The sequence below is a fragment of the Roseibium aggregatum IAM 12614 genome (genome assembly GCF_000168975.1).
Taxonomy (GTDB): domain Bacteria; phylum Pseudomonadota; class Alphaproteobacteria; order Rhizobiales; family Stappiaceae; genus Roseibium; species Roseibium aggregatum.
Genome location: NZ_AAUW01000032.1, coordinates 1 through 48,044, shown reverse-complemented (window position 1 = coordinate 48,044; position 48,044 = coordinate 1). Strand labels below are relative to the sequence as shown.

51 protein-coding genes are annotated in these 48,044 nt (G+C 60.8%); 19 read left to right on the top strand and 32 right to left on the bottom strand.

Annotated features, from left to right (window positions below):
- The 6 genes from SIAM614_RS29170 to rph all read right to left on the bottom strand — a co-directional run.
- The coding region (locus SIAM614_RS29170) for a DUF2852 domain-containing protein (protein WP_157140161.1) at nt 1-225 on the bottom strand (225 nt) is incomplete at its 3' end.
- A gap of 164 nt (nt 226-389) precedes the next feature.
- Nucleotides 390-1,082, bottom strand: coding sequence for a glycosyltransferase (locus SIAM614_RS29165; protein ID WP_006940230.1), 693 nt, complete (start codon nt 1,080-1,082; stop codon nt 390-392).
- Nucleotides 1,083-1,244: 162 nt separating this feature from the next.
- Nucleotides 1,245-2,873: a polyhydroxyalkanoate depolymerase gene (gene phaZ, locus SIAM614_RS29160; RefSeq protein WP_040441453.1), complete on the bottom strand. Its 1,629-nt coding sequence runs from the start codon at nt 2,871-2,873 to the stop codon at nt 1,245-1,247.
- Between the two features lie 279 nt (nt 2,874-3,152).
- On the bottom strand, nt 3,153-4,307 hold the full coding sequence (gene hemW, locus SIAM614_RS29155; protein WP_006940227.1) for a radical SAM family heme chaperone HemW: 1,155 nt from the start codon (nt 4,305-4,307) through the stop codon (nt 3,153-3,155).
- 15 nt (nt 4,308-4,322) lie between these two features.
- On the bottom strand, nt 4,323-4,961 hold the full coding sequence (rdgB, locus tag SIAM614_RS29150; protein WP_006940225.1) for an RdgB/HAM1 family non-canonical purine NTP pyrophosphatase: 639 nt from the start codon (nt 4,959-4,961) through the stop codon (nt 4,323-4,325).
- Between the two features lie 12 nt (nt 4,962-4,973).
- Nucleotides 4,974-5,687, bottom strand: a complete 714-nt coding sequence (gene rph / locus SIAM614_RS29145) for a ribonuclease PH (protein WP_006940224.1) — start codon at nt 5,685-5,687, stop codon at nt 4,974-4,976.
- A 169-nt stretch (nt 5,688-5,856) separates the two neighbouring features.
- Here rph and hrcA point away from each other — a divergent pair, with 169 nt between their 5' ends.
- A complete protein-coding gene (gene hrcA / locus SIAM614_RS29140; RefSeq protein WP_006940223.1) occupies nt 5,857-6,930 on the top strand; it encodes a heat-inducible transcriptional repressor HrcA in 1,074 nt (357 codons plus the stop codon).
- 95 nt (nt 6,931-7,025) lie between these two features.
- Nucleotides 7,026-7,829 (top strand): HesA/MoeB/ThiF family protein, encoded by an 804-nt coding sequence (locus SIAM614_RS29135; protein WP_006940221.1) that lies wholly within the window; start codon nt 7,026-7,028, stop codon nt 7,827-7,829.
- Nucleotides 7,830-8,225: 396 nt separating this feature from the next.
- Here the strand turns inward: SIAM614_RS29135 and secB are convergent, their stop codons facing one another.
- Nucleotides 8,226-8,726, bottom strand: a complete 501-nt coding sequence (gene secB, locus SIAM614_RS29130) for a protein-export chaperone SecB (RefSeq protein WP_040441463.1) — start codon at nt 8,724-8,726, stop codon at nt 8,226-8,228.
- Nucleotides 8,727-8,924: 198 nt separating this feature from the next.
- Here secB and SIAM614_RS29125 point away from each other — a divergent pair, with 198 nt between their 5' ends.
- The 4 genes from SIAM614_RS29125 to SIAM614_RS29110 all read left to right on the top strand — a co-directional run bounded on the left by SIAM614_RS29125 (nt 8,925) and on the right by SIAM614_RS29110 (nt 14,734).
- Nucleotides 8,925-10,331, top strand: a complete 1,407-nt coding sequence (locus SIAM614_RS29125) for an ActS/PrrB/RegB family redox-sensitive histidine kinase (protein WP_006940217.1) — start codon at nt 8,925-8,927, stop codon at nt 10,329-10,331.
- A gap of 14 nt (nt 10,332-10,345) precedes the next feature.
- Nucleotides 10,346-10,903 carry an ActR/PrrA/RegA family redox response regulator transcription factor gene (locus tag SIAM614_RS29120; RefSeq protein WP_006940216.1) on the top strand — a complete coding sequence of 186 codons (558 nt, stop codon included), beginning with the start codon at nt 10,346-10,348 and terminating at the stop codon, nt 10,901-10,903.
- A 100-nt stretch (nt 10,904-11,003) separates the two neighbouring features.
- Nucleotides 11,004-12,869: a VHL beta domain-containing protein gene (locus tag SIAM614_RS29115; protein WP_006940215.1), complete on the top strand. Its 1,866-nt coding sequence runs from the start codon at nt 11,004-11,006 to the stop codon at nt 12,867-12,869.
- A 176-nt stretch (nt 12,870-13,045) separates the two neighbouring features.
- Complete coding sequence (locus SIAM614_RS29110) at nt 13,046-14,734, top strand: methyl-accepting chemotaxis protein (protein ID WP_006940214.1); 1,689 nt, start codon at nt 13,046-13,048, stop codon at nt 14,732-14,734.
- A 78-nt stretch (nt 14,735-14,812) separates the two neighbouring features.
- Here the strand turns inward: SIAM614_RS29110 and SIAM614_RS29105 are convergent, their stop codons facing one another.
- A complete protein-coding gene (locus tag SIAM614_RS29105; RefSeq protein WP_006940213.1) occupies nt 14,813-15,391 on the bottom strand; it encodes a TetR/AcrR family transcriptional regulator in 579 nt (192 codons plus the stop codon).
- A gap of 168 nt (nt 15,392-15,559) precedes the next feature.
- Between SIAM614_RS29105 and SIAM614_RS29100 the strand changes: the two genes are divergently transcribed.
- Nucleotides 15,560-15,958 carry a RidA family protein gene (locus SIAM614_RS29100; protein ID WP_006940212.1) on the top strand — a complete coding sequence of 133 codons (399 nt, stop codon included), beginning with the start codon at nt 15,560-15,562 and terminating at the stop codon, nt 15,956-15,958.
- A 180-nt stretch (nt 15,959-16,138) separates the two neighbouring features.
- On the top strand, nt 16,139-16,963 hold the full coding sequence (locus tag SIAM614_RS29095) for an alpha/beta fold hydrolase (protein WP_006940211.1): 825 nt from the start codon (nt 16,139-16,141) through the stop codon (nt 16,961-16,963).
- Between the two features lie 21 nt (nt 16,964-16,984).
- Here SIAM614_RS29095 and coaA read toward each other — a convergent pair whose 3' ends face one another.
- The 8 genes from coaA to hisB form a co-directional block, all read right to left on the bottom strand.
- Nucleotides 16,985-17,950, bottom strand: a complete 966-nt coding sequence (coaA, locus tag SIAM614_RS29090) for a type I pantothenate kinase (protein WP_006940210.1) — start codon at nt 17,948-17,950, stop codon at nt 16,985-16,987.
- 65 nt (nt 17,951-18,015) lie between these two features.
- A complete protein-coding gene (locus SIAM614_RS29085; RefSeq protein WP_006940209.1) occupies nt 18,016-18,339 on the bottom strand; it encodes a phosphoribosyl-ATP diphosphatase in 324 nt (107 codons plus the stop codon).
- 24 nt (nt 18,340-18,363) lie between these two features.
- On the bottom strand, nt 18,364-19,143 hold the full coding sequence (hisF, locus tag SIAM614_RS29080) for an imidazole glycerol phosphate synthase subunit HisF (RefSeq protein WP_006940208.1): 780 nt from the start codon (nt 19,141-19,143) through the stop codon (nt 18,364-18,366).
- Entirely contained in the window at nt 19,140-19,883 is a 744-nt protein-coding gene (gene hisA / locus SIAM614_RS29075; protein WP_006940207.1) for a 1-(5-phosphoribosyl)-5-[(5-phosphoribosylamino)methylideneamino]imidazole-4-carboxamide isomerase, read from the bottom strand. Before hisA ends, hisF begins: the two co-directional genes overlap by 4 nt.
- A 6-nt stretch (nt 19,884-19,889) precedes the next feature.
- The gene (locus SIAM614_RS29070) at nt 19,890-20,177 is read right to left on the bottom strand and encodes a DUF1330 domain-containing protein (protein ID WP_006940206.1); all 288 of its coding nucleotides are present in this window, start codon (nt 20,175-20,177) and stop codon (nt 19,890-19,892) included.
- Nucleotides 20,178-20,201: 24 nt separating this feature from the next.
- Nucleotides 20,202-20,855 carry an imidazole glycerol phosphate synthase subunit HisH gene (gene hisH / locus SIAM614_RS29065; protein WP_006940204.1) on the bottom strand — a complete coding sequence of 218 codons (654 nt, stop codon included), beginning with the start codon at nt 20,853-20,855 and terminating at the stop codon, nt 20,202-20,204.
- Nucleotides 20,852-21,355: a DUF2628 domain-containing protein gene (locus tag SIAM614_RS29060; protein ID WP_006940203.1), complete on the bottom strand. Its 504-nt coding sequence runs from the start codon at nt 21,353-21,355 to the stop codon at nt 20,852-20,854. The genes hisH and SIAM614_RS29060 overlap by 4 nt, the downstream gene beginning before the upstream one ends.
- Nucleotides 21,356-21,370: 15 nt before the next feature.
- Nucleotides 21,371-21,964, bottom strand: a complete 594-nt coding sequence (gene hisB / locus SIAM614_RS29055; RefSeq protein WP_006940202.1) for an imidazoleglycerol-phosphate dehydratase HisB — start codon at nt 21,962-21,964, stop codon at nt 21,371-21,373.
- Between the two features lie 176 nt (nt 21,965-22,140).
- Between hisB and SIAM614_RS29050 the strand changes: the two genes are divergently transcribed.
- Nucleotides 22,141-22,989 (top strand): SDR family NAD(P)-dependent oxidoreductase, encoded by an 849-nt coding sequence (locus SIAM614_RS29050; protein ID WP_006940199.1) that lies wholly within the window; start codon nt 22,141-22,143, stop codon nt 22,987-22,989.
- 74 nt (nt 22,990-23,063) lie between these two features.
- On the top strand, nt 23,064-23,855 hold the full coding sequence (gene pyrF / locus SIAM614_RS29045; RefSeq protein ID WP_006940197.1) for an orotidine-5'-phosphate decarboxylase: 792 nt from the start codon (nt 23,064-23,066) through the stop codon (nt 23,853-23,855).
- Here the strand turns inward: pyrF and SIAM614_RS29040 are convergent.
- From SIAM614_RS29040 to rocF, 3 genes are all read right to left on the bottom strand, one after another.
- Nucleotides 23,799-24,350 (bottom strand): hypothetical protein, encoded by a 552-nt coding sequence (locus SIAM614_RS29040; RefSeq protein ID WP_006940195.1) that lies wholly within the window; start codon nt 24,348-24,350, stop codon nt 23,799-23,801. The two genes, pyrF and SIAM614_RS29040, sit on opposite strands and share 57 nt — an antisense overlap.
- A 409-nt stretch (nt 24,351-24,759) precedes the next feature.
- Nucleotides 24,760-25,845, bottom strand: a complete 1,086-nt coding sequence (locus tag SIAM614_RS29035; RefSeq protein WP_006940194.1) for an ornithine cyclodeaminase — start codon at nt 25,843-25,845, stop codon at nt 24,760-24,762.
- Between the two features lie 11 nt (nt 25,846-25,856).
- Nucleotides 25,857-26,798 (bottom strand): arginase, encoded by a 942-nt coding sequence (gene rocF / locus SIAM614_RS29030; protein WP_006940193.1) that lies wholly within the window; start codon nt 26,796-26,798, stop codon nt 25,857-25,859.
- Between the two features lie 130 nt (nt 26,799-26,928).
- Between rocF and SIAM614_RS29025 the strand changes: the two genes are divergently transcribed.
- Entirely contained in the window at nt 26,929-27,390 is a 462-nt protein-coding gene (locus tag SIAM614_RS29025) for an Lrp/AsnC family transcriptional regulator (protein ID WP_006940191.1), read from the top strand.
- Between the two features lie 163 nt (nt 27,391-27,553).
- Complete coding sequence (locus SIAM614_RS29020) at nt 27,554-28,471, top strand: methylated-DNA--[protein]-cysteine S-methyltransferase (RefSeq protein ID WP_006940189.1); 918 nt, start codon at nt 27,554-27,556, stop codon at nt 28,469-28,471.
- A gap of 248 nt (nt 28,472-28,719) precedes the next feature.
- On the opposite strand, the gene SIAM614_RS33630 is transcribed toward SIAM614_RS29020, so the two are convergent.
- The 6 genes from SIAM614_RS33630 to SIAM614_RS32340 all read right to left on the bottom strand — a co-directional run bounded on the left by SIAM614_RS33630 (nt 28,720) and on the right by SIAM614_RS32340 (nt 34,057).
- Nucleotides 28,720-29,001: an endonuclease domain-containing protein gene (locus SIAM614_RS33630; protein ID WP_407636317.1), complete on the bottom strand. Its 282-nt coding sequence runs from the start codon at nt 28,999-29,001 to the stop codon at nt 28,720-28,722.
- Nucleotides 29,002-29,094: 93 nt separating this feature from the next.
- Nucleotides 29,095-30,357: a hypothetical protein gene (locus tag SIAM614_RS29010; protein ID WP_006940185.1), complete on the bottom strand. Its 1,263-nt coding sequence runs from the start codon at nt 30,355-30,357 to the stop codon at nt 29,095-29,097.
- Between the two features lie 33 nt (nt 30,358-30,390).
- Complete coding sequence (locus SIAM614_RS29005; RefSeq protein ID WP_040441446.1) at nt 30,391-31,707, bottom strand: bifunctional folylpolyglutamate synthase/dihydrofolate synthase; 1,317 nt, start codon at nt 31,705-31,707, stop codon at nt 30,391-30,393.
- Between the two features lie 135 nt (nt 31,708-31,842).
- On the bottom strand, nt 31,843-32,799 hold the full coding sequence (gene accD, locus SIAM614_RS29000) for an acetyl-CoA carboxylase, carboxyltransferase subunit beta (RefSeq protein ID WP_006940171.1): 957 nt from the start codon (nt 32,797-32,799) through the stop codon (nt 31,843-31,845).
- Nucleotides 32,800-32,892: 93 nt separating this feature from the next.
- The gene (gene trpA, locus SIAM614_RS28995; RefSeq protein WP_006940170.1) at nt 32,893-33,726 is read right to left on the bottom strand and encodes a tryptophan synthase subunit alpha; all 834 of its coding nucleotides are present in this window, start codon (nt 33,724-33,726) and stop codon (nt 32,893-32,895) included.
- A 148-nt stretch (nt 33,727-33,874) separates the two neighbouring features.
- Nucleotides 33,875-34,057, bottom strand: coding sequence for a hypothetical protein (locus SIAM614_RS32340; protein ID WP_006940169.1), 183 nt, complete (start codon nt 34,055-34,057; stop codon nt 33,875-33,877).
- Between the two features lie 219 nt (nt 34,058-34,276).
- On the opposite strand from SIAM614_RS32340, the gene SIAM614_RS28990 reads away from it, so the two are divergent.
- Nucleotides 34,277-34,528, top strand: coding sequence for a hypothetical protein (locus SIAM614_RS28990; protein WP_006940168.1), 252 nt, complete (start codon nt 34,277-34,279; stop codon nt 34,526-34,528).
- Nucleotides 34,529-34,540: 12 nt separating this feature from the next.
- Here the strand turns inward: SIAM614_RS28990 and SIAM614_RS31600 are convergent, their stop codons facing one another.
- The 5 genes from SIAM614_RS31600 to SIAM614_RS28970 all read right to left on the bottom strand — a co-directional run bounded on the left by SIAM614_RS31600 (nt 34,541) and on the right by SIAM614_RS28970 (nt 39,991).
- A complete protein-coding gene (locus tag SIAM614_RS31600) occupies nt 34,541-34,711 on the bottom strand; it encodes a DUF1127 domain-containing protein (RefSeq protein ID WP_006940166.1) in 171 nt (56 codons plus the stop codon).
- 404 nt (nt 34,712-35,115) lie between these two features.
- A complete protein-coding gene (gene trpB / locus SIAM614_RS28985; protein WP_006940165.1) occupies nt 35,116-36,321 on the bottom strand; it encodes a tryptophan synthase subunit beta in 1,206 nt (401 codons plus the stop codon).
- 32 nt (nt 36,322-36,353) lie between these two features.
- Nucleotides 36,354-37,010, bottom strand: a complete 657-nt coding sequence (locus tag SIAM614_RS28980; protein WP_006940163.1) for a phosphoribosylanthranilate isomerase — start codon at nt 37,008-37,010, stop codon at nt 36,354-36,356.
- 233 nt (nt 37,011-37,243) lie between these two features.
- The gene (locus SIAM614_RS28975; protein ID WP_006940161.1) at nt 37,244-37,531 is read right to left on the bottom strand and encodes a GIY-YIG nuclease family protein; all 288 of its coding nucleotides are present in this window, start codon (nt 37,529-37,531) and stop codon (nt 37,244-37,246) included.
- A gap of 177 nt (nt 37,532-37,708) precedes the next feature.
- Nucleotides 37,709-39,991 (bottom strand): NADP-dependent malic enzyme, encoded by a 2,283-nt coding sequence (locus tag SIAM614_RS28970; RefSeq protein WP_006940159.1) that lies wholly within the window; start codon nt 39,989-39,991, stop codon nt 37,709-37,711.
- 134 nt (nt 39,992-40,125) lie between these two features.
- On the opposite strand from SIAM614_RS28970, the gene mutS reads away from it, so the two are divergent.
- Together mutS and SIAM614_RS28960 are read left to right on the top strand one after the other, a co-directional pair.
- Nucleotides 40,126-42,852, top strand: coding sequence for a DNA mismatch repair protein MutS (gene mutS, locus SIAM614_RS28965; RefSeq protein WP_006940157.1), 2,727 nt, complete (start codon nt 40,126-40,128; stop codon nt 42,850-42,852).
- 210 nt (nt 42,853-43,062) lie between these two features.
- A complete protein-coding gene (locus tag SIAM614_RS28960; RefSeq protein WP_006940152.1) occupies nt 43,063-44,250 on the top strand; it encodes an MFS transporter in 1,188 nt (395 codons plus the stop codon).
- Here SIAM614_RS28960 and SIAM614_RS28955 read toward each other — a convergent pair.
- Entirely contained in the window at nt 44,247-44,768 is a 522-nt protein-coding gene (locus SIAM614_RS28955; protein WP_006940150.1) for a DUF2244 domain-containing protein, read from the bottom strand. The genes SIAM614_RS28960 and SIAM614_RS28955 overlap by 4 nt on opposite strands.
- A gap of 22 nt (nt 44,769-44,790) precedes the next feature.
- On the opposite strand from SIAM614_RS28955, the gene nth reads away from it, so the two are divergent.
- Both nth and SIAM614_RS28945 read left to right on the top strand, forming a co-directional pair.
- Complete coding sequence (nth, locus tag SIAM614_RS28950) at nt 44,791-45,606, top strand: endonuclease III (RefSeq protein WP_006940148.1); 816 nt, start codon at nt 44,791-44,793, stop codon at nt 45,604-45,606.
- Complete coding sequence (locus SIAM614_RS28945) at nt 45,603-46,151, top strand: GNAT family N-acetyltransferase (protein WP_050789524.1); 549 nt, start codon at nt 45,603-45,605, stop codon at nt 46,149-46,151. Before nth ends, SIAM614_RS28945 begins: the two co-directional genes overlap by 4 nt.
- Nucleotides 46,152-46,173: 22 nt before the next feature.
- On the opposite strand, the gene irrA is transcribed toward SIAM614_RS28945, so the two are convergent.
- The gene (gene irrA, locus SIAM614_RS28940; protein ID WP_006940145.1) at nt 46,174-46,608 is read right to left on the bottom strand and encodes an iron response transcriptional regulator IrrA; all 435 of its coding nucleotides are present in this window, start codon (nt 46,606-46,608) and stop codon (nt 46,174-46,176) included.
- A gap of 454 nt (nt 46,609-47,062) precedes the next feature.
- Here irrA and fabA point away from each other — a divergent pair, with 454 nt between their 5' ends.
- Nucleotides 47,063-47,569, top strand: a complete 507-nt coding sequence (fabA, locus tag SIAM614_RS28935) for a 3-hydroxyacyl-[acyl-carrier-protein] dehydratase FabA (RefSeq protein WP_006940144.1) — start codon at nt 47,063-47,065, stop codon at nt 47,567-47,569.
- Between the two features lie 139 nt (nt 47,570-47,708).
- Nucleotides 47,709-48,044: beta-ketoacyl synthase N-terminal-like domain-containing protein (locus tag SIAM614_RS28930; RefSeq protein WP_006940143.1), on the top strand; the 336-nt coding region annotated here is incomplete at its 3' end.

The window sequence follows — 48,044 nt, the reverse complement described above, 5'->3', positions numbered from 1 at the left end:
GCGGGCATGGGTGGTCGTGTTCATCTGCTCGAAGGCTCCCTTCAGCGGGCTGCCCCGCCACTGATCTTTTGCATCGCGGAGCATGCCTTCAAAGCGGTCGCCCCACAGAATGTAGGCAAGCATGGCAAGGCCAAGCGGCCAGAATGCCACGAACCCCAGCACCATCAGGCCGATAGTTACCGGCGTCCAGGCAGGTTTGATCATGCAACTTTTAGCTGTTGTCATCGTCCTATCCATTTCAGACATCCACGTCATTCCAAGTGGGGATGATCGCATTCGCCTTCAAGGATTTGTGACCGGGATCACAGATGACCGGCACCAAAAAACCCGGCCTGCGAAGATGCAGACCGGGTTTAATTCATTGATTCATAAGTAAAAGGAGGAACGGATCAGTCGAACGGTCCGTCAATCACATGTTGCGCCGAATAATTCGCCAGAAGCTTCTCGCGGTGCCATTCGGCCGCCATCGGGGCGTTGGCATATTCGTGGAAGCAGGGCGTGCCGAGCGTGAAATGCAGAAGTTTTGCATCCGGGTTGGGGCCGAATTCATCCGGCAGCCAGTTCCATTCCTTCGGCAGTTCGCCGATGAGGTCGTCGTCCAGCCAGGTGAACCGGTGCAGCTGGGCGCCGGTTGCATTCATCACGAAGTCGGGCGTCACCACCTTGTTGGCCGGGTGGCCGCAGTTCCACAGCACCACGCTGGACCAGTTCTTGCGCGGGTAGTTCTCGTTCTTCGAACCGAGGTATTTGGTGGTCTGGCGGGTCTGATAGTCGTGATGGACACACATCACCGCCTTGCTTTCGTCGCGCATGGCGAACAGCTTGGCAATGTCGTCCCGAACGATCATGTCGCCGTCCATGAACAGCGCCCAGCCGTTGTAGTTCATCAGGCTCGGAATCAGAAAACGGGTGTAGATGAAGTGATTGGACCCATCGGTATGAGTCTCGTTGTAGGTCTTCAGGTTGTGTAGCGACAGCGGTGTTATCGCCAGCACGTCGCTTGAAAGCCGGGTCAGGCTGTTGGCGCAAACATGATAGGCAATCGCTTCACGCGGATCGAAACCAATAAAGATATTGAGCACTACAGAAACCTCCGGCCTCGCTGTCTGACCGGCACTTGTATTTGGCCGAAAGGCCAGAATCAATAGCAGCGGAGGGGCTGCCACCAGAAACCGGACTTTTTGGGACAAGTTATCGCCACACGGCGAAAGGCACCCGGGTGGGTGCCTTTACCGATGCGACGTTCAGCTCACCGTTTCGGAAAGCTGGCGAGCCTGCTCGATCCAGTTGTCCCGGGCAATACGGCCACGGAAATCGAGCTTGGTGTCCAGGGCTTCGATCTGTTCTTCCGTCAGACCGGCGATCTGCCAGAAGTGGAAGATCCCCGCTTCGTTGAGCGCGGATTCCAGTTTGGGGCCAACACCGCTGATCGACTTCAGATCGTCTGCCGCACCGTCCGGCTGGGTCAGGAGGATGCTCTCCAGAGAATTGCCGGTGCTTTTTGCGGCCGGGTTGGCTTTGGCAGGTGCGGGAGCGGCCTTTACGGCCGGTTCGGCTGTCGCTTCTGCGGCCGGCGTGACCGCAGACGCCGGTGCGGGGGCCGCAGGTTTGGCAACCGGTGCCTTTGCGGCGGGTTTGCGCAGGTCCGTGCGGTTGGAGCGGATGAAGTCCATCACCCGTGGCGCGATTTCCGACCGCCAGCGCGATCCGTTGAAGACACCGTAGTGACCGACGTTCGGCTGCTCGTAATGCGCTTTCATGTCGTCGTCCAGACTGGTGCAGAGCGCATGGGCCGCCCTGGTCTGACCGCGGCCGGTGATGTCGTCCTTCTCGCCTTCGACAGTCAGGAGGGCGGTGCGTGTGATCTTGCCGCAATCGACCAGACGGCCGTTGTGCTTCATGGTGCCGTTCGGCAGCGCATGCTCGATGAAGACCGTCTCGACGGTCTGCAGATAGAATTCGGCGGTCAGGTCCATGACGGCAAGATATTCGTCATAGAAGTCGCGGTGTTTTTCCGCATTGTCGCCATCACCTTCCACCAGATGCTGGAAGAAGTCCCGGTGCGCGGTCACGTGCCGGTCGAGGTTCATGCTCATGAAGCCGGAAAGCTGCAGAAAGCCGGGATAAACATCCCGCATGAAGCCCGGATGCGGGAAGGGCACCTTCATGATGACGTTGTTCTTGAACCAGTCGATGCCCTTGGAAACCGCCAGATCGTTGACGGCGGTCGGAGCAACGCGTGTGTCGATGGGCCCGCCCATCAGCGTCATCGTGGAGGGAACATAGGGGTCTTCACGGTCTTCCATGACCGCCACGGCCGCCAGCACCGGCACGGAAGGCTGACAGACGCCGAGAATATGCGTGTCCGGACCCAGGAAGTGCAGCATCGAGATGATGTAATCGATGTAATCGTCCAGATCGAACTTGCCTTCCTGTATCGGCACCATGCGGGCGTCGATCCAGTCGGTGATATAGACATCCGCATTCGGCATCAGCGCTTCCACGGTGCCGCGCAACAGTGTGGCATAGTGGCCGGACATCGGCGCGACGATCAGGATCTTGGGATCGTTACGGTGCGTGGTCACGCCGCGCTCGAAGTGGATCAGGTCGCAGAACGGACGGCTCCAGACGCTGACTTCACGTACAGGAACGCGCACACCGCTGACGGTGGTTTCCTTCAGCCCGAATTCCGGTTTGCCATAGCGGCGCGTGGTGCGTTCAAGCACTTCGCAACCGGCGGCAATAGACCGGCCGTAACTGGTGTGAGTCAGCGGATTGAGCGGGTTCTGGAAGTAGAGCCGGGTCATGTCGGCCAAAGCTCTGAAAGGCGCCATCGCGGCGTGGTTCAGTTCGTAAAGGTGGTAAAACGGCAAAGACGTCTCTCCTTTGCTGAACCAACTGGTGCCGGCCCTATTAGCATTGTTCATGAACATTTTTCGGCCCGTGTGTTCTTACGCACTGTATTGCATTGCAGCAGGATAGCTATGCCTGTTGCAGCCCGCAATACTTCTAATTGGTATTTGAATACGCGCCTAAGTGCTGAGGATCGCGGCAAAAGACATTTTCGCACCAAATCACTGTGCAATGCAAAAGACACAATAGAACATTTAAATCAATTTGGTAGCTTTATACAAACCACGTTCCAAAGCTGCTCAGGCAGCCAGATCTGCAACCACCGCATCGAGAACGAAAAAACCTTCACGAGTGGCCCGAATCCGGTTTTCCCCTATTTCTTCGACCATTCCATGCTCGATTAACGCGGCCAGACGGGCAGGATCGACAGAGCGGCTTGCGTAGCGCTCATAGCGTTTCAGGTCGATGCCCTCGGTCAGGCGCAGGCCCATGAGGAGAAACTCATCGCCCTGCTCCTCCTCGGAAAGACCGGCGTTTTCGACCAATGCCTGGCCATGGCTCTCGACGTTTTCCAGCCAGGTTTCCGGATGGCGCTCGGTTGAAGTCGCCAGACGGCTGGCACCAACCGTGATACGGCCGTGAGCACCGGGGCCGACGCCCACATAGTCGCCATAGCGCCAATAGACCAGATTGTGCCGGCATTCGGCGCCTGGGCGGGCATGGTTGGAGACTTCATAGGCCGGCAGGCCGGCAGCGGCGGTCACATTCTGCGTGAGTTCATAGAATTCAGCGCCCAAATCCGGATCCGGTACCTTCAGCTTGCCCGCATGAAACAGCGTATGGAAGGGCGTGCCTTCCTCGATCGTGAGCTGATACAGCGACAGATGATCGGCTGCAAGCGCGATGGCCTCGTTCAGTTCCTGCTCCCAGCCGGCCAGCGTCTGGCCCGGGCGGGCATAGATGAGGTCGAAAGACAGGCGCGGGAAGGTGGCACGCGCGGTTTCGATGGCGGTGCGGGCCGTGCGTGCATCATGCAGGCGGCCAAGCAGCCTCAGATCCGTATCGATGAGCGACTGCACACCCAGCGACACCCGGTTGACACCCGCGGAGCGGTAGCCGCGAAAGCGTTCGGCCTCGACAGACGAGGGATTGGCCTCCAGCGAAATCTCGACATTTTCATCCATCGACCAGCGATCGGAAACCGCTTTCAGGATGCGGTCGACCGTCGCCGGTTCCATGAGCGAAGGCGTGCCGCCGCCCAGAAACACGGACTGAACCTTTTTGTTCTTCGTCAGATCGGCAAAATGAGACAGTTCGCGCTCGAAAGCGGCCGCAAAGCGGGCCTGGTCGACCGGCTGATGACGGACGTGGGAATTGAAGTCGCAATAAGGGCATTTGGCCGCGCAGAACGGCCAATGAATATAAATACCGAAGCCGCCTTCAGCTGCCCCCACACCAGTCACGTCTTTTTATCCTTCCAGGCAGCCGGCGGAAAAGAGCTGGAATGCCCGCGCCCTGTGTGACAGGGCGGATCCATCCTTCGACCAGCCGTGTTTTTCTTCCGACGTCATTTCGCCGAAAGTCCGCTCATGGCCGTCCGGCTGGAAAATCGGATCGTAGCCGAAGCCCTGCGTGCCGCGCGGCGGCCAGACGATCTGTCCGTCGACTTCGCCGCGGAAATATTCCTCGCTGCCGTCCGGCCAGGCCAGGCACAGCACGGCGACGAAGGAGCCGCGGCGCTGGTCGTCAGTGGTTGCGCCCAGCGACTGCAGCTTTTCCTCGACCGTGCGCATGGCCATCGCAAAGTCCTTGTCCGGCCCTGCCCAGCGCGCGGAATAGATGCCCGGATCGCCGTTCAGCGCCGCAACGCAGAACCCGCTGTCGTCGGCCAGCGCCGGCAGGCCCGAAGCCTTGGCCGCCGCATGGGCCTTTATGGCTGCGTTTTCCTCGAACGTGACACCCGTCTCGTCCGGTTCCGGCAGGTCCAGCTCTCCGGCGGAGATCACTTCGAAACCGTAAGGCTGAAGCAGTTCGTTGATCTCGCGGATTTTGCCCTTGTTGTGGCTCGCGACAACAAGTTTACCCGGTTCCAGCTTGCGGTGGCTCATGCTTCGATGCCCTTAGAGAATGGCCATTTTCTGAAGATCGACCAGCTTGCCGATGCCCAGCTTGGCAAGGCCCATAAGCTTGCCGAATTCCTCTTCGGAGAAAGGCGCACCCTCCGCCGTTCCCTGGATTTCGACGATGCCGCCGGCCCCGGTCAGAACGAAATTGGCGTCGGTTTCGGCGGTGCTGTCTTCGGCGTAGTCGAGATCGAGCACCGGCGTGCCTTCGTAGATACCGCAGGAAATGGCGGCGATATGATCCTTCAGAACCTCGCCGGAGACCATGTCGCGGGCTTTCATCCACTCGATGCAGTCGCGCAGGGCAACCCAGGCACCGGTGATGGAGGCGGTGCGGGTGCCGCCGTCGGCCTGGATGACGTCGCAATCCACCGTGATCTGGTTCTCGCCGAGCGCTTCCAGATTGACGACGGCGCGCAGCGACCGGCCGATGAGACGCTGGATTTCCTGGGTCCGGCCGGATTGCTTGCCGGCGCTGGCTTCGCGGCGCATGCGGTCGCCCGTGGCACGCGGCAGCATGCCGTACTCGGCAGTCACCCAGCCACGGTTCTGGCCGCGCAACCACGGCGGAACCCGCTCTTCCAGGCTGGCGGTGCACAAGACGTGCGTGTCGCCGAACTTGACGAGGCAAGAGCCCTCGGCGTGTTTGGAGACCCCACGCTCCAGCGTGACCGCACGGAGTTCATCGGCTGCGCGTTTTGACGGACGCATGCATATCCCTTTCGACTATCGCTCCGGAAAAACCGCCGTTTCTCCAGTGTATTCGTTGAGGCCTTGTAGACCCCAACTTCCTCCGCCGTAAAGGCCTTGCGTTGTGATACTTCACGCAAGCCCCCATTTGCGCCTATATCTTTCATGGAATCCCGGCCGGCCCCGGTGAGTGGTCACATTCGGAGAACAAGCCTTGAGCCTCAGCGACCTCGACAAGAGATCCCGTGAAATCTTCCGTTCGATCGTGGAAACCTATCTGGAGACCGGCGAACCCGTCGGGTCCCGGAACGTTTCGCGCAAGCTCGGCATTTCGCTGTCGCCTGCCTCGGTCCGCAACGTGATGTCCGATCTGGAACATCTGGGTCTCCTGCATTCGCCCCACACCAGTGCAGGGCGACTGCCGACCGAAATCGGCCTGCGTTTCTTCGTCGATGCCCTTCTGGAAGTGGGCGACCTGACCCAGGACGAACGCCGGGCAATCGATGCGCAGGTTCGGGCCTCGCAAAAGGCGAACTCCGCCGAGCAGGTGCTGACGGAAGCCAGCCAGATGCTGTCCGGGCTGTCGATGGGCGCAGGTGTGGTGTTGACGCACAAGTCGGACATGCGGCTGAAACACATCGAATTCGTGCGCATCGAACCGCTGAAAGCCCTGGCGATCCTCGTCAGCGAAGACGGGTCCGTCGAAAACCGCGTTGTCGATCTGCCGGGCGACCTGCCGTCATCGGCACTGGTGGAGGCCAGCAACTATCTGAATGCCCAGATCAAGGGCCGGACTCTGTCGGAAATCCGGTCCGAACTGGAAAGAGTGCGCGACGCGGACCAGGCCGAACTCGATCTTCTGAGCCAGAAGGTCATCGACGCGGGTCTTGCGGTCTGGGGCGGCGAAAGCGCCACCGATCCGGGCACGCTGATCGTCCGGGGGCGGTCGAACCTGTTGACCGATCTGGACGCGGTTGAGGACCTGGAGCGTATCCGCCTGCTGTTCGACGATCTGGAAAGCAAGAAGGACCTGATCCAGCTTCTCGGCCTTGCCGAAAAGGGCGACGGCGTGCGCATCTTCATCGGCTCGGAGAACAACCTGTTCTCGCTGTCCGGTTCCTCCCTTGTGGTGTCGCCCTACAGGGACAGCAACCAGCGCATCGTCGGCGTTCTCGGCGTCATCGGGCCGACCCGTCTGAATTATGCCAGGGTGATCCCGATGGTTGACTACACCGCCCGGCTGGTGAGCCGGATACTGGGATAAGCCTGCCTATACCGGTTTTCCCAAACGGGCACGGGCTTGACCAGCCGCCCGCTCCACCCCCATCTGTACCCGAGACCAGCCAGACAGGACCCGACATGCTTTCGCCCGCCGAACTGGAACGCTACGCCCGCCACATCGTGCTGCAGGAAATCGGCGGCGCCGGTCAGCAGAAGCTGAAGAATGCCCGCGTGCTGGTGATCGGTGCAGGTGGCCTCGGTGCGCCGGTGCTGCAATATCTGGCCGCCGCCGGTGTCGGCACGCTCGGCATTGCCGACGACGACACGGTCTCGCTGTCCAATCTGCAGCGGCAGGTGATCCACGATACCGAGCAGCTCGGCGAGCCGAAGGTCGCCAGTGCGGCGGAAGCGATCGCGCGGCTGAACCCCAATGTGAAGGTCGAGCCGCACCCCACCCGCCTTGCCGGCCACAATGCCATGCAGCTCGTTTCCCGCTACGATCTGGTGGTGGACGGATCGGACAATTTCGACACCCGCTACCTGGTGTCCGATGCCTGCTTCTTTGCGCAAAAGCCGCTGGTAACGGCCGCCGTCGGCCAGTTCGACGGCTCGCTGACCACCTTGAAGCCCTATGAAACCGGCCTGGACGGCACAGCCAATCCGACCTATCGGTGCCTGTTCCCGCAGAAGCCGCGCGACGGCCTGCTGCCGACCTGCGCCCAGGCCGGCATCCTTGGTGCGCTGACGGGCATCATCGGCGCGATGCAGGCCATGGAAGTGCTGAAGGAACTGACCGGAACGGGCGAGGGGTTGGTCGGCCGGATGATCCTGTTCGACGCCAGAACCGTGCGCCTGGAAACCATTCGCTACAAGCGTTCCGCGAAGAACCCACTCAACGGCGACACTCCGAAAACCTGGGTGGAGCTGCTGGAGGAGGCGTGAGGGGTTTCCCGCCTCGACCCGTTCGCATCTTGACGTATAGGCAAGCGCTTGTGAGCGACATCCTCAATGCGTGCACTTGCCGAGCCTTCCACGGTGTCGCCCCGGGCAAGCGTCAGCGCGGAGCCGGGGCCTACTCGCCTAAGCCCCGACGCTTTTTGACGACTGTCTGCCCACACCAACTCTCTGGAAACGAGTAGGCCCCGGGTCTCGCGGTGCTCGCCCGGGGTGACGATTGTGCCTGCAGTGTGTTCCTGCCACACAAGATTGCCCTCCCGCAGGGAGTAAGAATCCTGCCTTTGGCCGCTTCCCTCAAGTCTGACTGGAAAGTCTTGCGGGCAAACAAAAACCCGACCCGGTTGCCCGGGACGGGTTCTGTGAAACTGGGATCGACTGACCTTAATTCGGCTTCTGCTCGCTCGCCTGCTGGGCGGCGGCCTGCTGGGCCATGTTCTGGCGGTAGAGCTGGGCGAAGTCGATCGGGTCGAGCATCAGCGGCGGGAAGCCGCCGTTGCGGGTCGCTTCGGAAAGGATGTTGCGTGCGAACGGGAAAATCATGCGCGGGCACTCGATCATCACGAACGGATGCATGTGCTCTTTCGGCACGCCGGTGATCTTGAAGAGGCCTGCGTAGACCAGTTCGACGTTGAACATCACCATGTCCGGGCGCTCGGCCTTGGCGTTCAGGGTCAGGACGACTTCAAACTGATCGTCGCTGATCTGCTGGGCACCGACGTTGACGTTGATGTCGAGCTTCGGCTGATCGCCCGGCCCCAGGGCGCGCGGCGCATTCGGGTTTTCAAAAGACAGGTCCTTGATGTACTGGCCAAGGATGTGCATGCCCGGCGCTGCTGCGCTCTCCGCCTGCGGCTGCGCGCCGCCGTCATTGGTGTCGGTCATCATCTCATTCCGTTGCGCGGTGCTGATCTGAAATGAAGAGCTATTAAATCCCTCCGGCTGGCCGCCGGCCCGCGTGATCCGGACAACCGTGTTAGCGGGTGGCTACCACTTACGCCTTGTCGGCACAAGAGCCCCGGCCTTGCCAGCCGCCGGAATCCGCTTCAAAAGGGGTGTGTTCCCGTTCTCCAAGAAGCCCAGATGCAAGAACAACCGACGTCCAATATCACCCTGCCGCACCGGCGCCTGAAACTCGATACGCTGGTCCGCCTGCGCTGGCTGGCCGTTGGCGGTCAGTCGGCGGCGCTTCTGGTGGTGCATGTCGGTCTCGGCTATCCCATGCCGGCCGGGCCTGCGTTCGCAATGGTGGCCCTTTCGGCCTGGCTCAACATCTTCCTGAAGATCCGCTGGCCCTCGGCCATGCGCCTGTCGGAACGCGCAGCGGCCCTGCAACTTGCCTATGACATCCTGCAGATGAGCGGGCTTCTGTTCCTGACCGGCGGCCTCGGCAATCCCTTTGCGTTTCTTCTGATGGCGCCGGTCATGGTGTCCGCCACGGGTCTGTCGGCCCGCTACACCATCCTGCTTGGCATTCTGGCCACTGTCTGCGCCAGCCTGGTTGCGATCTTCCATCTGCCTCTGCCCTGGCCGGTGGGTGCCGATTTCTCGCTTCCGATCGTCTATTCGGTCGGCATCTGGATCGCGCTTGTCTCCACGCTCGGCTTCATGGCGATCTATGCCTTCCGCGTGGCCGAAGAAGCTCGCCAGATGGCAGACGCGCTCGCGGCAACCGAGCTCGTGCTTGCTCGCGAACAGCACCTCAACGCGCTGGACGGTCTGGCGACCGCTGCCGCGCATGAACTCGGCACACCGCTTGCCACCATTTATCTGGTGGCCAAGGAACTGTCGGACGAATTCGAGGCAGGCGACCCCAGAGGTGAAGACGTGGCCCTGATCCGCTCCCAGGCGGAGCGCTGCCGGTCGATCCTGCGACAGCTCACCAGCCTTTCGAGCGAGGAAGACCGGACCTACCAGCGCATGCCGGTGTCACAATTGCTGGAAGATGTGGTCGATCCGCACCGGGGCACGGGCGTTGCGATCCACTCCACCGGAACCGGCACCGGCGCCGAACCGGTGGGCACACGCAACGCGGCGATCCGCTACGGCTTGGGCAATCTTCTGGAAAATGCCGTCGACTTCGCCAAGACCCGCGTCGATGTGTCCGCCACCTGGGATGAAACGACGCTTTCGATATCGATCCTGGACGACGGGCCGGGATTTTCGGTCGAAATTCTGGGCAAGATCGGCGACCCCTACGTTTCCGTGCGCGGCGGAAAGTCGCCGCAACGCGGCACGGGCGGCGGACTTGGCCTGGGCATTTTCATCGCCAAAACCCTGCTGGAACGCACGGGTGCCAAGCTGCATCTTGAAAACTCTGCCCCGCCCCAGACAGGGGCTCACATCCGGGTGAGCTGGCCGCGCCAGGTGTTTGAACAGGACGGCAGAGTGGACGAAACGGCTTTTACACCCCATAACGGCAATAAAGCGCAAACAATGCATGCTGTGCCCGTGACTTCATCCGCGGTGCAGGAGAAGACGGAAGAATAAGACCGGTAGAGCCAATGACGGACCAGACACCTGCCTTGAACACTTCGGAGGACATGACCCTCCTGATCGTTGACGACGACAAGCCGTTTCAGCAGCGCCTTGCGCGCGCCATGGAAAAACGCGGATTTACGACGGAAACCGCCGACAGTGTTCAAGACGCGACGGGCAAGATCGCCCAGAACGCACCGGCCTTCGCCATTGTCGACATGCGGCTTGAGGACGGCAACGGCCTCGACGTGATCGAGCAGCTTCGCCAGCGCCGCCCGGATGCCCGCGCGATCGTGCTGACCGGATACGGCAACATTGCAACCGCCGTTACGGCGGTCAAACTGGGGGCCATCGACTATCTGGCCAAACCCGCCGATCCGGACGATATCGTCGCTGCACTGGCCCGCAAACCGGAAGACAAGGCCCAGCCACCGGAAAATCCGATGTCGGCGGACCGGGTCCGCTGGGAGCATATCCAGCGGGTTTACGAGCTTTGCGACCGCAATGTTTCGGAAACCGCCCGCAGGCTGAACATGCACCGCCGCACCCTGCAACGGATCCTGGCAAAGCGCGCGCCACGCTGAGAAAGGCAGGGTTTTCCGCCATTGCGGGCTTGCCCTTAGACCGCCACTTTGCCTAAGTATTCCCAAACGGTGATAACCTGCGCTCCCACGGAGATCGCTTATGCGGCTTGATGCTGCCAATGCCCTTGTTGCCCCTGCGCTGAAATCCGGCCTTCTTGCCGCCTGCAGCGTGGTTTTCATGATGTCCGTCTTGCCTTCACAGGCTCAATCGGTTCCCGAAACCATGCGCATCAACGTGGAACCGCCGCAGCCCGGCATCCGCTCGATCACCGTCAACAAGAAGTACCGGCCGATCATCAGCCGTGACGACCAGGGTGTGGTCATCGACACCATGGGCAGCGACAACAAGCTGCCGCCCTGTGACGTCAAGCTTGAAGTCACCCTGGAAAACAGCCGCGTCCTGCATCGCGACGCCAGCTTCTGCTCGGGCGGCACGCTGGTGGTCGACGTTTCGAACGACGGCAAGCCGGGCGCGGTGGCCCGCGTCGTCGGCACGAATTCCGGCACCGCGGCCGGCCCCGTTTCCAATGCTTCGGAGGCAACTCAATCTTCCCAGCAGGACCGGCCTGCGTCCGGACAGCAGACCGCCTCCAACGCGGCCGGATCGCCAAGCCCGTCCGTTGAAGACATCGAACCGCCTGCCGAGGAGGGCGGCCTGCCTCCACTCGACCAGGTCGATACGCCCATTTCCGCGCCTGGCACGGAAATCGCCTCTCTGCCCGACGACATCAACGCGGGTACCGGCGACGGTTATCCCGGTGCGGCGAATTCCGAACCGGTTCTGGTGAGCCCGAACGAAGCACGCGAGTGGCTGGCCGAGCCCGGCACGCAGCCCGGAACGCCTACGTTGCTTCAGCATACCGTTCCGCAGACGGACGACCGGGACTTCCGCGCCGATTGCACCACGCAGTCCGGGTTTGCCAAGATCACGTTCCAGCAGGCCCCGGCCGGTCTTCTGGAGGGCATGCCGCAGGCCGTGCGAATTACGGCAGGTGAATTCGATAGCGTTTACAATGCTTTCGGGTCGTCCAGCGCCAATGAAGCCGGCATTTCGCTGCCGGAAGTCAACATCGAAATGACCGACCCGCTGTGGGAGGCTATGATCAAAGAGTCCGCCCTGTCGATTTCGGTCGAAGGCCTGCCTGCACACGACGTTTCCCTGAGAGGCAGCGCCAACCCGGTGCGCCTCTTCGTCGCCACCTGTTCCCAGCCCCAGCAGATCGTTTCGGACGATGCCTACGGCAGCGGCGCCGAGGAAGCCAACTCGGATCTTTCCTGCGCCGAGGCTGGCCGCGTGCGGTCCGTCGAAGCTGTCCGGCCCGGCCAGATCGTGTTCCGCAATGCCAGCCGTCAGCCCATCGAGGTCAACTGGGTGGATTATCGCGGCGGCGAGCGGCCTTATGCGCGGCTTGAGCCCGGACAGATCCTGGAACAGCAGACTTATGTGTCCCACGCCTGGACTGTGCGCGGCGCGAGCGGCGAATGCCGGGGCATTTACGTGACAAAGACCCCGTACCGGGAAGTCGTGATCAACGGTCCGGCCAATTTTGGAGCCCCCGGAAACAATGGCTTTGGCAATAACGGGTTCGACAGCAACGGTGGCACCTGGGGCGCTCCCAGCAGCGGCGGCTTCGACAGTCAGCCCGGTGCCGATTTCCCGGCCGGTCCCGTACCACCCGGGTCCATCGAAGGCTCGAACCAGCCGACATTCCAGCAACAGCAAACGGCCCAGGCCAACGTGTCCGACTACCTGTGCACCGCCGGCATTGACCTGAATGTCGTTTTCTCGCCGGACATGCAGTCCGCAACCGTTGCCGAAATGGGGTATGGCGCAGTCACTCTTCAACGCCAGGGTAGCGCCAATACATTCTATTACGAATCCCAGGGGCATGTGCTGAAGGGGCAACTTCAGAACGCCACGTGGTCACGCCCCGGATTGAGGGATGTCTTCTGCGCACGCAGATAGATATCGGGCTATACTGTAAAAAATAACAGGTTATATCCTTGGTAGAAATCCGGACTGCCGGACAGTTTCAGGATAATAATTTGTTTTTACGGTAGAAAACCCTCATCACTTTAAGCATTTGGTGAATGATTAAGAGGAAACCTTGTCGAACAGAGTTCGATAGGAATCACTTAACCATGTCCTTCGCCCGTTGGCCCATCACCTGGAAAATCAGCCTCCCGATCGCGACCATTCTGCTGTTCACAGCCGCGATCTGTGTGGTCAGTCTGAACAGTCTTTATTCAGCGATGTTCGCGGAACGCCTCAAGAAGATTGAGGAAATCACCGAAGGCGCGGTTTCGATCGCCGCCTATTACCATGGCCTGGAAACAAGCGGGAAGATGACCCGCGAAGAGGCCCAGGCCTCCGCCCGGGAAGCCATCGGCGCCATCCGCTTCGAAGGCGACAACTATGTCTTCGCCTATGATTACCAGGGCACGAACCTGGTCCATCCGAATGCAAAGCTCGTCGGTACCGACATGATCGGCTTCACCGACAAGACGGGTGTGAAGATCGTTGCCGAACTGATCAAGGACGCCAAGGCCGGCGGCGGTTCGCTGCTCTATTACTGGCCGCGCTCGGCGGGCGAAGAACCGATTGAAAAATATAGCTGGGGTTCCGGTTTCGAACCGTGGGGCTGGATGATCGGCACCGGGGTTTACGTTGACGATCTCGCCGCTGCCTACTGGAGCGCTGCCACTTCGATCATCGCTCTGGCCCTTGTTGGTGCCCTGATTGCGACCGGCATTGCCGTTGTCGCCGTCCGCAATACGGTTCGCCCATTGCGCGCACTGACCGGCAACATGAGCCTTCTGGCCGACGGCAACACCAGCATCACCATCGACGGCACCGACCGCGGCGATGAAATCGGCCAGATGGCAACCGCCATGGAGATTTTCGTCAGGAACGAAGCCGCAAGGCGCCAGCTTGAAGAGCAGCAGAATTCCAGCCAGGAAGATGCTGCCCGCAAGGGAGCTGAAATCCAGCAGCTCAGCGGCGATTTCGACCGCCAGATCATGGAGATGCTCAACATCATCGACAGTTCCGTGCAGAACCTGCAGGCTGCCTCCGCCGACATGACCGGCGTGGCCGCGCGAACCACGGAACAGAGCGGCCGCGTCTCAAACGCGTCCTCCCAGGCAGCCCACAACGTGGAAACCGTTGCCGCGGCAGCGGAAGAACTGTCGGCATCGGTCAACGAAATCCGCCGTCAGGTTCAGTCTTCCAGCGAGATCGCGGCACGCGCCGCAGGGGAAGCCCAGGCCACCAACCAGCGCATGCATGGTCTTTCCGAAAGCGCCAGCCGCATTGGTGAGGTCGTGACCCTGATCCAGGCGATTGCCGAGCAGACCAACCTTCTGGCGCTGAACGCCACCATCGAAGCGGCACGTGCCGGCGAAGCCGGCAAAGGCTTCGCGGTCGTTGCGGCGGAAGTGAAGGAACTGGCCACCCAGACCTCCAAGGCGACCGAAGAAATCTCCAGCCAGATCACCGCGATCCAGGACGAGACCGGCCATGCGGCCAGCGCCATCTCCTCGGTCACCGAGATCATCAACAACATGAACGAAATCGCGTCGTCCATCGCGTCCTCCGTGGAGGAACAGGGTGTCGCGACGCAGGAAATCGCCAGCAACGCGACCGAAGCCTCGCGCAGCACGGTTGAAGTGACGACAAACATCGAGACCGTTGCAGCGGCTGCCGAAAACACCCGCGATACAGCGGAAAAGGTCGACAGTTCCGCCCAGCAACTGAAGGAAAACGCCTCGATGCTGCGCAATCAGGTTGCCACCTTCCTTCAGGAAGTGCGCAAGCGCTCCGTGGCCTAACGCCCGTATATCAGACGCAAAAGCCCGCAGTCCCTCAAAGGCTGCGGGCTTTTGCGTGTCTGTTTTCAGATGAACCGGTCAGGTCGGTGGTCTCGTCAGAAGGCCTTCCCCCAGCACCTTGAAAGCCTCAATTGCCTTCTTCAGGTCCGCTTCCGGGTCATCGCTTGCCGCGATCCAGAGGGCGGCATTGAAGGCAGCGCCGTTCAGAAGCCGCGCAGCAGCTACCGCATCAACGGGTTTAACAAGGCCTTCGGCGATCAAACGTTCAAGCGCAGCGGTTGTTGTCTGCAGGCATACGTTCTGGCTTGGCCACTGGGATGGATCGCCAAGCACGGCCGGACCGTCAAGCAACACGATGCGCTGAACCTCCGGTTTCAGGGCCATCTCGATATAGGCGATACCCTCGGCCATGAGCGACTCCCATACGCTCCCACCAAGCCGGCTGGCGGCTTCTTTGGCCTCGGCTGCGATTTCGCCATCGAGCTGATTGACGACCGCCTGTAGCAGGCCTTTCTTGTCTCCGAAATTGTGATAAAGCGCGCCGCGCGTCAGGCCGACCGAGGCGGTCAGCTCATCCATGGACGCAGCTGCATAGCCTTGTTCGGCAAAGGCTTTTCGCCCTGCCGCAATCAGCTTTGCCCGCGTTTCTTCCATCATTTCGGCTCGTTTTCCAGGCGCCATCCTTACCTCGCAGATTCACATACGCTGCGTATGCCGATTGACATACGCCATGTATGTGAGCTATTCACATACGCAACGTATCTCAATAATCGCTCCCCGTTAAGCCCGGTTTCCCAGAGAAGCCAAGCCCTCAAAGGACAGCACATGACCAAAAGCCAACCCGTTTTCCCGGCAGGCCGTCACGCCCTTTATGACACGCATAAATACTCGGCCGCCCTTCGCTCCGGCGACCTTCTTTTTGTATCCGGTCAGGTCGGCAGCCGTGCGGACGGCACGCCGGAACCGAACTACGAAAATCAGGTGCGCCTTGCCTTTGCAAACCTGCAAGCCGTGCTGAAAGCGGCAGGCTGCGGGCTGGACGATATCGTCGACGTCACGACCTTCCACACAGACCCGGAAAACCAGTTCGAGAGCCTGATGAAGGTGAAGGACGAGGTTTTCGACAAAGCCCCTTATCCGAACTGGACGGCTGTCGGTGTCAACTGGCTGGCCGGTTTCGATTTTGAAATCAAGGTCATCGCGCGTATCCCCGACACCGCCTGACACCATTCTGCAGACGTGCCTTCTGGTTCCATCGAGCCTGAAGGCAGGCCGGACCGAAACTGAACCCTTCAACGGTTGCAAGCTGCGAGGTGGCGCACCACGTGCGGAAAGCGCAAGGAGATAGTCGACTGGCCGTTTCCCGCGCATGTCCACCAACGCCTGAACGATGGAGACCAGACCATGAGCGCCGCCTCGAACTGGCACCTTTCCGAAGAAGTCCGCACATCGGCCGGTGTCGTCATGGCAGGCCGGTCCGGGGAAGGGCCAGTGCTGGTGCTTGCCCACGGCTGGCCGTGGTCGTCGTGGTCCTGGCATCGGCTCATTCCAGAACTCTCCAGAAATTTCCGCGTTCACTGGTACGACATGCCGGGATACGGCCAGTCGGAGAAATCACCTGATCAACGGACGTCCCTCGATGTTCAGGGCAAGGTCTTTGCCGAGATGCTCGATCACTGGCAGCTCGCGCGACCCTCGGTTGTCGCCCATGACTTCGGTGGGGCAACGACGTTGCGAGCGCATCTGCTGCACGGCTGCGATTTCGAGAAATACGTCTTGATGAACGTCGTTGCGCTCAGCCCCTGGGGATCGGAGTTCTTCGATCATGTCGGCCGCCATGTGGAGGCCTTTGCCGGGCTGCCGCCGCATATTCACCGCGCAGTCGTCGAAGCCTATATCGGTGGTGCGCTTGTGACCGAAATCGGAGCCGAGGCGCGCGAGGCACTGGCAGCTCCCTGGCTGAGCGAAGACGGCCATGGCAGCTTCTACCGCCAGTTCGCCCAGGCGGACGAAGCCTATACCGACGAGATCGAACCGCTATACGGTGATATCCGTTGCCCGGTGAAAATCCTGTGGGGTGAAGACGATCCGTGGATCCCCATCGACCGGGGCCGGGCGCTGCATTCCGCCATTCCGCAGTCGACCTTCGAAACGCTGCCGAAGGCGGGCCATCTGCCTCAACTCGAGGTGCCGGATCTGGTTCTGGAGAAGTTGGCTGCCTTCCTCTGAAGGGACGTTGCCAGCCGCAACTCAGATCTTGCGCAGGGCGACCTTGGCAATCTTGTGGCTGGAATCCTTGGTCAGGATCAGGTCGGCGCGCGGCCGAGTGGGCAGGATGTTTTCGCGCAGGTTGACCAGGTTGATGTCGTTCCAGATCCGGTTGGCGGTGGTGATCGCTTCCTGATCCGTAATCCGCGAGTACTTATGGAAATAGGATCCCGGATCTCGGAAGGCCGTCTCGCGAAGGCGCATGAAACGGTCGACATACCAGTTCAGCAGCAGGGTCTCGTCGGCGTCGATATAGACCGAGAAATCGAAGAAATCCGACACGAACGGCACCGCGCGCCCGTCCTTAGGCAGTTCGCGCGTCTGAAGCACGTTGAGGCCCTCGACAATCAGAATATCGGGCCGGTCGACCGTTACCGTGTGCCCGGGCATGACGTCGTAATAGAAATGCGAATAGACCGGCGCGCGTACGAAACGCTTGCCTGCCTTGATATCGGACAGGAATTTCAGCAGCCGCGGCCTGTCGAAGCTTTCCGGAAAGCCCTTCTTGGACATCAGCCCTTCGGCTTCCAGCACCGCATTGGGATACAGGAAGCCATCGGTGGTGATGAGATCGACCTTCGGGCTGGCCGGCCAGCGCGCCAGAAGCTCACGCAGCACGCGCGAAGTGGTCGACTTGCCGACGGACACAGACCCGGCCACGCCGATGATGAAGGGCGTCTTGCCGTCGCGGGTGCCGAGGAAGTTCTGCGTTGCCTGAAAGATGCTGATCGTCGCCTCGGCGTAAAACGCGAGCAGGCGGGAGAGCGGCAGATAGATTGTCTCGACCTGTTCGATCGACACCGGCGCGTTGAGGCCCTGCAACTGTGCCACTTCATGCGCATCGAGCGTCATGGGCGTGTCCGCACGCAGTCTTGCCCACTCGCGCTCGGTGAACACCTGGTAAGGGGACAGATCCATGTCCAGGGCCGTGGCGACTTTCTGATCCATAACTTCGCAGTTCCTGCTGCGCGGCTGAACACCGGATCCGGGACAGGGCTAAAAGAAGACCCTGGTCATTCCTGAGGCCGGGACGCCTTTTCTTCCAGTCCGGTTTGTCCCGTACGGCTCGCAAGCTCCTTCATAACATCCCCGAGGGGGACATTGGAGACATTGAGAACCACCAACAAGTGATAAAGCACATCGGCGGCCTCGGCCGTCAATTCCTGCCGGTCCTTCTGAACGGCGGCTATCGCCGCCTCAACCGCTTCCTCTCCCAGCTTCTGGGCGCATTTGGCAACGCCCTTGTTGACGAGCTTGCGCGTGTAGGACTTTTCGTCCGCGCTATTCGCACGTGCAGCAATAATGGCGTTCAGATCTTCCAAAGTGAAGTCGGTCATTCGGCTATTTCCCTTGAGCCCGTTTCAGGCGTCGAGGCGCATCGGTACGCCGGCGTCGTTCATGTAATGTTTGGCTTCCTGAATGGTGTGTTCGCCAAAGTGGAAGATGGAAGCGGCCAGGACGGCGGTTGCGTGGCCATCACGGATGCCTTCCACCATGTGGTCCAGGTTGCCGACACCGCCCGAGGCGATCACGGGCACCGGCACCGCATCGGCAATCGCCCGGGTGAGGGCAATGTTGTATCCGGACTTGGTGCCGTCCCTGTCCATGGAAGTGACCAGCAGCTCACCAGCGCCGAGATCGACCACCTTTCTGGCAAATTCGACCGCGTCGATGCCGGTGGCATTGCGGCCGCCGTGGGTGAAGATCTCGAACCGGTCCGGTTCACCCGGAGCGTTGACCTGCTTGGCGTCGATGGAAACGACAATGCACTGCGCGCCGAATTTTTCCGCCGCTTCGCGCACGAAATCCGGATTGGTGACGGCCGCTGTGTTGATCGACACCTTGTCGGCCCCGGCGATCAGCAGCTTGCGGATGTCTTCCACCGTGCGCACGCCGCCACCGACGGTCACCGGCATGAAACAGGCCTCGGCCGTACGCCGGACCACATCGTAGATCGTGTCCCGGCCCTCGTGGCTGGCGGTGATGTCCAGAAAGCAGAGTTCGTCCGCCCCGGCCGCGTCATAGGCCTTGGCGGCTTCCACCGGGTCACCGGCATCGACCAGATCGACGAAGTTGACGCCCTTGACGACACGGCCGTCCTTGACGTCGAGACAGGGAATGACACGGGCTTTCAAGGTCATGATGCTTTGCTCCGCGCGGCCTGGATCAGCTCCATGGCTTCTTTCGGATCGAGACGGCCATCGTAAAGCGCCCGGCCCGAGATCGCGCCTTCCAGGATGGCGCAGTCCGGCTCCAGAAGGCGGTGGATGTCGTCAATTGATGCAAGGCCACCCGAGGCGATGACCGGAATGGAGACGGCGCGGGCAAGTTCCAGCGTCGAGGGAATGTTGAGACCCTTCAGGACGCCATCCCGGTCGATATCGGTGTAGATGATTGCCGCGACGCCTGCGTCCTCGAACTGCCTGGCGAGATCGACGGCGGTCAGTTCGGACGTTTCCGCCCAGCCCTCGACGGCGACATAACCGCCCTTGGCGTCGATGCCGACGGCAACCTTGCCCGGAAACTTGCGGCAGGCTTCCTTCACCAGATCGGGATCGCGCACGGCCACCGTGCCCAGAATGACGCGGCTGATGCCCTTGTCCAGCCAGGTCTCGATATGGTCCAGCGTCCTGATCCCGCCACCCAGCTGCACCGGGTTCTTCGTTGCCCCCAGAATGGCATCGACAGCCGCACCGTTGACGCTCTCTCCGGCAAAGGCGCCGTTGAGATCGACCACATGGAGCCATTCGAAGCCCTGATCCTCGAAAGCCCGGGCTTGCGCACCCGGGTTATCGTTGAACACGGTTGCCTGGTCCATGTCGCCCAGTTTCAGGCGAACGCACTGGCCATCCTTCAGATCGATGGCGGGAAAGAGGATCATGTCGTTTTAAATTCCTTCAACGATGACGATTTCGCCATCGGCTACTTTCTGGCGGATTTTCACCGCTTCCTGATATTCCGGCGAATTATAGCAATCCACCGCGTGCTGGAAGCTCGGAAATTCGATGATGACATTGCGGGCCCGGCCGGTTCCCTCGATGGCGTTGGTCTTGCCGCCACGGGCCAGAAAGTTGGCGCCGAACCGCTCAAAAGCGGGTTTTGCCGTTTCCACATATGCCGGATATCCGTCAGCGTCGCGCACGTCGACACGGGCGATCCAGTAACCTTTGCTCATATTGGCCTCCCAGGCGCTTTTAGATTAAGGGGTCCAGTCCAGGAAATTGGCAATCAGTTCAAGACCAAGCCGCTGGCTCTTTTCCGGGTGGAACTGGGTGCCGATCATGTTGTCCTTCGCCACCACGGCAGTGAAGGTACCGGCGTAGTCGAATGTCGCCAGACGATCCTCGGCCCTGGCGCAGGCAAAGTGGAACGAGTGCACGAAATAGGCGTGCAAGCCATCCGGCCCCGATTCGATGCCCTTGAACACCGGGTGGCCTTCCGCGCGGACATTGATGGTGTTCCAGCCCATGTGCGGGATCTTCAACGTCTTGTCGGCCGGTTCCATGGCGGTGACGTCGCCGTCGACCCAGCCAAGACCTTCAACTGTTTCGAATTCCAGCCCCCGGCTCGCCATAAGCTGCATGCCGACGCAGATGCCGAAGAACGGTTTGCCGTCCTTGCGCACGGCCTGCTCGAGTGCTTCGGGCATGCCTTCAACGGCCCACAGGCCGCGCTTGCAGTCGGCAAAGGCGCCGACACCCGGCAGCACGACACGGTCGGCCTTCAGAACCCTTTCCGGGTCGGACGTGACGATGACATCCGGCATGTGGGCGTGGGCGCGGGCCGCGCGCTCGAACGCCTTTTCGGCCGAGCGCAAATTGCCCGAGCCATAATCGATAATCGCAATGGTCATTGACGGGTCTCCGGACCGAGGGTCAGGCCCACCACCTGCTCACTGCCGATCCTCGGGATGATCGGTTGGGAGGCGGGGCGCTGTTGCCGGTCGATTTGAGGTCTGGGCGGCGACACTTGGCCTGCCGCCTTATGGAGAAAACGAAGTTCGGCTTCGGACTTGTTGAGCGCATCGACGATGCCGACAACGCGCCAGCCCTTGCGCTCCAGCGACCAACGGCGCAGAGCCTGGGCTTCCAGGCCGAACAGGATAGAGGTGAAAAGAGCGACCACCGCCATGGCTTCCTGGCTGACGGACAGCGCCAAGACTTCGATCACCAGCGTTGCGGCGAGATAGCCGAGCAACACCAGCCACATGCGGTTGACCAGCAGCCAGATGACGGCAAACAGGAACGCAAGCACCGAAAAGCCATCCGGAATGAAGGCAAGCCGGTCGGTCTGGCGGGGATCACCAGCCACATCGTCAAATTCTGGCGGAGCCATCACAACATATGTGCTCATGCGCCGAATCCTGCCCTAGCCGCCGAGCTGGCCCTTGGTGGTGGGAATGCGGTCTGCCTGCCGCGGGTCGATCTCCACCGCCTTGCGCAACGAGCGCGCAACCGCCTTGAAGCAGGTTTCGGCGATGTGATGGCAATTGGAGCCGTAAAGATTGGCGATATGAAGCGTGATCCCGGCATTCATCGCGAAGGCCCGGAAGAACTCCTCGAACAGCTCCGTGTCGAATTCACCGATCTTGTCCCTATCGAAGGTGACATCCCAGACCAGAAACGGACGGCCGGACACATCCAGCGCGCAGCGGGTCAGCGCTTCGTCCATGGCAAGATGGGTGTCGGCATAGCGGGTGATGCCCGCCATGTCGCCCAGGGCCTTGGAAATCGTCTGGCCCAGCGCGATGCCGGTGTCCTCGACCGTATGGTGAAAGTCGATATGGGTGTCGCCATCGGCACGCGCCTTGATATCGATCAGCGAATGTCGCGACAGTTGCTCCAGCATATGGTCGAAGAACCCGACACCGGTCTTGACGTCGTAAGCGCCTGTGCCGTCCAGGTTGATCTCGACCGAGATGCGGGTTTCCTTGGTGTCGCGCGATACACTCGCTGTGCGCATGTGCTGATGCCCCGTGCAGTGGGAGAGAAGAACCGCGGTGTTGTAGCAGCCTGAACCGCCTAAGAAAATAGCGGTTTCATAGTGAAAGGGTTCTGCGGCCGGTCTATCGTGCGGACAAGCAAATCGGCGTCAGCCTGCCTGCAGGTTCCTGAAATTCACTTTGGGGGAGATCCATCATGTACGAAAAAGCCATTTCAGAAGGCGGAATTGCCGTCGTGACCGGCGCAGCCAGCGGTGTCGGACTGGCCGCCGCCATACGTTTCGCGCAGGCAGGACTGGGCGTGATCCTGGCCGATCTTCCAGGTGCTGCTCTCGACGCGGCAACGGAAAAGGTTCGCGCTGCCGGTACGGTCGGCGTTGATATTTTCGCGGTTCCGACCGATGTCGGCGACATGGCGCAGGTGGAATCCCTTGCCGACAAGGCCTTTCAGACCGGGCCTGTCGCGGTCTTGATGAACAACGCCGGCATCAGCCTGCCGACGTCCGCCTGGGAAGACTTCGACAACTGGGTCCGGCTGATGGACATCAATTTCTACGGCGTGCTGCGCGGTGTTCATGCCTTTACGCCGCACCTGATCGAGGCCGCCCGCCCGGCAGTCATCATCAACACCGGCTCCAAACAGGGCATCACGACACCGCCGGGCAACCCCGGCTACAACACCACCAAGGCGGCGGTGAAGGTGCTCAGCGAGCAACTGGCCCACGAGCTGCGCCAGGCGGGAGCGCCCATTTCCGTGCATCTGTTCGTACCGGGCTTTACCTACACCGGCATGACCGCGAGCCATTTTCCGGAAAAACCGGCTGCGGCCTGGACCAGCGAGCAGACCGTCGATTATTTCATCGAGCGGATGTCGGCTGGCGATTTCTACATTCTGTGCCCGGACAATGATGTCGACAGCACCAGGGACAGGCGCCGGGCAGAATGGGCCATCGGCGATATCATCGAGAACCGGCCGGCGTTGTCGCGCTGGCATGACGACTACAAGGACGCCTTCGCGGAATTCGAACGGTCGGGCAAGGTGTAGTTCCGGGTAGTTGTGGCGCTGGGCGATCCTTGGTGCTATGCACTGGCACCTGCCCCAAAACCGAGGATCTGCCCATGCCGACCAGCCCGTTCGCCCCGAAAACCGCTCTGGACCGTTTGATGCTGCCCGTAGACGTGCCAACGGTTGCCGATGCCGAGAAACTGGTGAAGCAAACCGAAGGCAAGGTCGGTATCTACAAGATCGGCATGGAACTGCAATTTGCCGGCGGGCTGGAGTTTGCCCGGGATCTGGCACGCGACGGCAAGAAGATCTTTCTCGACGTGAAACTGCACGACATCGACAACACCATCGAGAAAGCCGTGCGCAATGTCGCCAAGATGGGCATGACCTTCATGACCCTGCATGGCTACCCGAAAACCATGCGCGCCGCCGTGAAGGGCCTGCGGGAAGAGGGCAATCCCGACCTGTGCCTGCTGGGCGTGACGGTGCTGACCTCCATGGACGAGCAGGATCTGGTCGACGCAGGGTATCGCGGCCCGATTGCCGATGTGGTCGAAGCCCGGGCAAAAGATGCCCGTGACGCCGGCATGGGCGGCATTGTCTGCGCGGCCACGGAAGCCTTGAAGTTGCGCACGATCCTTGGCGACGAACTTGTGATCGTCACCCCCGGCATCCGCCCTTCCGGCAGTGACGCCGGCGACCAGCGCCGGGTCATGACCCCGGCCGATGCCATTCAGGCCGGCAGCGACTACCTGGTAGTCGGCCGCCCGATCAGCCGGGCCGAAGACCCGGGTGCGGCGGCCGACGCCGTGGTGGCCGAGATAGAAGCGGCGCTGAACGTTCCGCCGCTAATCGATAACACCGGTCACCGGAAAACCGCATCCTTCGGCAACTTTTCGATATGACGCGGTAAATCCGCTCAGGGACGCGGTGTAGACCGTCCCTTCCGTCCCGACGATTTCGATCTGCCCGTTTCGTTGCATGGCCTGAAGCACACGCTGATTGTCCTCCAACGGGAAATTGGTCTGCGCGAAGGCGAATCCGTCTTCGTCGAAGTCCGCGTAGACCGTTGCCTGCGCGCTGTCACCGTCATCAAAGACAAAATTGACCTTCTGGTCGTTCTGAAGAACCGTGGCATGGCCGCGAACGGCGCGTTCCGTCAACTGGACACCGGGGAAGAAGTCCGGCGGCAATGCATCTCCGTTGGAAACGGAAAGGCCTAAGGTGGGCAGGCCGTCGCCACCGGTCCACATGGAACAGGTGATCCGCAGATCCTCGCCGGTATCGACCGCCTCGATCTGGACGTTCCAGTCTTTATAGGAAAAATATTGCTGTTCGGCCTGAGCAGTAGAAGCGGCAAGCAGGCCGAGGCCAAGGCCGGTCAAAATTCTGAATGTCATCAAGAAGTCCCCGTTAGGTAGCAGGGGGTTACTCAATACTGAAATCCTTAAGATAAGCCACTGGTGCGTCTCGATTTTTTAAGCAATTCCCGTGGTCGCTCCTTATCACCTCCCCGATGTCACTCCGGACAAGCGAAGCGCCGATCCGGGGCCTACTCGCAGGGCCGCTTGCCGAAGCGCGCAAGGTATCTTGAAGAAGATCTATCCACTCCAGTGCTCTGGAAACGAGTGAGTCCCGGGTCTCGCGATGCTCGCCCGGGGCGACACCTGTGCTTTCTGCCAGTCCTTTCCGTAGGCAATTGCCTTGCCCCTGGTGAGAAAAGGTTGGGGTGGGGGTCAATCGCCTTGCCGGCCCAAAAAACCACCGCCGAAGCGGTGGTCCAGTTTGCTACGATCACGTGATATCGGCTCACGCTGCCTGGTTGTCTCCATTGACCGCAGACCGGAGAACCATGCCGTAGAGATCGCGCGGATCGTCAGGATCGGCCAACAGGTCGAGCTTCTCGAAGTGGCCGGTTCTGGGCAGAAGATCGCGGACGTAACGCAGGGCGGCAAAGTCCTCGATGGCGAAGCCGACACTGTCGAACAGGGTGATCTGGTCCTGTGAGGTACGGCCTTCCGCCTTGCCGGCATAGACCTGCCAGAGTTCGGTGACCGGATGATCGCGGTCGAGCTGCTGGAATTCGCCTTCGATGTGGGTCTGGTCCGGGAATTCGACAAAAATATCCGACCGCAGAAGGATGTCGCGGTGCAGCTCGGTCTTGCCCGGGCAGTCGCCGCCGACCGCGTTGATGTGAACGCCGGTGCCGACCATGTTGTCGGTCAGGATCGTCGCCGATTTCTTGTCCGCGGTGACCGTGGTGATGATCTGCGCGCCTTCGATGGCATCTTCCGGCGTCTTGCAGATGGTCACGTTCACGCCGGAATTGGCAAGATTGCGGGCAAGGCGCAAACTGGCGCCGCAGTCGATGTCGTAGGCACGGATTTCGGTGATGCCGAGCATGTCCTTGAAGGCAAGGCACTGGAAGTCGGACTGCGCACCGTTGCCGATGATCGCCATCGTGGTGGAGCCCTTGGGCGCCAGGTATTTGGCTGCAAGCGCCGAATTGGCCGCCGTGCGCAGGGCTGTCAGGATGGTCATCTCGGTGAACAGCACCGGATAGCCGGTCATCAGGTTCGACAGAACACCGAAACCGGTGACGGTCTGCAGACCATCGCGGGTGTTGCCCGGGTGACCGTTGACATATTTGAAGCCGAAGGTCTTGCCGTCGCTGGTCGGCATCAGCTCGATCACCCCCTGGGGCGCATGTGCGGGGATGCGCGGCTTCTTGTCGAAGCTTTCCCAGCGCAGGAAATCCTGTTCGATGTAGTCGGCAATGCCGCGCATGAAGGTTTCGACGCCAACGGCGCGGACATTGCGCATCATGTTGTCGACACTGACGAACGGCACATAGGCCAAGTCCGACGGCAGAAGATTGATGGGTTTCACTGACATGTTCTGGTCCTCTAGAAGCTTCTTGTCGGCCGGTCGAAGACCCGGCGGCCAAACAGGCTGCCGGTCAGTTCGACCATCAGACGCACGGTTTTTCCGCGTTCGTCCAGGAAGGGGTTGAGCTCGACCAGGTCGAGCGAGGTGACGAGGCCGCTGTCATGGAGCATCTCCATCACCAGATGGGCCTCGCGGAAGGTCGCGCCGCCCGGCACCGTGGTACCGACGGCCGGTGCAATCGACGGATCGAGAAAATCGACATCCAGACTGACGTGCAGCAGGCCGTTTTCCGCCCGCACGCGCTCCAGGAAAGGTGTCAAAAGCGCACCAATGCCTTCCTCGTCGATCCGGCGCATGTCGCTGACGCCGACACCGTGGCTGACGAGCAGGCTGCGCTCCGCATCATCGATGGAGCGGACGCCCAGAATTTCGACATTCCGGGGGTTAACCGTGTGCTCCAGCGGCGCGCCGAGCAGATCGTCAAAGCCGGGAAGGCCGCACAGAAACGCAAGCGGCGTGCCGTGCAGATTGCCGCTGGCGGTGCTGTCGAACGTGTGGAAGTCGGAGTGTGCATCGAGCCAGAGCACAAAAAGCGGACGACCGAGCGCGGCGGCCGCCTTTGCCTGGCCGGACACGGTGCCGGCCGCCATGGCATGGTCGCCGCCGAGATAAATCGGAACAACCGGACCTTCGCCAAGATCCGCCGCTTTCTGGTGAAGGGCGCGGGTCCAGGCGACATAGGCCCCGTAATTGCGCAAGACCGGGTTGGGAGGTGTGAGGCTGCCGACATCCGCCGGGCTCAGATTGCCATGGTCCGAGACGGAATGGCCGAGCGCCCGCAGCGTGTCCTGCAGGCCTGCTGTCCGGTAGGCGTCCGGCCCCATGAGGCAGCCGCGCTGGCCAGCACCTTCGTCCACCGGTGCGCCCACCAGCACAATCTGTTTTTCAACGACGTTCACACCCAGCTCCGCCTCAAGATCCGACTATCAAAAGTGTGCTGAAACGCCGCGGCGGAGTAAATCCGGACACTTGATCAAAAGAGCAGTCAAATTTATCATTTTGGAAAGCTCAATTTATCGGAATGGATTGATGGACGATCTGGATCTTCGGTTGATCTCGCTTCTGCGCCACGATGGGCGAAGATCAGTGTCCGAATTGGCAGGTGATTTGAAGGTCTCGCGTGCCACCGTGCGCTCACGTATGGAAAAGCTGGTCGACACGGGAGAAATCCTCGGGTTTACCGCGGTCCTGCGGGATGACTGGCGCGACCTGCCCATTCGCGCGGTAACGCTTGTGGTGGTCGACGGCCACAACACCGAACCGGTGATCCGCTCGCTTGGTGCAATGACCGAGGTTCGTGCGATCCATTCGACAAACGGCAAGTGGGACCTGGTGCTGGAGGTCGCGACGCGTGACCTCGCTGCCTTTGACGATGCGCTCAACCGCATCCGCCTGATCGAGGGCATTACCGGCACCGAGACGAGCCTGCTTCTGACGACCCGCAAGGGGCCGGCGGTTTCCGCCAGCGAGTTCAAGGATGTTCTCGGTTAGAAGGCAGGCTCGGGCGCCCCAGCGTTTCTTAAGTCGCGCCGGTTTGGTCTGCGCTCCCTCCGTGTGGTCAGAGATCTTGCTGCGGATCGCAAATCGGGTCGATCCCCTGTTGTTCGCCGACTAAAATCGGATCAGACTTCAAGATCAGAACGAAGAAACGGCCATGACCAAAGCGCTCGACCTGACCAGCCTGACGTCCGAACCGACGCCGATCTCCATCGGCGAGGAAGCGGCCCGGAATTATGACGTCGTTCGCCGCACCTTGAAGCGGATCACCGAAGACTGGCGTGAGCAGCCAACGCTGGAGCAACTGGCCAAAGAGGCCGGCCTTCAGCCGATCCAGCTTCAACGGGTGTTTTCGCGCTGGGCCGGGCTCACCCCGAAGCAGTTCCTGCAGGCCATCACACTGGACCATGCCAAGGCCCTTTTGCGCGATTCTGCCAGCGTTCTGGACGCCACCTACGAGGTCGGCCTGTCAGGATCCGGCCGCCTGCATGATCTGTTCGTCACCCATGAAGCCATGACACCGGGCGACTATCGAAACCGCGGAGCGGGGCTTTCGATCGCCTACGGCTTCCACCCCTCGCCCTTCGGCCAGGTTCTGGTGATGGCCACCGGCAAAGGCCTGGCCGGTCTCGGCTTTGCTGACCCGGGTGAAGAAACTTCTGCCCTGGAAGACATGTGCAAGCGCTGGCCTGCAGCCACGTTCGTTCGGGATCAGGAGGCAACGGCCAATTATGCAAGGCGTGTCTTCGATCCGAAAAAGTGGCAAGAGGACCAGCCGCTCAACATCGTTATGATTGGTACCGATTTTGAAATAAGGGTCTGGCAAACCCTTCTGAAGATCCCGATGGGCAGAGCCACCACCTACTCCGATATCGCCGCCTGCCTCGGCAATCCGAAAGCCTCCCGCGCCGTCGGCACCGCCGTCGGCCGCAACCCGCTCTCCTTCGTGGTGCCCTGCCACAGGGTGCTTGCCAAGGGCGGCAAACTGGGCGGCTACCACTGGGGCCTCACCCGCAAACGCGCGATCCTCGGCTGGGAAAGCGGCTTGTCCGGGCCGGTGCTGGAGTGTGTTTGAGGGGGCTAGAGTAATCGTGCTTTTGGAAAACCAACGGTCAGATCCTTACCCGGTTTATACCGGGCAAGACCCCCACCCCTAACCCCTCCCCACAAGGGGGAGGGGAATACCACCGGACTTGCTGCGAGCATCGAACAGACCCAGCCGGGAATATTCGGAAGTTGCACAAATGAATGCCTGATTCCCTTCCCCCTTGTGGGGAAGGGTTAGGGATGGGGGTAAACGGCGTAGCCGTAAAACGCACTCAATCAGTCCAGATCCAGCCGTCTCCGGATATCGAGAACCACACCCTCCAGGTTCTCATGAACCTGCAAAGACGAATACCGAAGGATTTGAAATCCTTCTGCACTCAACCACGCGGTGCGCCGTTCATCATGCTGCTCCTGGTCTGGCAAGGCGTGAATATCGCCATCAATCTCAATGACGAGGTTGCGGGAGAAAACGACAAAGTCGGCCACATATGGCCCGATTGGTGCCTGGCGCCGAATGTGGATACCGTCGGCCTTCAGCTCTCGTAGCGCACGCCACAAGGCCTTTTCGCCTTTGGTTTGGTCGCGACGAAGCTTCCTTGCAAGCTCTCTCGTGCTCGCGTCGATGTGTGTCGGTGACAAGAATACCCCGTCCTAAAACACCGGGCCTTTCGGCATCGGATAATTGCCGGTGATTTCCCAGCCGAAGGCGGCGATGCGTTCGGCGGCCATGGGGGTGACGTCGCCGGTGATCAGGAAATCGACGCCTGTTGGCGGGAAGGGCAAGGTGCCGAGGCCTTCGTGCATGGCCGAAAAGGTCTGCGCCACTGTCTGGGTCCAGGCGACCTGATCAAACGGCATGACGATGGCGGCGACACCGTCGCGGCGCAGGGCGACCGGAATGCCGGAAACCAGCTTGATGTCGCCAAGAGGCGAAACCGTTCTGTTGTAGGTTTCCATCAGGACGACGCGGCGAACCTGGAAGTAGGCCAGATCGCGGCTATCGGCATCGGCGGCCTTTTCCGCGATCAGGTAACTGTCCTTCACGCCGGGCATTGCCTGAAGCTGATAGGCGATCGCGGCCTTCTCGGATGCCGTATAGAAGGGATTGCCCATGAGCTTGGCGTTGGTGGCTTCGGGCACACCTACCGCGCGCAGGACGGTGGAGGTGCGTTCCTCCAGCTCTGTCGGGGTGCTGTCGACGATGAGATTGCGGAAATTATCCGCCTGACGCGCGGCGTTGACGATGATGCCGCCGGGCAAAAGACTGGTGATCGCGCTCACCGTCCAGTTGCCCGCCGTTGTCACGCTGGCGGTTTCATCGAGCTTTTCCGACAGCGGCCGGTAGAAGGTATAGGGATCGACGCCCACGCTGACTGCAAGTTCCCTGCGGGCCCTGGCCTGGCCGGTGATCGACTTGGCCAGCTCCGCCGGGGAGCCGCCCTTGCCGCTGACGGCGGCCTCGACGCCCTTGGTGAGGCGGCCGAACATGCGGCCGACACCGGTAACGGTGTTCTTTGCGGTTCCCACCGGATCGGTCACCGTGCTTTCAACAAATTCGACCGGCTTCATGGCCGCCTGCTTGAGACCGTCGACGAAGCTGGCGTCGTTTTTCAGGCTGTCGAGGGCGATGAGCACCTGAATTTCATGAAGACGCAACTTGAGCATGCCGTCGCCTTCGATCTGCTCAACGCCAAGATCGGTCTGAACCTGATAGATCCGCAGGAAACCATCGCTGCGCACCGGCGCGAGCACCGCGTAACCGGGGCCAAGTTCCTTGCCCTTCAATATGGTGGCGGGATCCTGTTCCGGTGGCGTTTCATATTGTTCGGTGAGCGCGCTTGCGGGCACGCTGAGCAACAGGGCGCCCAGAAAAGCGCCTGCAAGCTGCGGACGACGGGTGATAAAACCGAACATTCATGGCCTCCTCGGGCAGAGGCCGGTGACGCGTCAGACCGGCGCCAGACCGCTGCGCGCCAGAACTTCACCAGCCAGATAAAGCGACCCGCAAATCAGAATGCGGGGCGGTTCGCCATCTTTTGCCGCACAAGCTGCCACATCTGCCAGCGCTGCGTCCAGTGATTGAAACGGCGTTGCCTCAAGTCCCGCACAGCGGGCAAGGTCGGCCAGGTCTTCCGGTGTTCTGGCGGTGGTCGTCGTGGTGATCGGCACCGTGCCGACATGACGCGCCAGCCCGTGGAAGGGCCGGAAGAAACCGATGGGATCCTTCGTCGTCAGCATGCCGGAGACGAGGTAAAGCGGCCGGGGCGCGCGTTCTTCCTGCTCGCCCATGAACTGGGCGATTGAAACACCCGCGCCGGGATTGTGGCCCCCGTCCAGCCACACTTCAGACCCTTGCGGGCAGAGGTCATGCAAGGGTCCGCCGGTGATCGGCTGCAACCTGCCAGGCCAGTTGACCGTTTTCAGGCCGCGGGCGATCGTGTCGCCGTCCGGCAGCATTCCGGCCGCTTTCAGCGCCGCGATGGCAACGGCGGCGTTGGCATACTGATGACGGCCACCCAGCACAGGCACGGGCAGGTCTATCAGTTCGTCCTCGTCCTGAAAGGCCATGCGGCCCTGGTCTTCCTGCGCGGCAAAATCCTGCCCGAACACTTCGAGCGGCGCCTTGTTGCGTGCTGCCTGGCGCGAAATGGTCGCCAAGGCACCCTCTTCCTGAGCGGCGCAGATGACGGGCACGCCTGGCTTGATGATGCCGGCCTTCTCGGCAGCGATCACGGACAGGTCGTCGCCCAGAAACTTCTCGTGGTCCATGGAAACCGGCGTGATCACCGTGGCAAGTGGCCGGTCGACGACATTGGTCGCGTCGAGACGCCCGCCAAGGCCGACTTCCAGCAGCAGTACATCGGCCGGATGTTCCGCAAACAAGAGGAACGCAGCCGCCGTGGTGATCTCGAAGAAAGTGATTTCCTCACCGCCATTGGCTTCTTCGCAGCGGTGCAGCGCCTCGTAGAGCACCGGATCGGACACGAACCTGCCATCCGTGCCAAGGCGAATGCGCTCGTTGAAGGCAACCAGATGGGGCGAGGTGTAGACGTGGCAGCGCTTGCCGGACGCTTCCAGAATGGCCCGCATGGTCGCGGTCACCGAGCCCTTGCCGTTGGTTCCGGCAACATGAATCACCGGTGGCAGGTGCCGTTCGGGGTGGCCCAGCGCTTCCAGCAGCCGGTACATGCGCCCAAGAGAGAGATCTATCTCCTTGGGATGCAGTGCCAGCAAACGGTCCAGAATTTTCGTGATTTGATCCAAGGCGCCCTCCGCAGGGTCCCTTTTTCCCGGTTGCGTTTGACTAACGCCTTTACGGGAAGGCCGCCAGCGAGACAAGCGGACAGCCTGGAAATGTCGTGTGAGGCCGCTTTCGCGACGTATTCGTGACGAAGCCGCCTAGCTGCCGGCTTCCGCTTCCTTGGCAGGCTCGGCGGCCGCCTCGGCAGGCTTGGCTTCGGCTTCCGGCACCTGTTCCTTTGGCGCTTCAAGCTTCGGCAGCTCGACTTCGCGCTTCATCAGAATGCCGCAGATGCGGGCCAGCGTTTCCTTCATCTTCTGGCGCGGCACGACCATGTCGATCATGCCGTGGTCGAGAAGATATTCGGCGGTCTGGAAATCCTCCGGCAGCTTTTCGCGCACGGTCTGCTCGATCACGCGGCGGCCGGCAAAGCCGATCTGAGCGCCGGGTTCGGCAATGTGCACATCGCCAAGCATGGCGTAGGAGGCCGAAACACCGCCCGTGGTCGGGTTTGTCAGAACAACGATGTAGGGCAGGCCAGCTTCACGCAGCATCTGCACGCCGACCGTGGTGCGCGGCATCTGCATCAGCGACAGAATGCCTTCCTGCATGCGTGCGCCGCCGGAAGCGGCAAACATGACGAAGGGCGTCTTGTCCTCGACCGCTTTCAGCATGCCGGCAAGGATCGCCTCGCCCGCGGCCATGCCGAGCGAGCCGGCGATGAAATCGAAGTTCTGCACGGCAATGGTCAGCGGCATGCCGTTGACCTGGCCCTGGGCCACGATCACAGCCTCGTCCTCGCCGGACTTGGTGCGGGCTTCCTTCAGGCGGTCGGTATAGCGCTTGCTGTCGCGGAACTTGTGCGGGTCGGCATGAACGTCGGGTGTGTCCACCTCGGTGTATTTGCCGCCGTCGAAGAGAGCTTCAACGCGTTTGCGCGCCGGAATGCGCATGTGGTGACCGGAATTCGGGATCACCCAGAGATTGGCTTCCAGATCCCGATGAAATACCATTTCACCGGTTTCCGGACACTTGATCCAAAGGTTTTCCGGAACTTCGCGCTTCTTCCAAAGATCGCGGATCTTGGGGCGTACGATAGAATTGATCCAGTTCACGTCAAACGCGTCCCGCTACTCGAGTTACCATTGGACGGACATATGGGGTCCGCCCGAAATCCTTCAATTGAAACCAGCCAAGGGGCTGGCCTGTCAGGCTGTTCTTGACCGTGCGCAACCGGAAGCCAGGTCGGACACCAGGTCCACCACGGCCTGAACGGTCTTGTCTGTCGCCTTGCCGGCCTCATCGAGGCTGTCGCGAATGGCGCTGACCAGGACCGAGCCAACCACGACGCCGTCGGCATCCTTGCCGATTTCCGCCGCCTGTTCTGCCGTCTTCACGCCGAAACCGACGGCAACGGGCAGGTCCGTATGACCCTTGATGCGCTTCACCGCGGTCGACACCCGGCCGGTGTCGGCGATGTTTGCGCCGGTGATACCGGTCACGGACACGTAATAAACGAAACCGGAGGTATTGGCCAGAACCGCGGGCAGGCGCTTGTCGTCGGTGGTTGGTGTTGCCAGACGGATAAAGTTGAGACCGGCTTCCAGGGCCGGGATGCAGAGTTCGTCATCTGCTTCAGCCGGAATGTCGACAATGATGAAACCGTCGACACCGGCGTCCTTGGCAACCTGAACGAAGACTTTCGGGTCCCGCACATAGATCGGATTGTAATAGCCCATCAGGATGATCGGCGTGTCCTGATCCTGCTTGCGGAATTCACGCACCATGTCCAGGGTCTTGTCCATGGTGTGGCCTGCGGCCAGAGCGCGCTGGTTGCCGAGCTGGATCGGAATGCCTTCGGCCATCGGGTCGGAGAAGGGCATGCCGAGTTCGATGACGTCGGCACCTGCCGCCGGAAGGGCGTTCAGAAGGGCTTGTGAGGTCTGAAGATCCGGATCGCCTGCGGTGATAAAGGTGACCAAGGCCGGTCGGCCGGCATCCGCACAAGCTTTGAAACGGCGGTCGATACGCGTATCCGTCATTCACTGCTACCCTTGTTCGCGCCAGCCGGGACCCTCCGGGGCGTTTCCGTTTCAGCGATGTACGGGGGCAGTGCGTGCAATGTCAATCTGTCAGATGCAGAATCGGGGTGTCCGGACGGCTTCCGGACATCTTCCAGACTGGGCCAGGTTACCGGCTCGGATAATCGATCAGGCCGATGGCGCGCAGGGACGCATCCGCGCGGTAAACATGCTCGCTGCCCATGGGCTTTGCACGGCCGGCGCGCGTGAACGGGTTGCCTGAACCACGAAACACGGTGGCAAGGGGTGCGGCTGATGGCGCGCTGATGTGAAGGGCCTGCAAGGTGCTCATCTCAAAAACCAAAAAAGATTGATGTCGCGACAGGGAATCGCAATCGGGCGGTAGATTATGATTTTTTTGCACTGCAGCAAGCCGTAGGCGTGCAGGTCAGACCCGCGCTGGACGCATGGCTGATCCGCCAAATGTGCACAAATTGCGCCTAGAAATATGCACTCCGTGCACTTATCCTAGAAGGAACCACTGAGCCACCAAACAAATAAGGAGCTGAAAATGGCCCATTCCCTCTTCGAAACCGCTCCCGAACCTTTCGCTGAAAAGCTCTGGCGCCGGATGAAGGATCTTCATCTGGGGTTTGCCCAGCGCAGGGACGTTGCCGAAATATCTTCCGGCCAGTCAGACCCGGCGCTGGCACAACAGGCGACCGCTCTGGACGCCCGGGGCCGGCAGCAACTGCTGGAAGCCATGCTGACGGCAAAACCCATAACGGTGCAGCCGCGCGCAGCTTTCAAGCGCAGCGCCTGACCAAACGACGCCTTAACGGCGTTTGAAGTGACGCGCGAAGGCGCGGCTGGTGATTTCGCTGCGCTCCAGGCCGAGATCGGCAAGCTGTGCGTCGCTCAGGTGGTTCATGCGTGTGATTTCGCCGGCAACCCTGCGGGAGGCGCGAAAATCGCGGACGAAGCCGGTCAGAAGATCGAAGGCCATGTCAGGTTTCCTCAAGTGGCCGGCAAAAGCGCCAGCCCTGTTTCATTCGCGGCTGATTTAGTCTTTCCCGGCGGATTCACAACGTACAAGTTTGCATTGCAGCATTTCCAAACTGGCGGGGCTGGTTAATGCGGTCTTCACCAACGATGGCCACCCCGGGCGAACGAAGTGAGACCCGTGGCCCACTGGGGCCTCCTCATTTCCAGAGTGAGCGACAATCGACGCCAAGTTGGCTAAAACTCACCTGGATGCCAGGCAGCAAGGCGAATAGGCCCCGGAACTGCGCTGACGCTTGTCCGGGGAACTCACTGGAAACACGACAAACAGCCTGGAAACTCGGACCAAACAAAAAACCGCGCACCCTGCGGCACGCGGTTTTCCAAAAGTCAGTTTGACGCTGGCCGTTACATTTCGAAGCCCAGCATCTGACCAACGGCAAAGACGTCCTTGTCGCCCCGGCCGCACAGGTTCATGACAATGATCTGGTCCTTGTCCATCTGCGGGGCCAGCTTCACCACATGGGCCAGCGCGTGGGCGGGCTCCAGAGCCGGGATGATGCCTTCAACGCGCGTCAGCATCTGGAAAGCTTCCAGAGCTTCGTCATCCATCACCGGAACATAGTCGACGCGGCCGATTTCCTTCAGCCACGAATGCTCCGGCCCGATGCCCGGATAGTCGAGACCGGCGGAAATGGAATGCCCTTCCAGGATCTGGCCGTCATCGTCCTGCAGCAGGTAGGTGCGGTTGCCGTGCAGCACACCCGGCTTGCCTGCGGTCAGCGATGCGCAGTGTTCTTCGCCCTGAAGACCACGGCCACCAGCTTCGACGCCGTAGATCTTGACGTCCTTGTCGTCGAGGAACGGATGGAACAGGCCGATGGCGTTGGAACCGCCACCGACAGCGGCCACCAGCGCATCCGGCAGACGGCCTTCGGCTTCCATCATCTGTTCACGCAGTTCCTTGCCGATCACCGACTGGAAGTCGCGCACCATTTCCGGATAGGGATGCGGACCCGCGGCGGTGCCGATCAGGTAGTAGGTGTCCTCGACATTGGTCACCCAGTCGCGCAGCGCCTCGTTCATGGCGTCCTTCAGCGTGCCCGCACCAGCGGTCACCGGCACGATTTCCGCGCCCAGAAGCTTCATGCGGAACACGTTCGGCTTCTGCCGTTCCACGTCGGTCTTGCCCATGTAGACAACGCAGGGCAGGCCGAAGCGGGCGCACACGGTCGCGGTTGCAACACCGTGCTGTCCGGCGCCGGTTTCGGCGATGATACGGGTCTTGCCCATGCGCTTGGCGAGCAGGATCTGACCGATGCAATTGTTGATCTTGTGCGATCCGGTGTGGTTCAGCTCGTCGCGCTTGAAATAGACCTTTGCACCACCGAGTTCCTTCGTCAGGCGCTCGGCAAAATAGAGCGGTGACGGCCGGCCGGTGTAGTGCTTGTTCAGCGACTCTATCTCGGCCTTGAAGGCCGGATCGTTCTTGGCGTCCTTGTAGTGCTGCTCCAGGTCCAGGATCAGCGGCATCAGCGTTTCGGCAACATAGCGGCCGCCGAAAATACCGAAATGCCCGCGATCGTCCGGACCGGTCCGGATGCTGTTTGCCATGTCGTTCACGCGTTTACTCCTTCACCCGGGGTTCAGCCCGGAACCTTGACGCTCTTGGCCGCTGCCAAGAATGCGCGAATGAGATCACTGTCCTTGACGCCCTTTTCCCGCTCGACGCCGGAGGAAACATCCACCTCGCTGACGCCGCTCAAACGGATCGCTTCAGTGACGTTGTCCGGGTCAAGCCCTCCGGAAAGCATGAAGGGCTTCTTCAGGTCAAGGCCTTTCAGGATCGTCCAGTCGTAGGACACGCCGTTGCCACCCGGCAGGTCTGAGCCCGCCGGCGGCTTGGCATCGAACAACAGGCGGTCAGCGACAACAGCATAATAATGCGCCTGTTCCAGATCCGTCCGGTCGGATATCGAAAGCGCCTTCATGACCTTGGTGCCCTGCATTACCTTGGCGGCCGCCAGGGCTTCCGGCTTTTCCTCGCCATGAAACTGGAACGTGTCGGGCTTCACCAGCTCGTTGATGCGCGACAGGCCGTCAAGATCCATATTGACGGTTACCGCCACGATCTCGGCCCGGCCGCGTGCCATATCGGCCAGACGGCAGGCCTGGCTCAGCGACACATGACGCGGGCTCTTCGGGAAGAACATCAACCCGACCATATCCGCACCGGCATCCAGCGCCGCCGCCATGGTGTCCTCGGTCGAAAGACCGCAGATTTTGACTTTAATATCCGACATGGTTTCGAGGTATCGCCGTTGGGGCAGGGTTTGTCAAAAAAGATTGCGTGTTCCGAGGCGAAAAGGCGCAAGCTTTCTTTATCGCCATCCCCGGGGAACGAGTTGCAAGTTGGGGACGATGAGGTACCGAATTTTGGTTATTCATGCTCGTTGCGGCAACACTTTGGGCTCCCCGATCCCGGATCTCCGCTGCGCTACGTCCGGGATGACGACGATAGGTGTCCGGACAATGATTACCGATTGAGCTCGAGATAGAGATCCTGCCAGTCCGGGTTCATCTTCTCGATCAGCTCGAATTTCCATTGCCGGCGCCAACGCTTGATCTGTTTTTCGCGGGCAATCGCAGCGCCGGTCTCTTCATGCTGTTCGTACCAGACCAGGGATTTCGTTCCGTACCGGTTGGAAAAGCCCTCAATCAGACCTTCGCGGTGCTCGTAAATCCGGCGGGCCAAGTCCGTCGTCACGCCGGTGTAAAGGGTTTCGAATGGGCGCGAGGCAAGAATGTAGACCCAGGCGGTCAAGCGATGGTCACTCTGGATTTCGAGAGGTTTGGGGTGGTGCCCCGATCCCGGATCTCCGCTGCGCTGCGTCCGGGATGACAACGATAGGTCTGGTAAAACCTTTCAGTCGTCACCCCGGGCAAGCAAAGCGCGACCCGGGATCGGGGAGCCCCTAATCCAGCCGAATAATCAACCATCTCACGTCACATTGAACGCCGCGATGGCGGCCATGTTGACGATGTCGCTGTCCTTGGCGCCGAGCGGCACGATCTGGATCGACTTGTCGAAGCCGACGAGCAGCGGGCCGATGACCGTGGCGCCGCCGAGCTCCTGCAGCATCTTGGTAGAGATGGACGCGGAGTGGAAAGCCGGCATGACCAGAACGTTGGCGGGACCCGACAGGCGGCAGAACGGGTAGGCGGCCATGCGGTCCATGTTGAGCGCGATGTCGGCAGCCATTTCGCCGTCGTACTCGAAATCGACCCGGCGGCGTTCGAGGATCTTGACAGCCTCTATGACCTTTTCGGAGCGTTCGCCCTTCGGGTGGCCGAAGGTGGAATAGGCCAGCATGGCAACGCGCGGCTCGTAGCCGAACTTGCGCGCGACATGCGCCGCTTCCTCGGCGATATCCGCCAGTTCTTCCGATGTCGGCATGTCGATTACCGCCGTATCGGCGATCAGAACGGTGCGGCCACGGGCCAGTGCCAGCGATACGCCGATAACCCGATGCCCGGGCTTCGGATCGATGGTGGCCTTCACCGTATCGAGGGCGACGGAATAGTTCCGGGTCAGGCCGGTGACCATGGCATCGGCATCGCCGCGCGCGACCATGATCGCGCCCCAGTAGTTGCGGTCGTTGTTTACCATACGCTGGCAGTCGCGCAGCAAATAACCCCGGCGCTGCAGACGGCCATAGAGATACTGCGCGTAATCGCTGTTGCGATTGGACAGCCGAGCGTTCTGGATGGAAAGGCCCGGCCGGTCGATATCGATGCCGGCCCGCTCGGCCATGGATTTGATCTCGTCCTCGCGGCCGATCAGGATGGCTTCTCCGAGGCCCTGGGACACGAAGCTCGTCGCTGCACGGATGACCGGTTCTTCCTCGCCCTCGGCGAAGACAACCCGCTTGGGCTGCTGACGCACCTTGGAGAAGATCCGCTGCAAGGTGCCGGCAACAGGGTCGCGCCGGGCGGAGAGTTGGTGCTTGTAGGTCTCCATATCGACGATCGGCTTGCGGGCGACGCCGGAATCCATAGCCGCCTGGGCAACCGCTGGCGGGATCGTGTGGATCAGTCGCGGATCGAACGGCACCGGAATGATGTATTCCGGGCCGAATTTCGGCCGGTTGCCGCGATAGGCGGCGGCGACTTCGTCCGGCACTTCCTCCCGCGCCAGTTCCGCCAGTGCATGCGCGCAGGCAACCTTCATGGCATCGTTGATGGTGGTGGCCTGAACGTCGAGTGCGCCGCGGAAAATATAGGGAAAGCCGAGCACGTTGTTGACCTGGTTCGGGTAGTCCGAACGCCCGGTCGCGACAATCGCATCGTCGCGCACTTCCGCTGCCTCTTCCGGCGTGATCTCCGGATCCGGGTTGGCCATGGCGAAGATGATCGGGTTGGGAGCCATCACCCGCAGCATGTCGGGCGTCAGCGCCCCCTTTGCCGACACGCCGAAGAAGACATCGGCGCCCTTGAGGGCATCATAAAGCGTGCGGGCCTTGGTTTCGACCGCATGGGCGGACTTCCACTGGTTCATGCCCTCTTCGCGACCCTTGTAGATGACACCCTTGGTGTCGCACAGGGTGACGTTCTCGTGCGGAATTCCCATTGCCTTGATGAGTTCGATACATGCAATGCCTGCCGCGCCCGCGCCGTTGCAGACAACCTTCGTATCCTTCATGTCGCGCCCGGTCAGGTGCAGGGCATTGATAAGGCCCGCTGCGGCGATGATTGCCGTGCCGTGCTGGTCGTCGTGAAAGACGGGGATATTCATCAGTTCGCGCAGGCGCTGCTCGATGATGAAACAGTCCGGCGCCTTGATGTCCTCCAGGTTGATCCCGCCGAACGAAGGGCCGAGATAGCGGACGGCATTGATGAATTCATCGACTTCTTCGGTATCGATTTCAAGATCGATGGAATCGACATCGGCGAAGCGCTTGAACAGAACCGCCTTGCCTTCCATCACCGGCTTGGAGGCAAGCGCGCCCAGGTTACCAAGACCCAGGATGGCGGTGCCGTTGGAAATCACCGCAACCATGTTGCCCTTGGTGGTGTAGTCGTAGGCGCGGCTCGGGTCTTCCGCGATCGACCGCACCGGCACCGCCACACCGGGCGAATAGGCCAGCGACAGGTCGCGCTGGGTCGCCATCGGTTTGGTCGGCGCAATTTCCAGCTTGCCGGGGCGGCCTTCCTGGTGGAATTGCAGCGCTTCCTGGTCGGTGAAGCTGACATTGGTCTTGGTCGATTTCTTGTCGGCGGACATGGTTTGGACGTTTCCTCTTGCGCGCTCTCTTTACGGGGCGGGAGCATGACCTTATCCCCTGGAAAATGAAGCCTCAAGCCAAGATGGAATAGGCCCTTGGTGGAATGGTCCGCACAGTTTGCTAGGTATCAGGCATGAGTGGACAGAGCGCGCAAGAAATCACCCGGGCGGACAGCAAGGTCACGCCAATGATGGCCCAGTTCCTGGAGATCAAGGCTGCCAATCCAGACAGCCTTCTGTTCTACCGGATGGGCGATTTCTACGAACTGTTTTTCGAGGACGCGGAAGTTGCCTCCGCCGCGCTCGGCATCACGCTGACCAAGCGCGGCAAGCACCAGGGTGCCGACATTCCGATGTGCGGCGTGCCGGTTCATGCGGCGGACGACTATCTCAACAAGCTGATTGCCAAGGGGCACCGGGTGTCCGTCTGCGAACAGACGGAAGATCCGGCTGAAGCCAAGAAACGCGGCTCCAAATCCGTCGTCCGGCGCGATGTCGTGCGTCTCGTCACCCCGGGAACGCTGACGGAAGAACGCCTGCTGGATGCCGGTTCCAACAACTACCTGATGGCGCTGACCAGGTTGAAGGGCGGCTCGCTGGACGGCAGCGCGGTCTATGGTCTTGCCTGGATCGATATGTCCACAGGGTCCTTTCAGGTGTCGGAAACCGATCATCAGCGCCTTGCCGCCGACCTTGCCCAGGTTTCCCCGCGCGAACTGATCCTGTCGGACAATCTGCTGCAGGAAAGCGAGTTGCGTCTGACAGCCGAACAGGCTGGCGGTGCGCTGTCGCCGGTGCCGCGTGCCTTTTTCGACAGTTCCACCGCCACGGACCGGCTTGCGCATTACTTCGGCGTGAAGACCCTCGACGGTTTCGGCACCTTCAGCCGGGCGGAGCTTTCAGCGGCCGCCGGCATTCTTGCCTATGTGGAAAAGACCCAGCTTGGCGAACGCCCGCCGCTGGATCCCCCCGTGCGCGAGGCCGGGGCCGGGCGCATGCTGATCGATCCGGCAACCCGGGCCAATCTGGAGCTGTCCCGCACGCTTTCGGGCGAAAAACAGGGCTCGCTGCTGGCCACGATAGACCGGACCGTGACTGGCGGCGGCTCGCGTCTGCTCGCCAGCCGCCTGGCCGGACCGCTGGTCAATGTCGATGCCATCCAGCACCGGCTCGATGGCGTTGCCTTCTTCCTTGAAAACGAAATCATGCGCGAAGGCCTGCGCCAGACGCTGAAAGGCGCCCCGGACATGGCCCGAGCCCTGTCGCGGATCGCGCTCAACCGCGGCGGACCGCGCGATATCCTGTCGGTTGCCCAGGGACTTGAAGCCGCACGGGCGGTGCTCGACCAGACCAGCGCGACGGCGGGAACGATCCCGGCGGAAATCGCTGCCGCGCGCACCAGTCTGGAACAGGCCCCACACGACCTCGGCAGCGAATTGACGACAGCGCTGAAGGACGAACCGCCGCTTCTGAAACGCGACGGCGGCTTTATCGCCACAGGCTACAACGCCGATCTGGACGAATTGCGCTCGCTGCGTGATGAAAGCCGGAAGGTGATCGCGAAGCTTCAAGCCGAGTACTCGGAAGAACTCGGCCTGCGTTCCCTGAAGATCAAGCACAACAATGTGCTCGGCTGGTTCATCGAAGCACCGTCCGCGCAGACGGAAAAGCTAACCGCCGATCCCGGGCGGTTCATCCACCGCCAGACCATGGCTGGCGCCATGCGCTTTACCACGACGGAGCTGGCGGATCTGGAATCGAAGATCGCCAGTGCCGGCGAACGCTCGCTTGCCATCGAGCTGGAAATCTTCGAACGGCTTGCCAAGGCGATCATCGATGCGGGTGAAGCGATCAAGGCGGCGGCCCACGGGCTCAGCATTCTGGATGTTTCGGCAGCGCTCGCCAAACTCGCCCAGGAAGAGAACTATGTCCGGCCCGTGGTTGACGACAGCCGCGCCTTCGACATCAAGGGCGGGCGTCATCCCGTGGTCGAAAAGGCACTCAGGAAGTCCGGCGGTGACAGCTTCGTTGCCAATGATGCCAATCTCGGTCCGGAAGCGGGCGAGGATATCGGCCACATCTGGCTGATCACCGGTCCGAACATGGCCGGTAAGTCGACCTTCCTGCGCCAGAACGCGCTGATTGCCGTGATGGCCCAGATGGGTGGATATGTTCCGGCCACCGCTGCCCATATCGGTGTGGTCGACAGACTGTTCTCCCGCGTCGGCGCGGCAGACGATCTTGCGCGCGGTCGGTCCACCTTCATGGTGGAAATGGTCGAAACCGCCGCGATCCTCAATCAGGCCGGTGATCGCTCTCTGGTGATCCTGGACGAGATCGGCCGCGGAACGGCGACGTTCGACGGGCTGTCGATTGCCTGGGCAACCATCGAACATCTTCACGAGGTCAACAGGTCCCGCGCCCTGTTTGCGACCCACTATCACGAACTGACCGCCCTTTCGGGCAAGCTGGAGCGGCTTTCCAATGCCACCGTCTCGGTGAAGGAATGGAAGGGCGACGTCATCTTCCTGCACGAGATCGTGCCCGGCGCCGCCGACCGGTCCTACGGCATTCAGGTGGCCAAGCTGGCCGGTCTGCCTGTCTCGGTCGTCGAACGCTCCAAACAGGTGCTCAGCCAACTGGAAGAGCAGGACCGCCGCTCACCGGCCGAAAGCCTGATCGATGAGCTGCCGCTGTTCGCCAGCCTGACGGCACCGGCGCCCAGCGCGCATGCCGGATTTTCGGAACCCGATCCCGTTGCAGTGGCGCTGGAGGGGATCAATCCGGATGACATGACCCCGCGCGAGGCGCTGGAGGCGCTTTACCGGCTGAAGACACTGCGGGTGACGCCGGACGACTAGCCGCCGGAGGCCTGTCTGGTTGAGGCTGTGAAGCGCGGATTCTCGCCATAAATCTGTGAGTTAGGCCTTCCTTCGGACATGTGCCCAGCGCTGCCTTGAAGGCCTGGCCAGTTGTTCCAGCACGTGCCTCTTTGCAAAAAAACCGGTGACGTATCGGCACAACCCAGTTAGGTTGTATTTCCTGCCCGTTTCACTTCTTCGGCGATTGCCATGATGTCCCTCCTGCAACTGCCTCGACAGGCATTGCTGATCCTGCTGCTTCAGTTCACCAACAGCCTCGGCGTTTCGGCGCTGGTGCCGCTGATGAGCTTTTTCATTGTCGAAGGGCTTGGTGCCGAGCCCTGGCAGGTGGGACTTTATTCCGGCCTGGTGATGCCGCTGACGCTTGCCGTCAACCGGTGGGCAGGCGAGCGACTGGACAACCGCTTCCGGGTCAAGAGCCTGCTGGTCATCTCCGTTGTTGCCTATATCACGCTTGCCGCACTGCTGACCCAGGTCAGCAGTCTGGTGATGCTGATCATCCTGGTAGCGCCCCTGATGAGCCTTTCCAACATGGGCTCGGGCATTGTCTTCACCTTTGGCCGTCTCTATGCCGAACAGCAGGGCATGGATGTTGCCAGGGTCAATTCCTGGTTGCGCATGATGGTCTCGCTGGCCTGGATGATCGGGCCGGCGGTGTCTTTTTCAGTGGTTGCGGCCTTCGGCTTTGCCACAGCGTTCCTGGGCGCTTTCGCCATAGGCATCGTCTACCTGATGCTCTGGTACATTGTTGTTCCGGCCGACTTCAGGTCGGCGCGAGAACGTTCAAAGACAAGCGGAAAGGCTCCGATCAACTGGGGTCTCCAGATTGCAGGGATGACGTGTCTCGGCTTTGTCATCACCAATTCGCTGTTCGTCTCGGCGATGCCGCTGTTCTTCGTTCAGGAAACGCACCTGCCCGGCGCAACGCCAGGTCTGGCGCTTTCGGTCAAATGCCTTTTGGAGGTGTTTGTCATCTTCGGCTCGGTTCGCCTTGCCGAACGCATCGGCACCCGGCAAGTGCTGATGCTGGCTGCCTGTCTTGCGGCGGTCAGCATGGTGCTGTTTGCCCAGGTGACGGCGCTCTGGCAGGTGCTGGCCATTGCCGTTCTGGAAGGGACCTACTACGGCCTGTTTGCCGGTGTCGCGATCAGCTTCGTGCAGAGCTTTGCGCCGGATCGGCCGGGCCGGGCAACGGCGGTTTACATGAACAGCCTGTTCCTGGGCGGCATGATCGGCAGCATTTCGATGGGCTTCATTGCCAGCGCGGCAAGCTTTCAGACCGTGCTGTACACGGCTGCGCTTTCGGCAACCGCGGCCCTGGCCGTCCTGATTTCAACCTTCAAAGTTCAACCCAAACCGATTGAGGAAGGAGCCTAGACACCGCCTGCCTTGGCGACGGACAGGGCATTTGCCATTGCACCGGCAAAACTCGTTCTGTCATCGGGATTCAGGAAATTGCCGAGATCGACCTTTTCGCCCCGGCTTTGGAGGGTCACCTTGACGACCCCTTCATCCTCGATCCGGTCCACAGTGAGGCGGACCCAGAACGGATTGAACCGATACTCCTGGTATTTCTTGCCCGGCCCAACCTTTCGAATCGCGATCTCGTGCCGGGAGACGACCACTTCCTCGAACGTTCGCGCCGAGTGGTAGTTCATCTGGAAGGCAAACCAGAGCAGGGCGATATCCAGGCCAAAGAACCCGAAGACCGGCCAGGCGCCGATCCGTAGGAACAGAATACCGGAGACAAAACTGACCGCGCCGAAGAAACACATGAGGATCAGGAACCCGTTTGGCCCCAGAGACCGGTGGGGGGTCAGGACGGCAGAGAAGAACGGCCGGTCCTGTTCCGGCAATTCGCCTTCCCGTTCGGGTTTCGGATTGTTCTCGCTCATGAGGAATGATTATAGAGAGAAGATGACGCAAGCAAAGAGCCCTTCCAAGACGGCGGCACAAGGGCGGCCCGCACCCTCCAGAAAGACCCGGAAAAAGGCACCCTCCGTGGACAATCCCGGCAAGGTGCTGAAACGGCCCCGCTATACCAAGGCGGAAACCTTTGCGATCTTCCAGCGGTTTCACGCCGACAATCCGGAGCCGAAGGGCGAACTGGACTATGTCAACGCGTTCACACTTCTGGTTGCGGTGGTGCTGTCGGCCCAGGCAACCGACGTCGGTGTGAACCGGGCGACAAAGCATCTGTTCCAGATTGCCGACACGCCGGAGAAAATGCTGGCACTTGGCGAAGACCTGGTGCGGGAGGAAATCAAGACGATCGGCCTTTACAAGAACAAGGCCAAGAACGTCATTCTGCTTTCCGAAAAGCTGATCCGCGACCATGGCGGCGAGGTGCCCGAAGACCGCGAGGCCCTGGAAGCACTGCCCGGCGTTGGCCGGAAGACCGCGAATGTGGTTCTGAATATTTTCTTCGGTCATCCGACGATTGCCGTCGACACACATCTGTTCCGCCTTGGCAACCGTATTGGCATTGCCCCCGGCAAGACCCCTCTCGACGTGGAGAAAGCCATGGAGAAGGTCGTGCCGGTAGAATTCGCGCTGCATGCACACCACTGGCTCATTTTGCACGGCCGGTACATCTGCAAGGCGCGAAAACCCGAGTGCCGGCGCTGCGTGATCTACGATCTGTGCCGGAGCCCCGAAAAAGAACATTTTGATGCGGTGCCGGATATTGCCCTGCGCACCAAAGCCCTGATTGAAAAGGAAATAATTGCGTGAGTTTTCCGCTTGGACCATTTCCGGTAAGCGAGAGGCTTCGCTTCCGCCTGCCATCCAGCAATGATGCCGCTTTTTACCACCAGCTCATGAACGAGCCGGACTATATCCGTTTTATCGCCGACCACGATATCCAGACCGAGGAAGACGCGGCCAATTACATCAAGACCAAGACGCTGGCGCGCTTTGCCGCCCATGGTGTCGGGCTTTGGATTTTGGATCTGAAGCCTTCCCTCATCCCGGTGGGGGTGTGCGGACTGGTGGTGCGCAAGGAACTGAAATACCCCGACCTTGGATTTGCGTTCCTGGAAGAATACCGTGGCAAGGGGTTCGGCCACGAGGCCGGGCAGAGCGTTCTGGATTTCGTCACCAAGGAGCTGAAGCTGCGCACCCTGTGTGCGATCACTCATCCGGAAAACGTCCGCTCAGCCAACCTGCTCAAGAAGCTGGGCTTCGTACCGGTTGGCCAGCGGCTTCTGGAGGAGATCGGGACGACCTCCGACTATTACGAATGGAAATTGCGCTATGTGGAGAGCGGTCTGGCCTGAGGGCCAGTGCCGCCACTTGCGATCAGCGTTTCTCGCGCACCCGCACGACGACATCGACACGGACGATCTCCATGCCTTCGGGGGCTTTCGGCAAAGTGCCGATGCCCACGCCTTCACCCGGAATGTCGATCACCCGGTTCTCGCCTTCGATGAAGAAGTGATGGTGGTCGGACACGTTGGTGTCGAAATAGGTCTTGTTGCCGTCGATCGCGACTTCGCGCAGCAAACCGGCTTCGGTGAACTGGTGCAGCGTGTTGTAAACCGTTGCGAGAGATACGGGCACATCTGCGTCGACCGCCTCTTCATGAAGCAGTTCGGCAGAGATGTGGCGATCGCCCCGCGAATACAGAAGTTCCGCGAGCGAGACACGTTGCCGCGTCGGCCGGAGCCCCGCGGACCGCAGCATATCGGTCACATTCTTCTTGTCGCCGGTTTCATGCACCACAAGTGTTGTCATTCCGATCCGATCCAGGTCCAGGGTCGCTTCTTCAAACGGCGCTCTTGTCAGGTGCGCGAGCCTCGCGCCGGGCCGTTTTCACTAACATCGGCCTATATCTGCCATTTCTTGTACCCAAGATGCAAGTTTTAAACGTCGCGAGCATCCGTGGAGCAACCAGAGAGACAACCGACGGGATAGCCATTGGGTCGTTCCAGGTGCAACCGGCGTGCATTTCACGACCGACCGGACACACATTCCAAACGGGAGCGGACCGGCAACCCGGCACCGGATGTGCAGAATGGGACGAATACGCACAATACTTGGCGAAACGCCCGTAAAAACCGGGCAACTTCCCGCATGTGACATCTTTCGGTCATTGTTCCCCTGTGTTAGGAAGGCGCCTCAAACGAACCGAAAACAAACCGAACCTGCCTTGGGTTTACCCAGGCAAGAGACAAAACACGGATTCCGAATGACCGATCGCCGCTCCAGCTACGATTACGAAGCACTTCTCGCCTGCGGCCGCGGCGAGCTGTTTGGCCCGGGCAATGCCCAACTGCCTCTTCCCCCGATGCTGATGTTTGACCGGATCACGGAACTTTCCGAAACCGGCGGCGAATTCGACAAGGGGTTCGCCCGCGCCGAATTCGACATCAAGCCGGACCTTTGGTTCTTCCCGTGTCACTTCCAGGGAAACCCGGTCATGCCGGGCTGCCTTGGTCTCGACGCCTTGTGGCAGCTTACCGGTTTCTTCCTCGGCTGGCTGGGCCTTGAAGGCAAGGGCATGGCCCTGTCGACCGGCGAAGTGAAATTCAAAGGCATGGTTACCCCGGACGTGAAGCTGGTCGAATATGGTGTCGACTTCAAGCGGATCATGAAGGGCCGCCTGGTGCTCGGCATCGCGGACGGCTGGCTGAAAGCAGACGGCGAACAGATCTACAAGGCGACCGATTTGCGCGTCGGCCTGGCAAAGACCTGACACCCGTTCGCAGGATCAATTCATGGCACCGGCGCTTCTTTTTCATTGGGAGCGCCGGTTTGCATATTATGTATGTGCGTGCAGGCTCTCGACACACCCCCTGAGAGCTGCTGTGCAGTCAAGATAATAGGAGACCGCAATGAGACGCGTTGTCGTCACCGGCATGGGTATCGTGTCGTCCATCGGAGCAAACACCGAAGAAGTGCTGTCCAGCCTTCGAGAAGGCAAGTCCGGCATCAGCTTCGCTCCGGATTACGCGGAACACGGCTTCAGAAGCCAGGTACACGGCATGCCGAATGTCGATATTGCTTCGCTCATCGACAAGCGCCAGCTGCGCTTCATGGGCGACGGTGCCGCCTATAACTACATTGCCATGCAGCAGGCCATTGCCGACAGCGGTCTGGAAGAAACCGATGTCTCCAACCCGCGCACCGGCCTGATCATGGGTTCCGGTGGTCCGTCCACCAAGAACCTG

Coding starts and splice junctions, on each gene's coding strand:
- rdgB (WP_006940225.1), bottom strand. CDS start 4,961: ATGAGCCACCGCAAGCTGGAACCGGGTAAACTTGTTGTCGCGAGCCAC.
- rph (WP_006940224.1), bottom strand. CDS start 5,687: ATGCGTCCGTCAAAACGCGCAGCCGATGAACTCCGTGCGGTCACGCTG.
- SIAM614_RS29135 (WP_006940221.1), top strand. CDS start 7,026: ATGCTTTCGCCCGCCGAACTGGAACGCTACGCCCGCCACATCGTGCTG.
- secB (WP_040441463.1), bottom strand. CDS start 8,726: ATGACCGACACCAATGACGGCGGCGCGCAGCCGCAGGCGGAGAGCGCA.
- SIAM614_RS29125 (WP_006940217.1), top strand. CDS start 8,925: ATGCAAGAACAACCGACGTCCAATATCACCCTGCCGCACCGGCGCCTG.
- SIAM614_RS29120 (WP_006940216.1), top strand. CDS start 10,346: ATGACGGACCAGACACCTGCCTTGAACACTTCGGAGGACATGACCCTC.
- SIAM614_RS29115 (WP_006940215.1), top strand. CDS start 11,004: ATGCGGCTTGATGCTGCCAATGCCCTTGTTGCCCCTGCGCTGAAATCC.
- SIAM614_RS29110 (WP_006940214.1), top strand. CDS start 13,046: ATGTCCTTCGCCCGTTGGCCCATCACCTGGAAAATCAGCCTCCCGATC.
- SIAM614_RS29105 (WP_006940213.1), bottom strand. CDS start 15,391: ATGATGGAAGAAACGCGGGCAAAGCTGATTGCGGCAGGGCGAAAAGCC.
- SIAM614_RS29100 (WP_006940212.1), top strand. CDS start 15,560: ATGACCAAAAGCCAACCCGTTTTCCCGGCAGGCCGTCACGCCCTTTAT.
- SIAM614_RS29095 (WP_006940211.1), top strand. CDS start 16,139: ATGAGCGCCGCCTCGAACTGGCACCTTTCCGAAGAAGTCCGCACATCG.
- coaA (WP_006940210.1), bottom strand. CDS start 17,950: ATGGATCAGAAAGTCGCCACGGCCCTGGACATGGATCTGTCCCCTTAC.
- SIAM614_RS29085 (WP_006940209.1), bottom strand. CDS start 18,339: ATGACCGACTTCACTTTGGAAGATCTGAACGCCATTATTGCTGCACGT.
- hisF (WP_006940208.1), bottom strand. CDS start 19,143: ATGACCTTGAAAGCCCGTGTCATTCCCTGTCTCGACGTCAAGGACGGC.
- hisA (WP_006940207.1), bottom strand. CDS start 19,883: ATGATCCTCTTTCCCGCCATCGATCTGAAGGATGGCCAGTGCGTTCGC.
- SIAM614_RS29070 (WP_006940206.1), bottom strand. CDS start 20,177: ATGAGCAAAGGTTACTGGATCGCCCGTGTCGACGTGCGCGACGCTGAC.
- hisH (WP_006940204.1), bottom strand. CDS start 20,855: ATGACCATTGCGATTATCGATTATGGCTCGGGCAATTTGCGCTCGGCC.
- SIAM614_RS29060 (WP_006940203.1), bottom strand. CDS start 21,355: ATGAGCACATATGTTGTGATGGCTCCGCCAGAATTTGACGATGTGGCT.
- hisB (WP_006940202.1), bottom strand. CDS start 21,964: ATGCGCACAGCGAGTGTATCGCGCGACACCAAGGAAACCCGCATCTCG.
- SIAM614_RS29050 (WP_006940199.1), top strand. CDS start 22,141: ATGTACGAAAAAGCCATTTCAGAAGGCGGAATTGCCGTCGTGACCGGC.
- pyrF (WP_006940197.1), top strand. CDS start 23,064: ATGCCGACCAGCCCGTTCGCCCCGAAAACCGCTCTGGACCGTTTGATG.
- SIAM614_RS29040 (WP_006940195.1), bottom strand. CDS start 24,350: ATGACATTCAGAATTTTGACCGGCCTTGGCCTCGGCCTGCTTGCCGCT.
- SIAM614_RS29035 (WP_006940194.1), bottom strand. CDS start 25,845: ATGTCAGTGAAACCCATCAATCTTCTGCCGTCGGACTTGGCCTATGTG.
- SIAM614_RS29025 (WP_006940191.1), top strand. CDS start 26,929: ATGGACGATCTGGATCTTCGGTTGATCTCGCTTCTGCGCCACGATGGG.
- SIAM614_RS29020 (WP_006940189.1), top strand. CDS start 27,554: ATGACCAAAGCGCTCGACCTGACCAGCCTGACGTCCGAACCGACGCCG.
- SIAM614_RS29010 (WP_006940185.1), bottom strand. CDS start 30,357: ATGTTCGGTTTTATCACCCGTCGTCCGCAGCTTGCAGGCGCTTTTCTG.
- trpA (WP_006940170.1), bottom strand. CDS start 33,726: ATGACGGATACGCGTATCGACCGCCGTTTCAAAGCTTGTGCGGATGCC.
- SIAM614_RS32340 (WP_006940169.1), bottom strand. CDS start 34,057: ATGAGCACCTTGCAGGCCCTTCACATCAGCGCGCCATCAGCCGCACCC.
- SIAM614_RS28990 (WP_006940168.1), top strand. CDS start 34,277: ATGGCCCATTCCCTCTTCGAAACCGCTCCCGAACCTTTCGCTGAAAAG.
- SIAM614_RS31600 (WP_006940166.1), bottom strand. CDS start 34,711: ATGGCCTTCGATCTTCTGACCGGCTTCGTCCGCGATTTTCGCGCCTCC.
- trpB (WP_006940165.1), bottom strand. CDS start 36,321: ATGGCAAACAGCATCCGGACCGGTCCGGACGATCGCGGGCATTTCGGT.
- SIAM614_RS28980 (WP_006940163.1), bottom strand. CDS start 37,010: ATGTCGGATATTAAAGTCAAAATCTGCGGTCTTTCGACCGAGGACACC.
- SIAM614_RS28970 (WP_006940159.1), bottom strand. CDS start 39,991: ATGTCCGCCGACAAGAAATCGACCAAGACCAATGTCAGCTTCACCGAC.
- mutS (WP_006940157.1), top strand. CDS start 40,126: ATGAGTGGACAGAGCGCGCAAGAAATCACCCGGGCGGACAGCAAGGTC.
- SIAM614_RS28960 (WP_006940152.1), top strand. CDS start 43,063: ATGATGTCCCTCCTGCAACTGCCTCGACAGGCATTGCTGATCCTGCTG.
- SIAM614_RS28955 (WP_006940150.1), bottom strand. CDS start 44,768: ATGAGCGAGAACAATCCGAAACCCGAACGGGAAGGCGAATTGCCGGAA.
- nth (WP_006940148.1), top strand. CDS start 44,791: ATGACGCAAGCAAAGAGCCCTTCCAAGACGGCGGCACAAGGGCGGCCC.
- irrA (WP_006940145.1), bottom strand. CDS start 46,608: ATGACAACACTTGTGGTGCATGAAACCGGCGACAAGAAGAATGTGACC.
- fabA (WP_006940144.1), top strand. CDS start 47,063: ATGACCGATCGCCGCTCCAGCTACGATTACGAAGCACTTCTCGCCTGC.